Genomic DNA, 57,671 nt, shown 5'->3' on the forward strand with positions numbered 1-57,671 from the left:
ACTGCCCATTTGTTATCAAATTGTTAGAATTGCCTAGATAACCCCCAACGTTAGGTGAGAAATACGTGCGAAAAATCATCTCCCCGATAGCCATGCTGCTGGGCCTGGCGCTGATCGTCTTGGGCATCGGCCAGCAGACGTGGTGGGCCCCGCCGACGGTTGTGTCTGCGTCCTCGGCTAAAGTTCACGACGCTGCCGCCTTGACCGTGATCAAGCCGAACATCGAAGGCATCAGCGAAGACGGCGTGGAACTAACCATCAAGGCTGAAGGCGACTTCAAGGTGGCCATGGGCCGCACCGTGGACGTTGAAGCCTGGGTGGGAGATGCCGCACACCAAAACGTCGTGGGCCTCACCGAGTCCGAGGATAAAACCCCGTTGATCGAGGTGGAGAAGGTCGACGGTGAAGACACCGTCCCGGATCCGACCAACTCAGATCTGTGGGTTGATGTGCAGGAAGGCTCCGGCTCGATGCTGTACCGATTCTCCAACGCCGACCAAGATGACAAGGACTGGTCCCTGTTGCTCTTTACCAACGGTAAATCTGCCGCACCAACCGAGTTCGTCACTGACTATCACGTCGAGCCGGACCGCTCCGGACCGGTCGCCGTGATCTTGGTGGGTATCGTCTTCTTGCTCTTGGGCCTGGCCATGTTGTTTGGTCCGAAGCGTCAGGGTCGCCGTCGTCGGGTTGAAGGCGCTGCCGCAATCGCCGTGACCGGCGTGCTGGCCGCCAGCCTGACCCAGGGTGCACTGCCTGCCTCGGCATCCCCATCGCCGAACACCGAGTCGCCGTCTCCGACCCAGACTCAGTCGCCGGCGGAAACCGAATCTGCTGCACCGGAGGGTGAAGAGACCGGTACCGGTGAGGAGGGGGCCGAGAATGAGGGCCCACGTGTTCAGCTGGTGAACTCCCAGGTGGAGCGGATCCTGAACGACACCGCCAAGAAGCTCGAAAGCGCTGACAAGGCGCAGAAGGTGAGCTCCGCAGTCAAGCGCCGCCTGGCCGGTCCTGCGCTGGCCCTGCGCGAAGATAACTACACCGCCCGGGCTAAGGCGAGCGATTTGGCGAAGCTGGCTCCGGTCGGCACCAACGTCCGCACCTACGCCGGCACCACCGATCCGGAATTCCCACGTCAGCTGCTGATCGTGGCAGATCAGGACAAGTCCGACATTCCGCAGCTGTTGTTCTTCGAACAGCGTTCGGCTCGCTCCAACTACCGCTTGGTCTCCGCGACGCCAATGGTGCCGGGAGCCAGCTTGGATCCGATCGACCCAACCCAGATCGGTAAGGCCACGGCCAAGCAGTCCGGTTTGGTCGCTACTCCAGAGAAGTTGTTCACCGATCTGGCGAAGAACCTCTCCGATGACAAGCAGGCCAAGAACCTGACCTCGGATCTAAAGGAAAACACCTACATTCAGCTGATCCGTCAAGACCAGAAGAAGCAGGTAGAGGACAACCCGGATGCAAAGGTGAGCTTTGCCCGCAGCTTCGAGCCTGATTCGCTGACCGGGATCACCCTCAAGGACGGTTCCGTGTTGGCCACCGGTACGCTGAAGTCCACCATGAAGTCCACCCCGGAAGATGATGGTGCCTCGCTGAAGCTGAATGACCTGACGAAGGAACTCTCCGGTGCTGAGTCCGACTCCACCGAACAGACCCTGACGGTGCAGAAGTACGAGCAGTACACCGTGCTGATTCCGGCCAAGGACGCGGAAAACAAGAAGATCCAGGTCTTGGGCGTCAGCGAAGTTACACGCGCGGCACGTCTGGGCTAGAGTCGAAAACAGGCTTAACATCACGTCTTTTCAGGAAGGCCACGCATTGACCAACGAAAACACGGAAACAAGCACGCCAGCGGGCACTCAGGGAGCGGTTGATTTATCTGCCGCTGCCAGCAGCCAAGCAACTGGCGCACCAGCGCCCGAGGCAGGCAACGCCGGCGCCAGCTGGGTGCAGGAGCTGACCGCGGAGAACTTCCAGCAAGTCGCTCAACTCTCCGGTCGCGTGCTGGTCATCATGTCCCTGACGGACTCGACCACACCGGAAGCCGCCCAGATCAACGATGTACTGGCCGAGGCTGTCAACGAGCAGCAGGGTCGAGCCCTGCTCGCGGTCGGTGACCTGGCCAAGGAACCGCAGCTGTTGCAGGTCTTCGGTGTCCCGCAGGGCCCCTTGGTGGTCGCGCTGATGAATGGTCAGCCGGTACCAATCATGGACCGACCCATGCCGCGGGAACACGTGGACCAGGTCATGGGCGAGGTGCTCAAAGCCTGCATCCAGCAGGGGATTACCGGCACCGTCCCACCGGTCAGCGGTGGCGAGCCGGCAGAAGAACTTTCTCCGGAGCATCAGCGGGCCCAAGAGGCCATTGATGCTGGCGACTATGACGCCGCGCTGGAGGCATACAAGGCCGCCTTGAACAACAAACCTGATGACGAGGTTGCCGAACAGGGCATCGCCCAAGTCTCGCTGCTAAAGCGCGTGGCCGACATGGACGCTCAGCAGGTGCGTGAACGCGCGGCTGCCGAGCAGGACGATGTGCAGGCACAGATTGCGGTAGCGGACCTAGATGTGGTCGGTGGCCACGTGGACGATGCCTTCAAACGGCTGGTGAACTACATCGCCACCCACTTCGGTGACGACCGGGAAACTGCCCGCAAGCATTTGGTGGAACTCTACGCCGTGGTCGGGGTACATGATCCACGGGTGAACGTGTCTCGGCAGAAGCTTTCCCGAGTCTTGTTCTAGAGGCTCGAACTCTAGGGGCTCGAAGCTCCCATTTTTATCACTGCCAACGGCGGGGTTGCGGATACGCGGCCCCGCCGTTGCGGTATGCCGCTCATTCTGCGGGCTGGCAGAACTTCACGCCAACTCGGCCCAGAGAATGAGGTTGGCACGAGACCACTTTGTTAGCTTGGGAGCATGACGCACCCATCTTTCCCCCACGAAGGCTCCGGACAGGAGCACCATCCACAGCCACCGGCCCAGCCGCCAGCTGGTAACCCCGCCAACGCGCCGCAATATGGTGCGCCGCAATACGGCGAGCAACAGTTCGCTCACCAGCAGGGCCAGAGACAGCGCGGTATGCAGCAGAGCGGCGGGGCTCCCGCCGAGAGCTACGTGCAGCCCGGGCTGAATCTGGGGCAGCTGAACCCGGATGCGGCGATCTCGGTGCGCGGTCTGACCCAAGACTTTGGTCAACACCGCGCCGTGGACAACCTGAACTGGGATGTGCCACGCGGTTCGTTCTACGGCCTCGTCGGACCCAACGGCGCCGGTAAGACGACAGCGTTGTCGATGCTCACCGGCCTGCTGCGTCCCACCTACGGTGGTGCGATGGTGGCCGGGGTCGACGTCTGGGCTGATCCGTTGAAGGCGAAAGCGACCATGGGCGTGCTGGCCGATGGCGTGTTCTTGTTTGATCGGCTGACGGGGGCGCAGCTGATCACCTACGCCGGATTGTTGCGGGGTCTGGACCGCCATGTGGTTGACCAGCGTTGTGAAGATTTGTTGCGGGTCATGGACCTGACCGAGGCCAAAGACAAGGTGGTTGCGGACTACTCGGCCGGTATGACCAAGAAGGTTGCCTTGGCTGCCTCCATGATTCACTCACCGCGGGTGCTGATACTGGATGAACCGTTCGAGGCGGTGGACCCGGTCTCAGCCGCGAACATTCGGGACATTCTGGCCAAGTATGTGGCCGGCGGCGGCACCGTCGTGGTCTCCTCACACGTCATGGACTTAGTCCAGCGGATGTGTGACCACGTGGCCGTCATCTCCCAGGGCAAGCTCCTGGCTGCCGGGACCGTCGATGAGGTACGCGGCGGACAGAGTCTGGAAGACCGCTTCGTCGACTTGGTCGGCGGCCGCTCCAGCGGGGAGGGCTTGGCATGGTTGGATCACTAATCCGAATGCGTTGGGCGATCCAGCTCAACGACTTACGGCGCTCGACCATGATGATGGTCAGCACCATCATCACCTGGACCGGTGCGTTATTCGCCATCGTTGGTTTCCTGATTGGCGGGTATTTCCTCGGCACGGTGCCGGACACCACCATCGAGGGGCTAGGTATCGGCCAAACTCTGGTGACAGTGCTGTTGCTCGTGCTGTGGGCGCTGCTTCCGATCTTCCTCACCGGTGTGGACATGACGCTGGACCCGGCGCGGTTCGCGATGTACCCGATCAAGCCGAGCAACTTGGCGCTCGCGATCGCCGGTTCCGCCATTGTGTCCCCGGGCGTGGTTATCACCCTGGCCCTCTTCCTGGGCATGGCCCTGATGTGGGTCACCCATAGTGTGCCGGCCGCGATCATTGGTCTGCTGATGGCCCCGGTGATCACCGTCTCCGCGTTCAGCTTGGGCAACATGCTCGCTGCGTGGGCCTCCAACTTGCTGGGTAAACGACGCAGCCGCGACATCCTCGCCCTAGTCGGCCTAGTCATCTTGATGTGTAGCGGTTTGATCATCAACACCCTGACCGGCGGTCTCATCACGATCTTTGACCAGCTCGGTGCCGTGGCCGAAGTGCTGGGCTGGACCCCCTTCGGGTTCGGGATCAGCGCTGTCATGCACGCCGCCGCCGGCCAGTGGGCGCTGACCGCCATCAAGGTCGTACTGGCCTTGGCTTGGCTGGGCCTGATCTTCGTGCTGTGGACGGCGGGCATCAAGCACGCCACTGCGAACGTGACGTCCCGCGATGCCACCAAGGGTAAGACCCACGGTCTGGGCTTCTTCAACCGGGTGCCGCAAACCCCGACCGGGGCCGTGATGGCTCGCTCCCTGACCTATTGGATGCGGGACCCACGCTACTCCGGCACACTGCTGATCCTGCCGGTGCTGCCCATCGTCATGTACTTCTCGACCATGACGATCCCGGAAGAGGCAGGTTTCAGCGGGCCGTCCTTGGCCTTCACGCTGGGGCTGATCGGCGTGGTACTCGGTGTGACTTTGATGGCCGAGCTCTCCTACGACTACACCGCGCTGTCGCTCCACGTGCTGACCGGGGTCAGCGGTAAAGCTGACCGCACCGGCCGGGCCATGGCGCTGCTGGTGGCGACCCTGCCGCCGCTGATCTTGGTCGGTCTGATCATGGCGTGGGCACTGGATGCGTGGGAGCTGCTGCCAGGCTCGCTGGGCATCGCGCTGGCTGGTGTGCTGGGCGGAACCGGTGTCTCCTCGGTGATCAACACCCTGATCATCTACCCGACTCCGAAACCGGGGGAGTCCCCGTTCCAGTCGCAGAAGGCCGGATTCGCGAAGACGTTCCTGAGCTCGATCATCTCGATGGTCTCCGGCCTGCTGGCCACCACGGTGCCGATCGTGCTGTATTTCATCCAACAAGACACCGGTAATGAACTCTTCGGTTGGCTGGGGCTGGCCGCAGGAATCATCATCGGAACGGTGGTGTTGATTGTCGGCATCACGATTGGTGGACGGATCTACGACAGGCGTCTGCCGGAGCTCTATCAGCAGGTGGCCCTGCTCTAAAAAGTGGGCACCGAACAGGTAGACTAGATGCCATGAGTTTCGATCCCCGTCTGTCCCAAGACCCGTTCTCCTCGGATGAAAGCACCGGTGGCGGCACCGCCACGGTGGTTGACGAGCAGACCCAACAGCAGGTCTCCGAACCGGGCGATCACGAACGGTTCAGCCACTACGTGCGCAAAGAAAAGATCATGGAATCCGCCCTCGGCGGTAACGCCGTGGTCGCCCTGTGCGGGAAGGTCTGGGTGCCTAGCCGGGACCCGAAGAAGTTCCCGGTCTGCCCGGAATGCAAGGAGATTTACGAATCCATGCAGCCCGGTGGCGGCGACGGCGATAAAGGTAAAGGCAAGGGGTTCGGCGGCTTCTTCGGTCGGGGCAAATAAGCGTCCGTGTCACACCAGGAACAAACCCTTTTTGACCTTGGTGCCTCCATGCCCCCGGCCTACCCGGAACGGGCGGCCTGGGGTACGGCGCCGAAGCTGCGCCAGTGGCAGCAAGAAGCGCTGGAGTTGTACTTCAAGAACAACCCCAAGGACTTCCTCGCCGTGGCGACCCCCGGCGCAGGTAAAACAACCTTCGCGCTGCGTGTGGCCGCCATGCTGGTCGAACGCAAACTCATCCGCCGCATCTGCGTGGTGGCTCCCACCGACCACCTGAAACGCCAGTGGGCCGACGCGGCCGCCCGCATCGGGCTGGCCTTGGACCCCAACTTCAAGAACTCCGACGGCAAACACGGCCGGGACTTCATCGGGGTGGCCGTCACCTACGCGCAGGTGGCCAACAAACCACTGCTGCACCGCAACCGTGCCGAGGTCGAACCGACGCTGGTGATCTTGGACGAGATCCACCACGCCGGCGACGCGCTCAGCTGGGGAGATGCGATCCGCGAAGCGTTCGAACCGGCCGCCCGGCGACTGTCCTTGACCGGTACACCCTTCCGCTCCGATACGGCGATGATCCCGTTCGTGGAGTACGCCGAGGATGCCGACGGCATCCGCCGTTCCAAGGCCGACTACTCCTACGGATACGGCCCGGCACTGCGCGACCACGTGGTGCGCCCGGTCATTTTCATGGCCTACTCCGGCCAAATGAAATGGCGGACCTCCACCGGGGAGGAGTATGCAGCCCGGCTGGGTGAAGACACCACCAAAGACATTTCCAACCAGGCGTGGCGCACCGCGCTGAACCCGGAAGGCCAATGGATCCCTTCCGTGTTGCACGCGGCCAACCAGCGCCTGACAGAAGTGCGCAAACACGTGCCCGACGCCGGCGCCTTGGTGATCGCCACCGACCACGAGGATGCCCGAGCCTATGCGGCGCAGCTGAAGGCCATCACGGGGGAAAGCCCGACCGTGGTGCTCTCCGACGACAAGACCGCATCGGACAAGATCGACACCTTCTCCGCCGGTGACTCCCGGTGGATGGTGGCGGTCCGGATGGTCTCCGAAGGGGTGGACGTGCCCCGGCTGGCCGTGGGCGTCTACGCCACGTCGACCTCGACCCCGCTGTTCTTCGCCCAAGCTGTGGGGCGCTTTGTGCGCTCGCGAAAGCGCGGCGAAACCGCCTCCATCTTCTTGCCCTCGGTGCCGCAGCTGTTGGCGCTGGCCAATGAGATGGAGATGGAACGCGACCACGCCCTGGACCGTCCCACCGACGACGTGGACGTTGATGTGATGGATCTGGAAGAGGATCTACTCAATCAGGCCAACCGGGAAGAGAAAGCCTCGGCCGATCTGGAACGCCAAGCCTTCCAAGCGCTGGAGTCCGACGCCAGCTTTGACAAGGTGCTCTTTGACGGCGGCGAGTTCGGTTTGGGCGGCGACCTCGGCTCGGAAGAAGAACTCGGTTTCTTGGGGATCCCGGGTCTGCTGGATGCCGACCAGGTTTCCGCGTTGCTGCGGCAACAGCAGGCCGAACAGCTGAAACGTCGGCCGCAAAAGTCGGCGCCAACCGGGGTGCCGGATCACCGGCAGCTGAAGGAGCTGCGCAACGAACTGGCCAAGAACGTGGCCGCGTGGTCGGCCCGCTCCGGGACCCCGCACGGGGTCATCCACAACCGGTTGCGCTCCGAGTGCGGCGGCCCAGCCGTGGCCCAGGCCAACGCCGAACAGCTCAAGGCCCGGCTGAAAAAGCTGCAGGGCTGGTTCGTCGGCCGCCGCTAGCGAAGAGAGCGAGCGAAGACCCGTTAGAGGTCTTGGCTGTCCATCAGTTGCGCGCCGGCATCGGCCATCTCGTCCAGAGCTTCGGCGCTGGCCGTCTCATCAACACCGGCGATCAAATCGGTCAACACCGTGACCTCGTAGCCGGCTTCCAGCCCGTCTAGGACGGTGGCGCGAACGCAGTGGTCGGTCGCGATGCCGGCCACATAGAGCTCGTCGATACCTTCGGCGCGCAGCCATTCGTCGAGATCCGGGGCGTTCTCGGCAATGGCGGCGGAGCCGTCGTCGGCGCCCATGTTCTCGCGCTTGCCTGATGGGACGGCATCGGGGGAGCCGAGCCGGCCTTCAAAACCGGAGTAGCCGTCGGTGTACATGCCTTTGAGGAACTCGGCGTCGATGTCCTCGGTCTCGAGGTTCTCGTGGAGTTCTGCACCGGGGGTGCGGGCGACGCAGTGGGCGGGCCAGGTCTTCACGTAGTCGGGTTCTGCACCCTCGGCGGCGAAGTGGTTGCCCGGGTCGATGTGCCAGTCCCGAGTGGTTGCGACCGCGTCAAAGTCGGTTTCGGCCAGCAGCTCGGAGATGGCTTCGGCGGTGGCGGCCCCACCTGAGACGGCGAGGGAGCCGCCCTCGCAGAAGTCGTTTTGGACGTCAACAATGATGAGTGCGCGTGACATGTCTTCCTTTGTTAGCCGCGGTTGTGAGGATCGATAAACAGGGTGGGGATGACGGGTTGTCCGGGTTGGAGTTTCTTGGCGTGCGGCGGCAATTCGGCGATGGATTCGGTGTGCCGTTGCGCTGCGGCGGTCACGGCGTCATGCCCGGTCCAGCCGTCGGCGAGCTCGCCGTCGACCACAAAGTGGTGCAGCAGGTTCCGATCGTCTCCGTCGTTGTCCACCGGCTGGCCCACCCCGAGCAGTTCGGCTTCGGCCACGCCGCGGCTGTTGCGTTGGCGTAGGGCGAACTTGCGTCCACCCACGGACTTCTTACCGCTGGCGGCCTTGGCCACGGACTGGTATTCGCCGTTGTCGTCGGCCCGGGAGACGAGTTTGTACACCATGGCGGCGGTGGGCGCGCCGGAACCGGTCACCAGCCGGGTGCCGACACCGTAGGCATCGACCGGGGCTGAGCGCAGTGAGGAGATCGCGTACTCGTCCAAGTCGCTGGTGACCATGATGCGAGTGTGGGTGTTGCCAAGATCGTCCAGCAGCTGGCGGACCCAGTGGGCCTGTTCCACCAGGTCCCCGGAGTCCAGACGGATGGCGCCGAGCTTCGGGCCGGCAACCTCCACGGCGGCGCGGACCCCGGCCTCCACATCGTAGGTGTCTACCAGCAGGGAAGTATCTTCGCCCATGGATTCGATTTGGGCAGTGAAGGCGTCCTTTTCACTGTCGTGCACGAGCGTGAAGGAGTGGGCGGCGGTGCCGACCGTCTTGAGCCCGTAGCGGTAGCCGGCTTCAAGGTTGGAGGTGGCGCTGAAGCCGCCGATGACTGAGGCGCGGGCGGCGGCGATGGCCGAGGCTTCGTGGGTGCGGCGGGAACCCATTTCGACGCAGTCACGCTGTCCGGCCGCCAGCGACATGCGGGATGCGGCCGAGGCAATGGCGGTGTCGTGGTTCAGCACCGAGAGGATGTAGGTCTCCAAGATGCAGCATTCGGCGAAGGTGCCTTCGACGATCAGCACGGGGGAGTAGGGGAAGTACACCTCGCCCTCGGCATAACCGTAGATGTTGCCGGAGAACTTGAAGTTGGCCAGATAGTCGATGGTCTCGGTGTTCACCACGTTGGTGTCGGCCAAAAAGTCCAGCTGGTCGTCATTGAACCGGAACTTTTCCAATCCGGCTAACACCCGGCCGGTACCAGCCAGCACGCCGTAGCGGCGGCCATCGGGCAGGCGGCGCGCGAACGCCTCGAAGACACTCGGGCGGTGGGCCGCCCCGGAGTGCAGGGTGGCCTGCAGCATGGTCAGCTCATAGTGATCGGTGTAGAGCGATGTCGGTTGGTTGCTGGCTGGACGCACGTGTGAATCCCATCCGTTGAGAGCAAAAGCGGTGTCTTGTGCCTAACTCTACCGGCGTGGTTGTTCAGCCAGCGAATAGTTCAACCGGTTTGGCCTAGAATGGATGCATGAGTTTTTCTGCCGCCGCTACCGTGGTGCGCCCAGACTCGAGCCCGCAGCAGGATACGAGTCCAGCCCACCAGGAGCCTTTCGTTGTGTTGGTCTGGAACGACCCGGTGAACCTGATGAGCTACGTCAGTTACATCTTCCGCAGCTACTTCGGCTTCTCCAAGGAGAAAGCTCACACCCTGATGATGCAGGTCCACACCGAGGGCAAGGCCGTGGTTGCCGCCGGTAACCAAGACAAAGTGGAGGCCGATGTTGCGGCCATGCACAACTACGGGTTGTGGGCCACCTACGAACCTTCAGGACTGGGTGCCTGAACGTCGTGGCCACTGAATTCATCTCCAGCCCGCACGGCTACCACTCCCGGATCGACGCCAACGAATCCCGGCTCCTCCAAGAACTCTGTGACGATGTGGTCACCCTCTTGGAAGAAGACGCTGACTTGCGTGCCCCTGGTGGGGACAGCGCGCATCCGATGACCGACCAGCTTTTCACGCTGACCGGGATTGACCCGGCCGAGTTCGCCGAGCTGGCCCGCAGCTTTGGGGATAGCACCGCGCAGGTGCCTGAGTTTGAGATGCACCGGCCGGCCCCCACCGACGCCGCAGTGCAGAACCTGCTACCGTCGGCCCACGCCGAGAACGGTCCAGCCGCCCAGTTCCGTGCCAAGCACGAAGAGAACCTGCGCTACCAGAAGATCGCGGATCTACGCACCGCGCAGATCTACTTTGCCAGCCGTGAACTGTACTTGGATGAAGACCAAGCGGTGCTGGTGGCCCGGGTGTTGAACCACCTGCGGCTGACCTTGGCTGCGAGACTGAAGATTAAGGACGAAGAGGACGCCGCCAAGATCCACCAGATCATGGATTCGGCGCAGGCCGTGGACCCACGGTCCTATATGGCCCTGATCTACAATTTCCTCACGTGGTGGCAGGACACCCTGACCGAGGCCCTCTTAGTGGACCTGCCGGAAGAAGAACTATGAACCGAACCCCACTGCCGCCGCATCCGGATGCACCGATCGGCGTGTTTGACTCCGGTGTGGGCGGACTGACCGTCGCCCGGGAGATCATCGACCAGCTGCCTCAGGAATCGATCCTGTACGTCGGTGACACCAAACATGGACCCTACGGTCCGCTGCCGATCTCGCAGGTGCGCGCGCACGCCCTCGGGGTGATGGACGAACTGGTCGATTCCGGGGTGAAGCTGCTGGTGATCGCGTGCAACTCGGCCTCAGCCGCCGTGCTGCGGGATGCCCGGGAACGCTACACCGCCAAATACGGCATCGAAGTGGTGGAGGTCATTCAGCCCGCGGTACGCCGTGCGGTCGCCGCCAGCCGGAACCACAACATCGGGGTCATCGGCACCTCAGCCACCATCGGCTCACGCGCCTACGAGGACACCTTTGCTGCAGCCCCGCAGCTGGAGATCACCTCGGTGGCCTGCCCGCGCTTCGTGGAGTTTGTGGAAGCCGGGATCACCTCCGGCCCGGAAGTGCTGGAAGTCGCCGAAGAGTATCTGGCCCCCCTGAAGGCGGCAGAGGTGGACACCGTGGTGCTGGGCTGCACCCACTATCCGCTACTGACCGGTATTGTTTCCTATGTCATGGGTGAGCATGTGAATTTGGTCTCCAGCGCCGCGGAGACGGCCCAAGACGTGTATCGTTCGTTGATGCGCTCGGGATTGATGCGATCCGCGCAAACTCCACCGATTCACCGCTTCTTAGCGACCGGGGATGCGAAGAGCTTTGAAGTCTTAGCCCGGCGCTTCCTCGGGCCCGAAGTCACCGGTGTTGAGCATGTTGATAAGGTATCTGCAAGATATCCGACCGGCACGATCGCACAAATCACCCCTGAAATGATCGCGGCCGCGCAAGCTAAAGTGGCGCAAACAGCAAGCGCAGAAGGGCAGCCCAACGCGTGAAACTCACAGTCATCGGGTGCACCGGTTCCTTTCCGGGGCCGGCCTCACCTGCCTCGTGCTACTTGGTGAGTGCATTTGATGGTCAACGCATGTGGCGCATCCTGCTCGACCTCGGCTCTGGGGCCATGGGCGTGCTGCAGCGCTACATGGAGCTAGAGGACATCGACGCGATCCTGCTGTCCCACTTGCACCCGGATCACTGCATGGACCTGTGCGGACTGCACGTGGCGGTCCGCTGGAAACCAGGGGGCTGGCAGGGCAAGTACATCCCCGTCTACGGACCCGATGAAACCCCCACCCGGATGGCCGAGGCCTACGGGATGGAAGAAGGCGACTCCATGCACTCGGAGTTCGATTTCCGCACCTGGAAAGAGAACCAGCAAGTGCGCATCGGCCCGTTCAATATTTCTGTTTATCCGGTGCGGCACCCGGTTCCGGAGGCCTACGCGATCCGCGTGGAAGCCGACGAGCCGGACCTGTCCGCCGAGCCCATTGACGGGCACTACCCGCGCAAACGTTCCGTGCTGGCCTATTCCGGTGACACCGATACCTGCCCGGGGTTGATTGAGGCCGCCAAGGACGCGAATCTGTTCCTGTGTGAGGCCGCCTTCGAGGAGGGCCGGGACGATGGCATTGACGGCATCCACCTCACGGGTAAACGCGCCGGCGAAATGGCCGAAGCTGCCGGGGCCGAACGGTTGCTGCTGACCCACCTGCAGGTGTGGACCGACCCCTTGAAAACCGCCCAAGACGCATCCAACGCCTACTCCGGTTTGGTGGCCGTGGCCGCCTCCGGGGTCTCCTACCAAGTTTAGTTTTTCTTTTCGCATCGTAAGGACGATCAAGACTGATGACGAGCCAAACCCAACAGGTCCGCGCCGATGGTCGGGCCACCAACGAACTACGCTCCATCTCCATCACCCGCGGCTGGGCCGGACACGCCGAAGGCTCGGCGCTGATCGAGTTCGGCAACACCCGCGTACTGTGCACCGCCTCCTTCACCGAAGGGGTGCCACGCTGGCTCAAGGGCGAAGGCCGCGGCTGGGTCACCGCCGAATACGCCATGCTGCCGAGGGCCACCAACACCCGCAACGACCGGGAATCGGTCAAGGGGAAGATCGGCGGCCGCACCCACGAGATCTCACGGCTGATTGGCCGCTCGCTGCGCTCCATCATCGACACCACCGCGCTGGGGGAAAACACCATCGTGCTGGACTGCGACGTCCTGCAAGCCGATGGCGGCACCCGCACCGCGGCCATCACCGGCGCCTACGTGGCCCTAGCTGAGTCCATCAACTGGGCCAAAGCCCAAGGCATCATCAAGGAATCTGTTAACCCGTTGAAGGACTCGGTCGCCGCGATCTCCGTGGGCATCATCGACGGGGTGCCGATGCTGGATCTGCCGTATGTGGAAGACGTTCGCGCCGAGACCGACATGAACGTGGTGGTCACCGGTTCCGGCGACTTTGTTGAGGTCCAAGGCACCGCCGAAGGGGTGCCGTTCAACCGTGACGAGCTGGACGCCATGCTGGATCTGGCGTTGGCCGGCTGCGCAGAGCTGTCCCTGATCCAGCACGAGACGCTCAACCAGCAGGCCTAGGAATCGATGCCCATGAGCAGCGAACCACGGATCATTCTCGCCACCAAAAACCAAGGCAAATTGGCCGAACTACGCCAGTTGCTGGCCGATGTCGTGCCCGCCGAACAGATCGTAGACCTCTCCGGCTTCTCCGTGCCCGACATCGTCGAGGACGGCGTGAGCTTTGCCGAGAACTCCGCGCTGAAGGCCACCATCACAGCCAAGGCCACCGGGCTGCCGGTCATTGCCGACGACTCCGGGCTGTGCGTGGATGTCCTAGGTGGGGCACCGGGGATCTTCTCTGCCCGCTGGTCCGGCACCCACGGGGCCGACCGGGAGAACTACGAACTGCTGCTTGCTCAACTCTCCGACGTCAAGGCCGAACACCGCGGCGCCGAATTCCGCTGCGTGGCGACCTTGGCCACCCCGGAGGGTGCCACCACTGCCGGCGTCGGCGTCGTCCGCGGGGCGATCACCACGGCACCTCAGGGCGACGGCGGTTTCGGCTATGACCCGGTGTTCATCCCGGATGAAGGCCAGCACCTGGCGGGAACTCCACGCAGCTTCGCCGAATACACGGCCGCGGAAAAGAATGCCATCAGCCACCGTGCCCGGGCACTGGCCGAGTTGAAAGATGCGGTGGTGGCAACCCTTTCATCATGAGTGTTCGCTTCGTCGCCATTGATTTTGAAACAGCTAACTCCTTCCGCGGCTCCGCCTGCTCCGTCGGCCTGAGCCGCGTCGAGAACGGGGTCGTCACCGAACGAGCCCACTGGCTGATGCGCCCACCGGCCGGCTATGACGTGTTCGACCCCCGCAACGTGTCCATTCACCGGATCACCGAAGCCGATGTGGCGCACGCGCCCCGATTCGCCGAGCTGTTCGGCAACATCATGAACTTCGTGGGTCACGACCCGCTGGTCGCCCACAACGCCAACTTCGATGTGGGCGTGATCCGCTCGGGCGCGGAAGTGTCCGAACTAGCGGTGCCGGCGTTCCACTACGCCTGCTCGCTGCAACTGGCCCGCCGCAACTACGAGCTGGCCTCCTACGCGCTACCGAACGCGGCGGCCGCAGCCGGCTGGGAGATTACCGATCACCACAACGCTCAAGCGGATGCGGACGCCTGCGCTGCCATCGTGGTGGATATTTGCAAGAGCGTCCAAGCCCCGGATCTGGGCACCGCCTTGGCCCGCAGTGAGATCGCGTTGAAGCTTTCACCGGAGTACGTGCCGGGAGAAACGGTGTTCTCCAAGGCGACCCGGGATGCCATGGCGACCGAGGGCATTTATGATGCGGCCCGCAACGTGGCGGCTCGCGCGCTGCCCGGCCCGCAGTGGGACCTGTGGCCGCAAGAAGGCACCAACCCCGAACCGAATCGCAACGCCGACCCGGAACACCCGCTGTTCGGCCAGCACATTGTCTTCACTGGAGGCCTGCACATCTCCCGGCAAGAGGCGAAGAACCTTGCTGCCGAATGCGGGGCTCAAACCGGCAACCGTGTCATCAACAAGACCACCATTTTGGTCATCGGTGACGGTTTTGACCCGCGGGATCTGTTGCGCGGTGAACCGACTCTGTCCACCGGGACCAAGAAGGCTCAAATGGTGCTGGAGCGTCGAGCGGCTGGCCAACAAATTGAGATTTTCTCGGAGGCTCAGTTCTTCCAGGCGCTCTCGGGCAATTGGCCGGAGGAAGGCGCGCTTAGCGCATCGTTTGCAACCACTGGCGCAGCATCTCGTTAACCACATCCGGTTGTTCCAGCTCGGCGAGCCAGCCGGCGGGAATCACCTCGATGCCCCCTGCCGTGCCCAAGATCTGCCCGGTTAGGGCACCTACCGTGTCGGTGTCTCCGGAATTGTTCACCGCGCGCAAGACCGCCTTGGTGAAATCCGCTTGCGTGGGCCGGGGTCCTGCCGTCACCGCCAAGTAGACGCTCATGGCCAGCGCATCAGCGGCGAATTGCCCGGTGCCGAATTCTTCGACCAGCGCGTCGCCCACCAGCACTTGACCGGAGTCGCGGTGCACGACGCCCAGTGAGTGTGCGTGGACCAGCTTCTGGTGGGCATGCTGCCCGGCGGGCAGCTGGCTGATGGCCGGTGCCAAGTAGCGTTCGGTGAATGCCTCGGCAACGGGAATCTCATACTCGTGGATGGCGCGGATACCGGCGGTGAGCAGCATAGGGGCCGCGACCGAATCCGGATGACCGTGCGTTAGGGCCGCACCCTTGGCCGCCATGGAAATCATGGTCTCCACCGGGACATAGGGGACCAGCCCGAAGGGGAGCGAACGCATGACCGTGCCGGAACCGGTGGCCTCCGGGTTGGCGGGTTTCTTGGGATGGCCCTGTTCGCCACTGGCCAGTCCAGCCAGGGTGGCCTTGCCCGGTCCCCGGTTGACGGCCATGCCCGGTTGCTGGTCGAGGAACTTACCCGGGATGACCGGGATGCCTTCGGGCAGCTGTCCGGTCTGGCCCTGATACCAGCGCAGGTAGGCCAGCCAGAGGCAGGCGGCGTCATCGGCGGCGACACCTTCGTTGGCCCACCCGATCAACTCGATCAAAGCGTCCATGGTGTAGAGCGTCAGCTGGGTGTCCTCGGTGAAAGGCAAGCGTCCGTCAACGCCGGTGAAGGCACTCGGGCGGACGGACCGGACGTGAGCGAATCCTTGGAGCCCGGAGGCATCGAACTCTTTTTGAATGGTGGCCAGTGTGTCTTTTTCGACAACGGCACCGAGGGCATCGGCGAGGGCACCGGCGCTGATGGCGCCGCGAACGCGATCTGCATACTCCATGGCATTCATTGTAGGTGCTCGGCGGTACGGTAGAAGGTATGCGTATGCTTCACACCGCCGACTGGCATCTGGGTCGGAGTTTTCACAAGGTCGGGATTGATGACGTGCAGCGGGCCGGGCTGCAAGAAATCCTAGATCTGATCGAACGAAAGAACGTGGATGTGCTGGTGGTCTCCGGGGACATCTTTGACCGGGCGATCCCCTCAGCGGCAGCGGTGGCGAACTACAACTGGATGATCGGGGAGCTGGTGGCCCGGGGTGTTCCGGCGATCATGTCTTCCGGTAACCACGATTCGGCCGAGCGCCTGGGGGTGGCCCGAGCCGCGACAGCATTGGGCGGCATCCACCTGTACACGGCACCGGATCAGGTTACGGAGCCGGTCCGGTTCGACATGGCGGGAACTGATGCCCCGCTCTACATCTACGCCGTGCCGTATTTGGACCCGCGGGCCTACGCGACCCTGCTGGGTACGGAGATGTCGCACCAAGCGCTGTTGGAAAAGGTCTCGGCCGATATCGCCGAAGACCTGGCGCAGCGGCGACAGCATGAACCCGGTGCCCAAGCGGTCTGCTTGGCGCATGTCTTTGCGCAAGGGGCCGTGACGACCGAAAGTGAGCGCAGCATCGCGGTCGGCGGCATCGAATCGGTCAGCGCCGACGTGTTCGCCCCCTTCATTTACACGGCGTTGGGGCACCTGCACCGCCCGCAGATCGTCGCGGGGGAACAACACATCCGGTACAGCGGCTCGCTCACCAAGTTCTCCTTCTCCGAGGTCCACAACAACAACCAAGTGGTGCTGGTCGATTTCCACGCAACCGAAAACGGCAGTGTGGCAGTGGAGAAGATCTGGACCGAGCCGCTGAGCGCACAGCTTCCCCTTGCGGTCCTGTCGGGCAGCTTCTCCGAACTCACGGAGCAGACACTCGTGGACCAGTACGCTGAGCACTTCGTTCAATTGACCTTGGTCGACGATGATCCGCCAACCGACGCCTACCGGCAATTGACGGGACTGTACCGGAACGTGCTGGACTTCCGTCGCCAGCGGCTCACTCCACGGGAAGCAGTTAACCGGACCTATCAGGACCAGCTGGCCGAGGTGACCACGGATGAAGAGATCTGTCAGATCTTCTACACGCACGTGACCGGTCGCGACTACGACGAACAGACCCGGGCCAGCTTCAACGACGCGCTCGAGACGGTGCGCGCACAGCTGCAAAACCACTAAGGAAGGACCGAGACACCCTATGCGGATTCACCGCCTGAAATTCTGTTCCATCGGTCCCTACCTCACACCCCAAGACCTAGACTTCGACGAGCTCAGCGCCGCCGGCGTGTTCCTCTTCTCCGGTCCGACCGGCTCCGGGAAATCCACCATCCTAGACGCCATTTGCCTAGCTCTGTACAACCAACCTGTGAAAAAGCGAGGCGACTCGGCAGAAGCCGTCGTCTCCAACAACACTGACCTCAACGCGTTGCCGCCGGAAGTAGAACTGGTCTTCAGCGTGGGGGAGAAGACGTACCACATTCATCGCAGGCTCACCCACAGCGCATACAGCACCCGGGGTAAGCGGCGGCTCGTCAAACGCAACGGCACCGTGAACCTCAGCCGTGTTGACGGTGACACCCTGATCCCATTGGCGAACCGTCAGGATGAGGTCGGGGCCCAGATCCTAGACATCGTGCACCTGAGCCGAGAGCAGTTCACCAAGGTCATGATGCTGCCCCAGGGCGAGTTCGCCGAATTTTTGACCGCCCGCAGCGAGCAACGCCGACCCATCTTGGAGCGGCTCTTCGCCACCGGCCGCTTCCAGCAAGTCACCGATCTGCTGAAGGAACGCGCCGCTGAGGCACGCAAACAGGTCCAAGCGCAGCTTGAAGCGCAAGAGCGTCGCCAAGAACAAGTCTTGGCACACGCCGGCGAAGTCTTGGACTGGAATCAGCCGGAAGTGCCGCTGTCCTTCGATGAAGCCGTGGGCCAGATCCAGGACCTGTGCACGCGGGAACAAGAGACCGTCAACGCAACGATCGCCACGCTCTCCGAAACCGCCCAGGAACTTTCTGAGCGGCAGAACGCGATCAAACGTGACCAAGAAGCGTGGCGTCTGTACCAGAACTATCGGCAGCGCACCGAAGTTCACCAGGCGGGCCAGCAGGAGTATGCAAGCGCGCGCTCGCGACTGCAGGAGCATCGATCCGCCATGGACATCTGGTCAGAGGTGCAACAACGCGAGAACGCAGGCAAAGACCTAGCCGTTGCGCAGCAAAACTCTGACCAGGCCAGAAGTGTCGCAACCGAGCTTTTTGATGAGCCTGCATGGTTGGATGACGACGAGCAAACCCAAGTGCAACGCGAGCGGTTAGAACGCGACAAAGAATCTGTGGCTCAAGCGGTCTCGGCGCGCACCCAAGCCGACGCGATAACGGAACAGCAAGCCACGCTCCAGAAGAACCTTGCTGCCACGAACGAACGACTCGCCAGCAGTGAAGCGCGCGCCACGGAGCTGACGACCGAGCTGGAGAACCTAGAAAAGAGCCTCGAACAGCTCACGGACCAGACTCAGCTGCTGCAACAACTCGCTGACACCGAACACACGCTGCGGCAACTCACGCCCCTACGGACGTCGTTGGTGGCACTGCTCGCCGAACAAGATGAACGCCACCAAGCGATGATCGGTGAGCAGAAAGAGTTCTTGGAGGCTCGGGACAAGCACAGCGGGCTGCTGAGACTTCGTTTCGCACAAGCACGGTTGCTGCTCGCCCAGGAGCTTGTGCCCGATGAGCCCTGCGCGGTCTGTGGCAGCACGGAGCATCCAAACCCGGCTGCCGTGAGCGCCGAGGACGCCGATACTGCGTTAGTCACCATCGAGCAACTCGAATCTGCGCAACATGCCGAGCAGCGCGCCGAAGCAGAGCTAGCACGGGCCACCACGGCGTTGCACGAGGCCGAACGACAGAGCTTGCAAGCCGCTCATGACTTCCGCCACCGACTGCAACAAACCACCGCCGATACCTCTGGTACAGCAACAATCGATCTCACCCAGCTGCAGAAAACCGAAGACCTTGTTGGTGACGACGTCCAAGAGTACATCGAGCAGCGGATCGACGATGTGGCGGAGCAACATCAGGCAGCGCAGCAACGCCAGAATGAGCGCATCGCAGCGCTCGCACGCTGCGAACAGCTTACGGTTGAACGGCAGCAGCTCACGGAACAACAGGCCGCGCTGCGCCAGGAACGGGAAGCACAACTTGCCACCAGCGCTGCCTTAGCTGAACAACTAGAATCATGCGTACACATCACAGCCCCGTGGGAAAACGCGTACGGCTCCGTCCAAGAGGCCAGAGGAACAATCCACCGGCAAGCCGAAGTGATCGCCGACGTGCAGACCGCGGCGACGGCCTTGCAAGCAGCAAAGACCTCCGCGGAGCAGGCTGAAGACGCGCTCGCGGACCGGCTAGCAGAGTCAGACTTTGCGGATGTGGAAGCCGTACGGGCCGCTCGACTCAGCGGGGAAGACCTGACCGCGATTGAGCAGCGAGTAAGAAGCCACGAACAAGAAGCGGCACAACTTGAAGAGCTCGCCAAACAGGAGCTCTGCCAGCACGGGGCGAGCCTGGCAGCTGACGAGGCAGCAGGCGAAGAAGCTGAGTCCGGCACGGGTCAGGACCGCCAAGCACAATGGGCTGAAGAACATACACGCCTGCAGCAGGAACTGGCCCAGACACAAGAACAGATGCGCACCCAGCAAGAGCGAGTCGGAGAACTCAACGGGTTCGCCCGCCAGCTGGCCCAGAGCGTCCAAGACCTGCACCTGCTCAGCTCCGAGCACGAAGAAGCCTTGGCAGCCGTGGTGCATGCCGAACACGTGGCTGCGGTCGCCGATGGTACCGACAACGAGCGCAGGATCTCGCTGCCGATCTACGTACTGGCGGCCAAGCTCGAAAAAGTCGCGATCGAGGCCAGCCGACACTTGTTGACCATGACCGACGGCCGCTACGAGATCCGGTACGACGATGAACGCCGCGGAACCGCCAAGGCCGGGCTCGGGCTGCAAATACTTGACACCTGGAGCGGCCAGGAGAGAGAAACCCAAACCCTCTCCGGTGGCGAGTCATTCATGGCTTCGCTGGCGCTGGCCCTGGGCCTGGCGGATGTGGTGCAACAAGAATCCGGTGGCGTCTCGATGGAAACCCTGTTCATCGACGAGGGCTTCGGGTCACTGGATTCGGCGACACTGGAAGAAGTGATGAAAACGATCCGCAGTCTTTTCGACTATGGTCGAGTAGTTGGGTTGGTCTCTCATGTGGAGGACATGAAGAATGACATTCCAACCCAGATTCGTATTGACGCATCGACTCACGGGTCGAGTGCGACCATCGTGACAGGATAGAAGTGTCGTCAGAGACTGAACTGAATATTTTTCAGCGGTTTGCGCGCCTCCACACGCTCACCAGCGGCTGGTACCTCTGGCTCAGTGGACTGGCCCGCTTACCGATCTCCATGATCAACATCGGGACCCTGACCCTGGTCAGTAGCGTCACCGGTTCCTTCATCTTCGGCGGCATCGCCACCGCGGCAGCCGGTCTCGGAAACGCTATCGGCGGTCCGATCGTCGGTTCGATCGCCGACCGAACTGGTCAGCGGCGGGTCATGAATGTCACGGTGATCCTCAACTTGGTCGCCTTGCTGGGGATGCTGCTGGCCGCCTTCAACTACCCGGAATATTCCGCCTGGTGGATGATCGCGGCTGCCGGACTGGCGGGTCTGAGTACACCCCAGGTGGCGCCGCTCGGCCGTGCCCGCTGGATGGCGGTGGCGGAACTGCAGAACCCCGGTAAGCCTGTCCATCAACGTCGGGACTTGGACACCGCGCTGTCCTTTGAGTCCACGCTGGATGAGCTGGGCTTCGCGCTCGGGCCGGCATTCGTGGGACTGGTCGCCGGTATCTTTAACCCGGCGCTGGCCATTGTCTTCGCGGCCCTCTTCGTGCTGTTCTTCGCCAGTGCCTTCGCCAACCATCCGATTGCTGGCGTAGTGCACAAGTATCAACAGAGTGCACTGGCCGAGCAGCGCAAGAAGCTCCAAGAAAAGCGGGCAGACGAGGCTGTCACCCCGGATCGGTGGTGGACCCAGATCATCTTCCCCGTCGCCGGCATGGTCGGGCAGGGCACGTTCTTTGGTGCAACCGGCGTTGCCGTGCTCGCCTACACCAAGACTCAAGGGCTGGGGGACAGCGGTGGCCTGCTTTACGGTGCCATGGGTCTGGTCAGCGGCTTCACGGCGTTATCGGTGGCGAGCTGGCCGGTGAACTTTACCAACCGTGCGCGTTGGCTCGTCTCAGCCGTGGCCCTGTCAATCCTGACGTGGATCCTCTCCTTCCAAGCCATCTCCCCGCTGTGGGTTGTGGTGCTGTTGCTTCTGCTGCTGGGGCTGCCGGTCGGACCAACCATGGTCACGACCTTTTCGACGGTGAGCGAATACACCCCGCCAACCCGGTTGGCCACGGCCATGACTGTCACCCAGGCCGGGATCGTACTGGGCATCAGCGTGGGCAACGCGGTCGGAGGCCTGCTGGTCCAAGCTGATGGGGCCCGCGGCGGCTTCCTCTTAGCAGCGATCGCCGGCACCCTCATCGTGGTGGCGGCCACCGCGAACTTCTTACAGAAGCGCATCTACCATCACGGCCAGATCAGACGCTGACCCCCAGCTCACGCTCGATTCGCTTGGCCGCTTCTTGGACCCGCGGTCCGAGCAGCTTCTGGACATCATCGTCGGTGAACATCGAGTCCAAGAACACCAGCCCAACGCTGGCCGGATACATATACCCATCTAAGGCGTGCAGGTGAATCGGAGCCGCGACCGAACACACGCCCTCGATGACCTCGTTGCGGCTGACTGCAAACCCCTGATCGGCCGCCTCCCATGCCTCCGGGCGATACGGGTCTTCTTGGTTCATAGCATTCCACTGCTGCTCGGTGATCGCCGACTGAATCGCCAACCCCGGCGCACCCGTGGCAAAACCATGTCTGGTCCCGGAATGTTGAACCAAAGCTGCCGGGGTATCCCGCGGTTCCACCGTGGCCAACGTGATGCAGGAAGCGTGATCCCAGACCACCAGCAGGGCCATGGTGCCGAACTGGTTGGCCAACGCTGACATTTCCGGAACGGCCACCGTCTGTAGATCGTGTTGCACACCGCGGGCCAGTGCCACTAAGCCGATACCCAATTCGTAGAGTCCGTCGTGACCGCGGGAGACCAGCTGGTGGTCTTCGAGTGTCCGCAGCAAGCGGTAGGTGATTGAGCGGTGAAAGCCGGAGGCGGTCGCGAGCTCGTTGATGCTCAACCGCGCGGAGGCATTCGAGAGAATCTCAAGTAATTGCAGGCCGCGCGAGAGCGTCTGTGAATGCTCCGAGGTGTAGAGCGGGCCGAGGTCTTCGAAATGAGTTGAGGGTGTCATCGGCAGCGGCTCCTAGAAGAAAAATGTGCATAGAAAACTCTTGTGAACCCCGCCACGATCAAATAGAGTTGGATCAACGTTCGATAAGAGAATCTACTGTTCTAATATAGAACAAACTGTGACGCTCGTGAACCCTTGGTTGGGAAATCGAGCTAGATATTTTATCGACACCATAAGGAAATACTTCTCTCGCGGCTTGTGAAAGCTCTCGGGTTGGATCCAAGCTATGGCGTCGTTATTCAAACGGTGACGGGTGGATCTATTCCGCGCGGGATAAGGGCACAATGGCTGTTCGCTTCAAGTTGCGCTGAAGTGATGGCTCGCTGGAAGAGCTCGATCTAGTCGATCAAGGCTGGGTCGAGTTTTTCTTGCTCTAAAGTGCATTGTTGAAGAACTTCATGATTCCTCGACTGACGCTTAGTGTCGCTGAGACGCGAACCGCAGAATCGCCGGGGTTAGTGACGTTTTTTCTCTGGCGCTTGGAAAATGATGATGAATTTTGTGGTCACAGTCAAAAAAGTGTTGTAAGCTGAATCACGAACACTAACTGAACGGACGGTCAGTAAGGGGATTGGCCTTCAGTTGGTTCAACTTTTTTTAAAAGACTTCTCACGAGCACCGGCTCTGAGGGGATAGGGTCTTAGACCCTAAAAAATTGGGAGACAAAATGACAACGACTGTGCATGCGATGCCAGACGCACAGCGGCGAAAGGAAGAGCGCCGCGTTCTCGCCGGTACCATGATCGGTACAACGATCGAATGGTACGACTTCTTCATCTACGCCCAGGCCGCTGGTCTGGTCTTGGGCCCACTGTTCTTCGCACCAGTGGCCGAAGCAAACCCGGGCATGGAACTGGTGATTTCCTTCGCCACCATCGGTGTGAGCTTCTTGTTCCGCCCGTTGGGCGCCATCATCGTAGGCCGCCTTGGTGACAAGGTCGGACGTAAACGAATGCTGGTGTGGACCCTGATCTTGATGGGTGTGGCAACCGCACTCATCGGTCTGCTGCCAACCTACGAGCAGGCTGGCGTGATCGCCGTAATCCTGTTGGTTCTGCTGCGTATTGCGCAGGGCTTCTCCGCTGGTGGTGAATGGGGTGGCGCCGTGCTGATGAGCGTCGAGCACGCTCCAGATCACAAGCGCGGTCACTTCGGTGCTTTCCCGCAGATCGGTGTTCCTGCCGGTATGATCTTGGCTTCGGCCGTCCTGTGGTTCGTCCGTACCAGCATGAGCCAGGAAGACTTCATGGACTACGGCTGGCGTATTCCGTTCCTGCTGTCCATCGTGTTGATCGTCGTTGGTATCTTCATCCGCCGTGCGACTGAAGAGTCCCCGGTCTTCGTTGAGATGCAGGAGCGCGCCAAGGAAGCTTCCGCTCCACTGGGCCAGCTGTTCCGCAACCACTGGCGCGACATCATCAAGGCTGCTCTGACCTTCTCCGGCAACAACGCCGCCGGCTACCTGGTGATTGCCTTCTTCTCCTCCTACGCCGTCAACAGCTTGAGCATGGACCCAGCCGGTGTCGTGCTCTCGCTGACGATCGCCGCGTTCGGTTGGTTGCTCTTCACCATGATCGGTGGCTCCTTCTCCGACAAGATCGGCCGCGTGCGGATGCACCAGATTGGTTACATCCTGTTGGCCGCCGCCATCATCCCGGTCTTCCTGCTGATTGACCACGCAGGTGCTATCGGTTCCATCCTGCTGTTCGGTGCAGCACTGTGGATCATGATGCCAGGTCAGGGTCTGTGCTACGGCCCAACCTCCGCTATGTACGCCGAGATGTTCCCAGCGAATATCCGCTACTCCGGTGTTGCGATCTCCTACGCTATCGGCTCCATCGTCGGCGGTGCTTTCGCCCCGATGATCGCCCAGGCGCTGTTGAACGCTACCAAGACGACCATGTCGATCGGTATCTACATCATCGTCATCTCACTCGTTTCCTTCATCGCGGTCTCCCTGATCAAGGAAACTAAGAACAACGACCTAGGTGTCTAACACTTAGTTACGTGTTCTGAAACGGACAAGCCCCAGCATTTCGATGCTGGGGCTTGTTTGTGCCCAAAAACTTGACGCTATTACGGGCAACGAAAAGCCCCACATCTGCCACCGACATTTTTCAGTTCCACCATGTGCCGATAGCAGATGTGGGGCTGTGCCCATGGGGAGATCAAGGGGCTTTTATTCGGCGTCCCATATCACCGGCAAGGAAAGCATGCCGCGGAACACCCAGCCGCCAGCAGTGGCGGGCCGTTCAGGATCCAACCGCAGGTTCTTAAAGCGGCGGAAAACTTCAGGGAAAGCAAGATCGGCCAGCTGGGAGCGAGCTACCCAGACGCCGGCGCAGGCGTGCACGCCCGTGCCGAAAGCTAGGTGTTGGCGTTTGGGGCCGATCTGGAATTCTTCCGGGTTCTCAAAGTGGGCCGGGTCCCGGTTTGCGGCACCCACGCACAACCCGAGCTTGGCCTTGGCAGGCAGGGTTACCCCGCCGATCTCGACTTCGCGGGTGGTCTGGCGGGAGTACATCCCGATCGGGGCGACCCAGCGGACCGATTCGTCGAAGGCGTCGCGCCAGTCGTATTCGCCGGAGGCGACCTTGGCGTATTCGTGCGGTCGTTCCAGTAGCGCCCACACGGTGGTGCCGAAGGCATCGCGTGGCTCGTTGTAGCCGCCACCGATGCTCATTTTCAGGTTCGCCCGGATGGACTCGATCGGCATCCCGTACTGCAGCAGCCCGGAGAGCAGCGAGTGGTTCGGCTCCTCGGTGAGCTTGGGGATGAGTTCCTCGATAGCGGCGTCGACCTCGTCGTAGGCCTTCTTGCCGCGGGCCCAAACTTCCGGGTCGTCGGCGTAGTTGCCGGTGGCATCGATCATGTCTTGGCTCCACCGGGCCAGGTCTTGCCAGCTGGCGTTTTCAAAGCCAAGCACGTCGACAAGGTTCTGGGCGGCATACGGTGAGCCGAAGTCTTTGTGGATGTCGCCGCGGAAAGAGTCCCCTTCGCGGACTGCCTTGGCCTCGAACTCGGAGAGGAAGTGCTCGAGGTTCTTCTCGAAAATGGCGGCCCAATGCTTCTTGACGCCGCGTGGACCGAGGGCAGGGGTGAACGGTTTGCGTTCGTACGCGTGCTCCGGGTCATCCTTGCGCAGCATGGAGTGGCCCATGGCCTTTTTCTGCAGTGATTGCTCTTCGTTCGCGGTAAAGGTGTCCGCGTCGTGGTCAATCCGGTCGATCTCGTCGAAGCCAATGACTAGGTACCGGTTGACGGCCGGAACCCAGTGGATGGGGCCTTGCTCGCGCATCCGCTGGAAAATCGGGTACGGGTTTCGGTAGAGATCTTCAATGGTTACCCAGTCGGCGACGGGAGGGGCCGGAGCTGGGGCAGTGGTCGATGAGGTCATGGTGGTTGTTGGTCCGGTCGGGGGTAAGGGGTACGTGCTCGGAGGGGATTGGGAGAACCCCTCCTGTGATGATTGTCTCAAGAACATCTAGTCAAATAAAAGCGTATATATTTGAATAACATTTACGGTTTTAGTTCACTTTGGGGGGCGGGGATGTTCACCTTCACGTTGCGCCAGATCGAGATCTTCGTAACGGTCGCTCAGGCGGGCACTTTTGCGGCTGCCGCGCAGCGACTGCACATGTCCGTCTCAGCCCTCACGGCGGCCACCACCGAGCTGGAAAAAGCGGTGGGGGAAGAGCTGCTGATCCGGCGCAAAGCCCGGGGCGTGGAGCTGACTGCGGCCGGACGGAGGTTTCTGCCGCACGCCCAAGATTTGCTCAGCCAGGCGGAGATCCTCTCCGGGGCCGGAGACGAGGAGCCGATCTCCGGGCAATTGGTCTTAGGCTGTTACACCCCGATTGCTTCGGCGCTGATCCCGGAGGTCATCACCCGGTTGACACAGCAGTACCCGCAGCTGTCGGTAAACTTCACGGCGACCGACCAGCACCGGTTGGTGGACATGTTGGTCTCCGGTGAGGCGGACATCGCCTTGATGTATCAGCAGTTCTGGCCGATCGAGTTGACGAGCCGTCCGGTCTCAGCTCGCCGCCCCTATGTGTTGGTGCCTGCAGACCATCCGTGGGCGGCGCGTGGGACTGTCACAGTGCAGGAGCTGTCGGGGGAGAACCTGATCATGATGGACGTGCACCCCTCACGTGTGCACACCTTGGCCCTGTTCGAAGGGATGAACCTGCCTCCGAAGATCCGTTGGGTCAGCCAAGACTTCGAGTTGACTCGCGCACTGGTGGGCCGGGGCATGGGCGTTGCGGTGTTGCTGCAGCGGCACGCCTCGGACACGACCATGGATGGGCACAATGTGGCGCGGGTGGAAGTCACTCCGGCTCCGGCGCCGGTGGCGGTCCATGCGGTGTGGCGTAAACGTAACCGGTTGCCGCATCAATTGCAGGCCCTGATCGATGTCATGAAAGATGCCCAAGGGCTCGGGACTTAAGATTTTGGTGTTAAAGCCAGTTGGGCCGCACCCCCAAAAAAGAGGGGATGCGGCCCAACTGTGTTCAGCACGCCAACACGGGCGTGCACGAAGTTAACTCATCTGTGTTAACTTTGTGCAGCTGGCAACCTCGCTAGCGCTACGAGGTTGGTGCTGGTTGCGGTCTTACAGGGAGTTACCCAGTTTGAAGCCCTTGGAGGCTTCGCCCTTGTAGCTGCCTTCGTCGTCGCCTTCGCGAGTGTAGGAGAAGCCGTCGGCGCCGATGGTGACGTCCATTTCCGACTTGTCTTCGCGCTTGACCAGTTCCTTGACGTTGCCGTCCAGGTCCAGCACGCGGGAGGCGTTGGTGTACCAGGATGGGACAACCGGGTTGCCCCACCAGTCGCGGCGCTGGTTGTCGTGCACGTCCCAGGTGACGGTCGGGTTATCCGGGTCACCGGTGTAGTAGTCCTGGGTGTAGATCTCGATGCGGTGTCCGTCCGGATCCAGGATGTACAGGTAGAACGCGTTGGAGACGCCGTGGCGGCCTGGGCCGCGTTCGATGCGGTCGGAGATGCGCAGGGCACCCATCTTGTCGCAGATGTACAGGATGTTGTGCTTCTCGTGCGTGGCGAACGCGATGTGGTGCATGCGTGGGCCGTCGCCACCGGTCAGCGCGGTGTCGTGCACGGTCGGTTTGCGGGCAACCCAGGCGGCGTAGGTGACGTCGTCGGAGTCTTTGATGTCTTCGGTGACGCGGAAGCCGAGGTCTTCGAAGTACTTGCGGCCGCGTGGCACATCCGGGGTGACCTGGTTGAAGTGATCTAGGCGGACTAGGGCGCCGGCGCCGTAGAGCTCGTAGTTCCAGGCCAGGCGGTCGACGTGTTCGACTTCGTAGAAGAACTCGTATGGGAAGCCCAGTGGGTCTTCCACGCGCAGGGAGTCACCGATGCCGCGGACGAAGCCGTCTTTGTTGCGTTCGGTGCGGCAACCCAGTTCCTTGTAGTAGGCCTCGGCCCGGTCCACGTCCTCGGGGGAGCGGACGCGGTAGGAGAAGGCGGCCACGGCGGCCTCTGGGCCCTTGCGCAGCACCAGGTTGTGGTGGATGAACTCTTCCAGGGTGCGCAGGTAGATGGCGTTTTCGTCTTCGTAGGTGACGACCAAGCCCAGCACGTCCACGTAGAATTCGCGGGACTTCGCCAGGTCGGTGACCACGATTTCCATGTACGCGCAGCGCAGGATGTCCGGGGCTGGTACCGATGGTTTCGGGATGGGGTTCACGGTCTGTGGGTTAGTCATGATTGATCCTCGTTGTGTGTTGCGAAGGGCTTAGCAGCCGGCGGTTGGGTCGCCGAAGGTTGGGGTGTGGATGTCACCGATGGTGATGTGGACGGCCTGCTGATCGGTGTAGAAGTCGATCGAGCGGTAGCCACCCTCGTGACCCAGGCCGGAGGCCTTGACGCCACCGAATGGGGAGCGCAGGTCACGGACGTTGTGGGAGTTCAGCCAGACCATGCCGGCTTCGATGTTCTGCGCGAAGTTGTGGGCGCGCTTCAGATCGTTGGTCCACACGTAGGCGGCCAGACCGTAGCGGGTGTTGTTGGCCAGTTCTAGGGCTTCTTCGTCGGTGTCGAATGGGGTGATCGCTACGACTGGGCCGAAGATTTCTTCCTGGAAGATGCGGGCATCTGGAGCCACGTCGGCGAAGACGGTTGGGGCCACGTAGGAGCCGTTTTCCTGACCTTCTGGCAGGTTCTCTGGGCGGCCACCGCCGGCCAGCAGCTTGCCTTCGGACTTGCCGATTTCCACGTAGGACATGACCTTCTCGTAGTGCTCTGGGTGCACCAGGGCGCCGACCTGGGTTTCTGGGTCGTGCGGGTCGCCGACCTTGATGGTCTTGGCGCGGGCCGCGTAGACCTCGCAGAAGCGGTCGTAGATGCCGCGCTGGACCAGGATGCGGGAGCCGGCGGTGCAGCGTTCACCGTTGAGGGAGAACACACCGAACAGGGTGGAGTCGATGGCAGCGTCGAAGTCGGCGTCGTCGAAGACGATGGCCGGGGACTTGCCACCCAGCTCCATGGACATGCCCTTGAGGTTCTCGGCGCAGTTACCGAAGATGATCTGGCCGGTCTTGGATTCACCGGTGAAGGAGATCAGGGGCACATCTGGGTGCTTGACCAGGGAGTCACCGGCGGACTCGCCGTAGCCGTTGACCATGTTGAACACGCCGGTAGGCAGTCCGGCTTCTTCGAAGATGCCAGCCCACAGGGAGGCCGAGAGCGGGGTGAACTCGGCTGGCTTGAGCACCACGGTACAACCGGAGGCGATGGCTGGGGCCAGCTTCCAAGATTCGAGCATGAACGGGGTGTTCCACGGGGTGATCAGACCGGCAACGCCGATGGGCTTGCGGTTGACGTAGTTCATCTGCACGCCCGGGACCTTGAAGGCGTTGTCGTGCTGGGCGACGATCAGGTCGGCGAAGAAGCGGAAGTTCTCCGCGGCACGCTGGGCCTGGCCGCGGGCCTGGGTGATCGGCAGACCGGTGTCGAAGGTCTCCATTTCGGCCAAGCGGTCTTCACGTTCGACGACCAGTTCGGCGATCTTGTAGAGCACTTGGGCGCGCTCGCGTGGCTTCATCTTGGGCCATGGGCCGTTGTCGAAGGCTTCCTTGGCGGCGGCGACGGCGGCGTCAATGTCGGCCTTCTGGCCGGAGGCTGCGGTGCAGTAGGTTTCGTTGGTCACCGGGTCGAGAACATCGAAGGTCTCGCCGCCGATGGAGTCAACGAATTCCCCACCGATGTAGTGCTGCAGGTGGGATGGCAGATCGTTCGGGACGAAATGTTTGGTTGACATGTTTGTCCTTTCCAAAGGGGTTGAAATCTTGTGTTGTGGTCGTACAGAAGGATGGTGGTTACTTGTGACCGGACCGGTGGGCCAGGTAGGCCTCGAGGGTGCGGTAGCGGTGGGCGCGTGCGGCTTCCTCCACGGTGGCGAAGTCGGCCCCGGATTCAATCAAGGCCAGAATCGCTTCATGTTCATCCACTGATTCGGCGGCCCGGCCCGGCACGTAGGCGAAGGTCGAGGAGCGTAAGGCCCCTAGCCGGGCCCACCCGCGCTGGACCAGGTCCAGGATGTGCGGGTTGGGGCAGTAGGTGAACAGCACCGAGTGGAAATCTCTATTGAGTTGGGTGAACTGGACCGGGTCGAAGTGGGTGAGGCATTCGCGCATCTGCTCGTTGATCGCCCGAGCTTTGGCGATGTCCTCTGCCGGCACCAGCGGCGCGCAGAGCGCGGTCGCGTAGCCTTCGACCAAGGCCAAGGTTTCCATGGTGTATTGGTACACGGTGGGGTCGATGCCGACGACCGTTGCACCCACGTTCCGTTCGTAGGCGACCAGCTCTTCTGATTGCAGGCGGCGGATCGCTTCTCGAACGGGGACCACGGACATGTCCAGTTCAGCGGCGATGCTGGAGAGGACCAGCCGGTAGCCGGGGCCGTAGTCGCCGGAGGAGATGCGCTCCAAGATGGCGTCGTAGGCCCGATCTGATTTGCTGGACATGCGTGGTTGTACCATGGCTGTGTTCACTTACGGCTGGGGGTCGACCCGTGGGTTTTCTTGGGCCCACTGGCGGTACTTCTCGCGCCAGGCGGCGTTCATCGGGTAGAGCCCGTCGACGGACTCGCCGGTGCCGACCATGGCGAAGATGAACTCTTCTTCGTGCTCCTGCTGCAGGCATTCCTCGGCCAGTTCCTCGGCGATTGCCGGTGGGATGACTAGGGCGCCGTCCTCGTCGGCGACGATGATGTCACCTGGCTGGACGGTGGTGCCACCGCAGGCGACGGTCACGTCGGTGTCCCATGGGACGTGGCGGCGGCCCAGCACCGCTGGGTGCGGGTTCTGGAAGAAGGTTGGGATCTCCAGGTCTGCCACGGCGGTGAAGTCGCGGACGCCACCGTCGGTGATGATGGCGGCTGCGCCACGGACCTGGGCGCGGTAGGCCAGGATGTCACCGACGGTACCGGTGCCCTTTTCGCCGCGGGCTTCCATGACGAGGATTTCGCCTTCGTTCACGGAGTCAATGGCGCGCTTCTGGGCGTTGAAACCGCCGCCGTAGGCCTTGAACAGGTCTTCGCGGTTCGGTACGTAGCGCAGGGTGCGTGCGGTACCGACGATCTTGACGCCTTCCTTGGTGCAACGCAGTCCATCAATGGAGACGTTGTTCAGGCCACGCTTACGCATATTGGCCGAAAGGGTAGCGGTGGCCAGACCGGCCAGTTTGGCCTTCAACTCAGGGGTCAGGACCGGCTTTGGCAGGTCTTCGGCCGGGCGGCGGGAGCCCCAGGCCTCGGCGCGCTGCAGTTCGTCGGCGGCAGGCTGCGCGGAGTAGGAGGGCAGCTCGACGGTGCCTTCGGTGATGGTGGTGCTCAGCTTACCGGTGGACTGGGTCTCATCGGCGGTGGTGACCTCGACCGAGACGGTGTCGCCCGGGAAGCAGACCGAAGCACCAGCCGGGGTGCCGGTGAGGATCATGTCGCCCGGTTCCAGGGTCAGCAGCTGGGAGAGGTCGGAGACCAGCACATCGAACGGGAAGAGCAGGTCGGCGGTGGTGTCGTCTTGGACCAGCTCGTCGTTCAGCCAGGTGCGGATGCGCAGGGCGTTCGGGTCGATCTCGCTGGCTTTCAGCAGGCCGGGGCCGACTGGGGTGAAGCCGTCGCCGCCCTTGGAGCGGACGTTGGCGCCCTTGTCGGCGGTGCGCAGGTCGTAGACACCCAAGTCGTTGGAGGCGGTCACATAGGCGACGTGATCCCACGCTTCTTCGCGGGAGACGCGACGGGCGGTCTTGCCGATGATGATCGCGATCTCGCCCTCGTAGGCCATCAGTTCGGTACCGGCAGGACGTTCGGCGGTGCCGCCGGAGAAGGCCAGTGAGGTGCGTGGCTTGATGAAGTATCCGGGGGCTTTAGGGGAGCGGCCGCGTTCTGCGGTGCGAGATGGGTAGTTCAAGTGCAGGGCAAGGATCTTGCCGGTCTTGGCCGCCATCTCTGGGGTGAACTGGTTGTCGTCGAACACGTACGAGCCACATCCTTAGATCTTGATCTTGTATGAAATCGTATATGATCCAGTTTGTTACAGAATTCACGTCAGGTCAAGGACTCGGCGCAGATTTTTTGCCAGTTATTTTTGGCGGCCATCGTGCCGGCGGAAGAACTCGATGATTTTGTCCTTGAAGAGGCGCGAGCTGGTGACATTGATATGGTCTCGTCCCGGCACCCAGTGGAACTCATTCGGGTGGCCATTGGCGGCGGCGATCTCAATCATGACCGGTGAGTCCTGGGCGATCTGATCTTTTTCTCCCGTGACGGCCACGATCGGTACGTCGGGGACGTCCGTCTCCGGATCGTACGGCCACCGCTGCGCCGCCCGGATCAACTTCAAGCGAGCTGCGAGCTTGCTCGGATCCGTCTCAGCGATCGTCATCAACGACTTGGTGAGCGGATCGGTGATCGGCGACTGATCTTCCAAGTAAGCATCAACCTGGTCTAGTCGCATCATGGCCAGTCGGTCTTTCGGGCTCGTGCCACCCAAGCCTAGGGAGACGACTCTCTCGGGGTGCTCCACGCAGTACTGCCAGCCCAGACGGGAGCCGAAAGAGTAGCCCAGAATGTGCACCTTGTTGGCACCGACCGTGGTGATCAGTTGGTTGATGTAGCCAATGAGCGCGTGCCGGTTATACGGCTCAAGGTCCTCCGGGGTGCCGGAGTCGCCGTGGCCGGGCAAGTCAAAGGCTAGGACCGAATGGCCGGCTTCCAGCAGCGGGTTGATCCAGCCAGTCATGACCCAGTTCATGGCTGATGAGGTTGCAAAGCCGTGCAGCAGCAGGACTGGATGCTTGGTTGGTTCCGGCGCAACCCAATGAAACGCCGCGACCCGGTGGGAGAGTCGAAATTTTTTGGCCGCAACGATCGGGGTTGGAGCAAGGTTCGGTTTTGGAGAGGTAGAAGGCTGCACGATTCTTAGCCTAACCGGATTTGGTCTCCAGTGGCAGGGGAGGGTGTCGGCAGAATCGGCGTGCCACGAAGCGACACGATTTTTTAGCCCTTATGGGAATAGTGGTAGTGTTTCACTAGTTCTAGTCACTAAGACAATAACTAGTTGGTGAACACCAGCTGAACCAGAGTTGCGGATCCAAGCAGAGAGGCAGGTGCACACGTGAGCTTTGAAACTCAAGCCCGTTCATTGCCGCGGCAGGCCAGTCGCCCGGTGAGCTACGTGCCCGCCGCTAATGTGTCCGAGCGCGCCCGACTCTCCCCGCAGATCCAAGTCTCGACCGTCATTTTCGGTCTGTATAACAACAAGGATCTGTGGATCCCGCTGGTCAAACGGATTCGCGCCCCCTACTTGGGGCAGTGGGCTCTGCCCGGCGGACCACTAACGGCTGCGGAAACCATGACCGATGTTGCCTATCGATCCCTGAAGGCCACCACCGATCTGGCCCCGGCTTATCTGGAGCAGCTCTACGCGTTTGGTGGGCTGGGTCAGCAACAAGCACCGCGGACCGTATCAATCGCCTATTGGGCGATCCTGCCGGCGGATGAAATCAATCAGGATGCGCATGAGAACGTGCGCTGGTTCCGCGCCGACGAGATCGCCGAACTGGATTTGGCCTTCGACCACAACACGGTGATCGAGTACGCCCTGTGGCGGCTGCGCAACAAGGTTGAATACTCCTCGATCGGCTACGACGTACTGGGTGAAAAGTTCACGATTGCCCAGTTGCGTGAAGTGTACGAGGCCATCTTGGGCAAGCCCATTGACCCGGGGAACTTCTCCCGTCAGGTCCGCGCCAACCCGGATCTAGAAGCAACTGAAGAATTTCTCACCGGCGGCAAGCACCGCCCGCCCCGGTTGTACCGGTACACGGGCGCGGCTGACCGCCGAAACAACGGACCCTTGTCTGGGTTCGACCAATAGACCTGCAGCCGAAGGCACATGTGCCGTATGGAAAATAAAGGAAGCGCTGATGACTGCTGAAACTAAAACCAGTGTGAAGAACCTGATCAACCTGTTGGCCCCCACCCAGCGGGACACCCAAACCTGTAACTCGCAGTTGCAGAAGGACCCGTGGGCGTTCGACGCAACCTTAGGCTACGGTCCGGGTGCCTCTGACACCGACACCATCCCGCTCTCCGCGCCGCGCCAGGGACCGCTGCCACAGCTGTACCGGGAACTCAGCGATGAGCAGCTGCACGAGAGGATCCAGCAGGCCAAGGCTACCCTCGGGGAAGACCTGGTCATCTTGGGGCACTTCTACCAGCGGGATGAGATCGTTAAGCACGCTGACTTCATTGGCGATTCCTTCCAGCTCGCCAATGCGGCTCTGACCCGTGAGTCCGCCAAACACATTGTGTTCTGCGGTGTGCACTTCATGGCTGAAACCGCCGACATTCTTTCCACGGATGACCAATCGGTGATTCTGCCGAACCTTGCCGCCGGGTGTTCCATGGCAGACATGGCAGACCTGCCTTCAGTAGAGGCCTGCTGGGAGCAGCTCATGGAGGTCTACGCTGATGAGCAAGACGGGGAGAAGGCCCCGGTTATTCCAGTGACCTACATGAACTCTTCGGCCGCGCTGAAGGCGTTCTGCGGCCGCAACGGAGGCATTGTTTGCACCTCCTCCAACGCGGCAACCGTACTGGAGTGGGCTTTCGAACGGGGCCAGCGGGTCCTGTTCTTCCCGGACCAACACCTGGGTCGAAACATCGCCAAGGCCATGGGGATCAGCGAAGAGCAGATGCCACTGTGGTGGTCGAAGAAACCACTGGGCGGCAACAGCGAAGCAGAACTCAAAGACGCCAAGGTGATTTTGTGGAACGGGTTCTGCTCGGTCCACAAACGCTTCACCACCGCCCAGATTGCCCAGGCCCGCGAAGACTACAAGGACCAGAATCTGCGCGTGATTGTGCACCCGGAATGCCCAGCACCGGTCGTGGAAGCAGCCGATGAGTCCGGCTCCACCGATTACATCCGCCGCGCGATTGAAGACGCCACGGAACCGACCGTCTTTGCGATCGGCACCGAAATCAATATGGTGAACAGGTTGGCCGCGGAAACCCCGCAGCACACCATCTTCTGCTTGGACCCGGTGATCTGCCCGTGCTCGACCATGTACAGGATCCACCCGGGCTACCTAGCCTGGGTGCTGGATGAACTGGTCGAAGGCCGGGTTGTGAACCAGATTCAGGTTCCCGCCGAAGACCAAGAACACGCCAAGATCGCACTCGAGCGCATGTTGGCCGCCAAACCACGGAACTAACCGTCCCAACCACCTAGGGGAACCCGATGCAGACAGCCGGGAAAAACACAGGTTGCAAGCGCGCACTGATCATCATCGGTTCGGGCATCGCCGGCAGCTACGCGGCGCTGCTTGCCGTTGAAGCGGGCCACCACGTCACCCTGATCACCAAGGGGGAACTGGGATACTCCAACTCCCAGTTCGCCCAAGGTGGTATCACCGCCGTCACCACAGACTCCATGCAACGCGGGGATGGTGTTGCTGCCCATATTGACGACACCATGATGGCCGGCGCCCAGCGCAATGACCCTGCAGCGGTCCGTAAGCTGGTTACGGAGGCGGCCGGGCACATCCACACGCTGGCACGGATGGGCGTGGAATTCGATCGAGACGCAGAAACCGGAGCACTGGATCTAGGCCTTGAGGGCGCTCACTCTTTCCCGCGCATTCTGCACGTCGGTCAAGACTCCACCGGCGCAGGAATCATGGCCGCGCTCACGGCCCGGGTGCGCGCAGCCATAAAAACCGGTGCGCTAGTCCTGCACGAAAAGACCACCGTGACCGACTTGTTGCGTGACAACGATGCCATCTGCGGAGTCCGCGTCCGACAAGACGGAACAATGCAGGAACTGCCCGCTGACGCAGTGTTGATCACCACCGGTGGACTCGGGGACCTGTACCTGCACACCACGAACCCGGCTGGAGCCAGCGGTGACGGGGTGTGGTTAGCGTGGCAGGCGGGTGCAGCCCTGAAGGATCTGGAGTTCATCCAGTTCCACCCGACCCTGGTTGAGGGCACCGGTTTCATGGTGTCTGAAGCCCTCCGGGGTGAAGGCGCGGTGTTGCGCAATCAGCGCGGCGAACGATTCATGACCGACGTCCACCCGCTGGCCGAGCTGGCACCACGAGATGTGGTCTCCCGAGCCATTCACGAGCAGAAACAGCGCAGTGGCGGCAACGTCTACTTGGATGCCACCGGGTTGGAGAAACGGCACGGACGCGGCTTTGTGGCCAAGCGTTTCCCCATGATCTCCAAGACCCTAAAGTCCCACGGCTACGATCTGGCCACTACACCGATCCCGGTGACTCCGGCCCAGCACTACTGGATGGGCGGGGTCTACACGGACACTGACGCCAAGACCACGGTGCCCGGGCTCTACGCGGCCGGAGAAAGCGCCTGTACGTCGGTGCATGGTGCCAACCGGCTGGCATCGAACTCGCTGCTGGAAGGCGTCGTATTCGCCGCCGCGGCCATCAGTGCCATCAGCGCTGACACATGGCAGCAACCGGCGATTCTTCCCGCCCACACCATCTCCGAGGGACTGCTGCTTCCAGAAACCGTGATCGGCGAGACCGCCCCGGCGCTCATCAGCGACCCCTCCGAGGCGTTGCGGCTAGAAACATTGTTGGCCCCGATCCAAGCCATCGCTGATGAACACGTCGGGGTCGTCCGGGACGCGGCGGGACTAGAAAAGGCCGAAAATGCTTTCGCGCTGCACGCTTCCGCAAATGGCCACCACCTGGCCGGGCTGGGTGCCTTGATCGCCTACGCGGCACGACTGCGCACCGAGAGCATTGGTGCCCACTACCGTGCCGACTACCCGCACACCGAAACTGATCACCGGATGACCACCGTGCTGCAAAACGCCCGCTGCCGTCAGCAACAGCTAGCCACAACGAGCGCCTAGCGGACCTCGCACAACGGATACACCAGAGAGACTTCACCATGACTGACACCTTCGCCGCCCAGCCCTTGCCGCTCGACATGCGGCTAGTGGAACCGCTGATCGCCGCCGCCCTGGCAGAAGATGCCCCGACCGGGGACATCACTGCCAACCTGCTGATTCCGGCTGACGCCGAACTCAGCGTCGCGCTCGCGGCTCGTGAAGACGGGGTGCTCAGCGGCGCCGACGTCTTTACCGGCGTCATGCACCACGTAGATCCGCGTACCACGGTCGAGTTTTCCGTCACCGACGGCCAACGCTTTGCCGCAGGTGACCACCTTGCCGTGATCCGCGGTAATGCGCGGGCCGTGCTGTTGGCCGAGCGGGTGAGTCTGAATCTGCTGCAACGCATGAGCGGAATCGCCACCACGACCGCAGCCTATGTGGCGGCGGCAGGGTCGGCCCGCAGCTTCCGCGGTGAGCCAGTCCGGATCGTCGATACCCGCAAAACCACGCCGGGACTGCGACTGCTGGAACGGTACGCGGTGCGTTGCGGCGGGGGATACAACCACCGCAACGATCTATCCGCGGCAGTCATGGCCAAGGACAATCACCTCAGCCTGCTCGGAACCGGCGAAGAGTTGACCCAGCAACTGCGTGCCGCGAAGGCCCGTCTGGGCCACACCATCCACTTCGAGGTAGAAATCGATTCGCTCGACCAGCTGGATGCAGTCTTGGCTGCCGGGGTCGACACCATCATGCTGGATAACTTCTCGGTGGCTGAGCTGCGGGCCGGAGTTGAACGTGTCGCAGGGGCTGCCTATGTTGAAGCTAGCGGCGGGATCACCCTCGATTCCATTGGCCAGATTGCCTCCACCGGGGTCGATGTCATCTCCTCCGGGGCCCTGACCCACAGCGTCCGCTCCTTGGATCTAGGACTCGACGCGCTGAACTAGCCCCGTCCCGGAGCCGCCCGCGATACGCGTCGGAACTCATTCTGAACAAGGAAGATCGAAACCCCATGTCTGAGACCCTGTACTGCGACCACGCCGCCACCGCGCCCATCCGGCCTGAGGTGACCGCGGCCATTGCCCCCTGGCTCTCACGACTGGTCGGCAACCCGGCCGCCATGCACCCGCTGGGCGAAGAATCATCGTCCGTGCTGGAACAGGCCCGGGGCATGATCGCCAACGTCCTTGGGACCGAGTCCGCATGCCATCCAGAAGACGTCTTGCTGACCTCCGGCGGCACGGAAGCCAACAACCTAGCGGTCAAAGGCTTAGCCCTGGCCAACCCACGGGGCAAACACATCGTCACCTCGGCGTTCGAACACCCGGCCATCCACGAGCCACTGCAGCAGCTGAAGACCTGGCACGGCTTTGAGATCGACTACGCCCCGATCACCCCGGACGGGGTCGTCGACCTCGAGGCGTTCAAGGGGTTGCTGCGCGAGGACACCACGCTCGCGACGGTCATGACGGTGAACAACGAGATCGGCACCATCCAGCCCATTGCGGAACTGGCTGCAGCGGCCCACGAGGTTGGGGCACTCTTTCACACCGATGCGGTCCAAGCCGCCGGATGCCTGCCCTTGGCTCCGATCTGGGCCGCGGTAGATGCCATGAGCCTGACGGGACACAAGATCGGCGCCCAAGTCGGTGTCGGGGCCTTGATCGTCAAGGCAGCTTTGCCGTTGGAAGCCCAGCAGGTCGGTGGCGGCCAGCAATGGGCGCGCCGAGCTGGCACGCAAAACTTGGTTGGTGCCGTCGGACTCGCGACCGCGTTGCTGTACGCCCAAGAAGAAGCGCAGGATGCCGAGCTGAAACAGGCCATGAAGGAGCGGATGAACCGGGTTGTGCGGGAACTCAAAGCCGTTTTCCCGGGCATGGAACACACCGGTGCGGACGCCCCGCACTTGCCGACGACCTTGGCGTTGCGGTTCCCGTGGGTCTACGGGGAAACCGTTTTGGTGGACTTGGCTCAGCGCGGGGTCTATGTGGCCACCGGCTCGGCCTGCCATGCCGGTCAGACGGACCCGTCCCACGTGCTGCTGGCTCTCGGCTTGGATGATGAAGAGGCGAAAACGGGCCTGCGCATTTCCGTTGGTCTGGACTTTTCGGACGCGGATGCGGACCGGCTCATTCAAGCATTGATTGACGTGGTCCCGCAGCCGTAAACGTGCGTTGCTGCAGGGCCCACGTCAATCTGGTCGGCCGTATGTGGCGTTAAGTGCGGCCGGGCCGGGTTAGGCCAAACCGCGCAGCATGAAATGCCAGTACAGGTTCGGCAGGACCCGACGCTTGAATTGGCCGAAGTCCCGAACCTCTTTCAAGGTGTTGACCACCGGCAGCGTCGGATGCGGCTGCATGGTGTAATCGAATTCCGCGATCAGGATCTTGTCCCGAGCCGTGGTCAGCGGGCACGAGGCGTAGCCGTCATAGGAGGCCGGCAACGGCTGCTGATCCAGGTAGGCGAGCACATTGTTCACCACGACCGGGGCCTGCGCCCGAACGGCCGCCCCAGTTTTCGAATTGGGTGTTGAGCCGCAGTCACCCAGTGCGAACACATTCTCGAACCTGACGTGCTGCATGGTGTGCTTGTCGACATCCACGTAGCCGGTGGGTGTGTCCGGGACAGCCAGCTCGGTTTTCTTCAACCAATCCGGTGCTGACTGGCGGGGGACCACGTGCAACATGTCGTAGGACAGCTGCTCGGTCTGGGACGCGTCGTCCATCGAAGAAATTGTGACCTGCTGATTAACCGAGTCGATCTGGGTCACCTCGGAGGCGAGCCGGACTTCGATCCCGTAGCGGGCAGCAACTTTGACCAGCTCATCCGAGAACACCTGAACACCGAACATGCCTGGGGTGGGCAGCACTAAGACCATGCGGATATTCTCGAGCACGCCTTGCCTGCGCCAATAGTCGGCCGCCAAGTAGGCAATCTTCTGCGGTGCTCCGGCGCACTTGATGGGGCCGGAAGGCATCGTGAACACTGCCGTTCCCGAACGCATGGACTGGATGAGTTCCCAGGTCCGCGGGGCTAGCTCGTAACCGTAGTTGGAGCTGGCCCGTGCCGAGGTGATGCACTCGCGCATGCCCGGCACCGCATCCCAATCCAATTGCAGCCCGGCCGCGACGATGAGCGCGTCATAGGTGACGGTGGAGCCGTCGACCAAGGTGACGGTATTGGCGTGCGGGTCGATGTCGGCTGCCGCATGCGGAATCCACGTCACCCCGCGCGGAATGACATCGCTCATGGGTCGTTTGCTGTCTTCTGCCGGTGCCAGGCCGCCACCGACGAGCGTCCATAACGGCTGGTAGTAGTGCGTGGTGGCTGGTTCGATAACGGCGATATCGGTGAGTTTCTTATTCCGTAGCCGCGCTGCAACGGAGATGCCGGCGGTACCGCCGCCGATAATCACAATCTGATGATGCGTCATGATACTGAGTTCCCCCAACGTCTGTTTTTAAAATCAAACGTTGAAGTCTCACACCAGTCAAGGAATCAGCCGAAGAAAGTGGCCAAGATCTGGCCGGAAGCTTAACTCTTCCGTAACCCCTCGACCAAACGGTACAGAACCGGTACAAGGATCAGCGTGAGCAGTGTTGAGGAAACCAACCCGCCGATCACGACCACGGCCAGCGGCTGGGAAATGAAGCCACCGCTGCCGGTGAGGCCCAGCGCCATGGGCGTCAGCGCCAAGATGGTAGCCAGCGCGGTCATCAAGATGGGCCGCAGTCGGTGCCGGGCACCTTCTTCGATGGCCTGGTTGAGGTCGTATTGGACCCCGTGGACGGCGTCTCCGCGACGGTACTTGTTGATCAGGTCCAGCAGCACAATGGCGTTGGTGACCACGATGCCGACCAGCATCAGCATCCCGATCAGGGACGGCAGCCCGAGCGGGGTACCGGTGATCAGTAGCAGGGCGATCGCGCCGGTGGCCGCGAACGGGATGGAGACCAGCAGGATGAGGGGTTGGATCAGGGAGCGGAAGGTCGCGACCATGATCACGTAGACAATGGCCACCGCGGCGGCCAGCGCCAAGAACAGGTCTTGGAAGGACTCGGCTTGCTGTTGGGCGGCACCACCGATCTCGGCGCTCGCCCCGGTGGGGAGGTCGACTTCCTCCAGCGCTGCGGTGACTTCTGCGATCGTCGCACCCAGATTGTCATCCTTGGGTTCGACCTCGACCGTGGCGGTACGTTGCGTGTCTTGGGACGTGATTGCGGAGAGGGTTTCAACTTGGTTGACCTCGGCGACATCACTGAGTTTGACGGTGGTGGGCCCGACCGGAAGTTCAACTTCACGTAGCTCTTTGACCCCGGTGACCTCGTCCGGGTCACCAATGTTCACCGGGTAGTCTACGAAGCCCAGTCGCATGGTCCCAGCCGGGGTGGGGTTCAGGCTGGCGGCGGTGAGCCCGGCGATTTGTTCTTCACTCAAGCCCAACTCGGCGGCTTTTTCGCGATCCACCTTGACCTCGACGGTCGGGTAGCTGGCAGCTAGGTTGGAGCTGACGGCACCGGCAGTGGACAGTCCGCGCATCCGCTCGGTGACTGCGTCGGTGGCCTCGGCCAACAGCTCCGGGCTCGGGGCCTGGATGGAGACGTCCACGGACGATGAGGAACCAAAGCCGGTTGACTGGGTTTGCACCGTGACCTCCCCGGCTGTGTCTAGGTCGGCGACGCGTTCACGGGCGGCATCAAGGATCACGGTTTGGTCTTCGTCCGCGTCGGTGAGGACGTTGAAGCTGGCTTTGTCGCTGGTTCCGCCACCGAAGGACATCATTTGCAGGGAACCGCCAGCGGTGTACTGAACGTGGGTGACACCGGGAATGTCTTGGAACGTGGCGGAGACCTTGTCGGCTTCCGCTTCGGTGACTTCCAGTGCGGTGCCTGGCTCCATTTGCAGGGTGGCGCGGAAGGAGTTCTGGCCGGTGTCGCCGAACAGGTTGGTTTGTAGCAGCGGAACCATGGCGAAGGTACCGACCAAGATCAACACGCTAGCCAACAAGGTGATGACCGGGTGGCGTTGGGTGCTGCGCAGAATCGGCAGGTACGCCCGCTGCAACCGGTCCGGTTTATCCGTGTACTCGGCGAAGGCTTGATCTGCTTCGGCGCTGGCGAGCTGGTGAATTTCCAGCTCATCCGTGTCCGCATCCGGCTCGGCCGCTTTGATCTTCTTCCGGGCCAGGAACCAGTAGGCCAACACCGGCACGATGGTCAGCGCCACGAGGAGGGAGCCCAGCAGGGCGACCGTGGAGGTGATGGCGAATGGGCGGAACAGCTCCCCGGCCATGCCGGTCACGAAGGCAACCGGCAAAAAGACGGCGACAGTGGTCAGGGTGGAGGAGGTGATCGCGGTTGCGACCTCACCGGTGGCATCCCGGATGAGGGTGCGCCGGTAGGCGGGGTCGGCCAGCTGCGCCGGATCCGTGGCGGTGATGTGCCGCTGGATGTTCTCAATGACCACGATCGAGTCGTCGACAACGCGGCCAATGGCGATCGTCAATGCGCCCAGGGTCAGCATGTTGAGGGAATAGCCAAACGCCTGCAGGCCGATGAAGCTGACCAGCAGTGACAGCGGGATGGAGATGGCCGTGACCAGTGTGGAGCGGATGGAGAACAGGAAGAGCAGGATCACCAGCACGGCGAACACGAGCCCGAGCATGCCTTCGGTGGCGAGGGTCTCGATCGACTGCTCAATGAACGGGGCCTGATCCAGCACCACCGTGATCGTGGCATCGTCGCCGAGCTGGTCTTGCAGCTGCGGCAACATGTCATTGATGGCGTGCGAGAGTTTGACGGTATCCGCGTCCGGGGTTTTGGTCACCGAAAGGGACAGGGTCGGTTCACCATCGGTGCGGGTGATGGAGGACTGGATCTGATCTTTCAGGCTGATGTCCGCCAGCCTGCCCAAGGAAATAGGTTGGGCGTCTTCGGCTTCACCGCGCAGCATGATCTTCTCAAGATCATCCAGCTGCTCAACTGGGGCGCCGGCCTGGACCGGTAGGGACAGCTCGCCTTCCGGTACAAGACCGATCGGGAACAGCCCGGCGTTGGTCTCTAACGCGTCGGTGATGTCCTGGTTGGTCAACCCGTTCTGCGCCATCCGCCGCTCGTTCGGCACGATGGAGATGTACTGACCGGAGCCACCGGCGACTTCCGCGGTGCGGACGCCGGGGATCTTTTCCAGTTCGGGCTGGACGAGGCGTTCGACCTCACCTTGTAACGCGTTCAGGTTGCCCGGTTTGGACACGGCCATGAACACGATCGGGAAGTCGTTAACCGAACCGGCGAAGGAGACCGTCTCGGCCTCATCCGGCAGCGAGGCCTCCGTGTTGGAGATGACCCGGTCCACTTGGGCGCGGGCCCGGTCCAGGTCCGTTCCGTAGCGGAACATCAGGGAGAAGACGGCAACACCGGAGCGTGAGGTCGCGGTGGTTGATTCGAGGTTCTCCACGGCTTGCAGGCCGCGCTCGAGGGGCTCGGCGATCTGCTTGTTGACCACTTCCGGGCTGGCCCCCGGCAGGGTGGTGGTAACCGCGATTTGCGGGAACTCAATGGAGGGGACCAGCTCCTGCTTGAGCTGACCAAGTGAGAGGTAACCGAAGATCGCGATGAAGACCGTGATCAGGGCGATGAGCGCCCGGTTAGCTAACGAATACTTGGTCAGCTGCTGCATGGGGGTTGAACCTTAGATGAGTTTGAGGGTGCGGTTGGTTTCGGTCAAGACCTCTTCGCGCAGCGCCTGGTTTTCGTTGAGTTTTTGTCCGTAGGACGGGATGATCTCGGTCAGCTTCGGTGCCCAGCCGGCGGCATGGTTAGGGAAGCAGCGCTTGAGCAGTTCGACCATGATCGGGGCCGCGGTGGAAGCACCGGGGGAGGCGCCCAGCAGGGCACCCACGGTGCCGTCAGCGCTGGTGATCACTTCGGTACCGAACTGCAGCACGCCGGCTGAGTCGGTGCCCTTCTTGATGACCTGGACACGCTGACCGGCAGTGATCATTTCCCACGACTCCGGGTTGGCTTCTGGGAAGAACTCGGTCAGGGACTCGAACTTCCGGCCCTTGGACTTGGTCAGCTCGGAGACCAGATAGGTCACCAGAGACATGTTGTCCTTAGCCACCCCGAGCATCGGCAGCAAGTTGTGTGGGCGCACCGACAGCGGCAGATCCAGCAGGGAGCCGGACTTCAGGAAGTTGGTGGAGAACCCGGCGTACGGGCCAAACATCAGGGAGCGACGACCGTTGACAAAGCGGGTGTCCAAGTGCGGTACAGACATGGGTGGGGCACCCACGGAGGCCTGGCCGTACACCTTGGCGTTGTGCTGATTGATGATGTTCTCATCGAAGCAGCGCATGAAGTGACCGGAGACCGGGAAACCACCGTAACCCTTGGACTCTGGGATACCGGTCTTCTGCAGCAGGTGCAGGGCGCCACCACCGGCACCGATGAACACGAACTTGGCGTGGACCTTGGTCTTCTCACCGCTGATGTTGTTGGTCACGGAGACGTCCCAGCCGGTGTTGGCGCGGGACAGGTCGGTGATCTTGTGCTCGTAGTGCACATCCACCCCGGACTTGGCCAAGTGGCCGGCCAGCTGCTGGGTGAGGGCGCCGAAGTCAACGTCGGTGCCGTCCTTGACGCGGGAGGCGGCGATGCGCTGGTTGCGGTCCCGGCCCTGAGTCAGCAGGGGAGCCCACGAGCCGATGGTGTCCGGGTCTTCGCTGTGCTCCATCTGTTCGAACAGTGGCTGGGCGCTGAGGGCTTCGTAGCGTACACGCAGGTATTCGGCGTGGTCATCGCCCCACACAAAGGACATGTGGGGCAGCGGGTTGATGAAAGTTGATGGGTCCTGCACGTAGTTGTTGCGGACCAGGTAGGACCAGAACTGGCGGGAGACTTGGAACTGTTCGTTGATGCCCAGCGCCTTTGCTGGGTTCACAACGCCGTTCTTCATGGGTGCGTAGTTCAGTTCGCACAGGGCTGCGTGGCCGGTTCCTGCGTTGTTCCACGGGTCTGAGGATTCCAGACCGGCTTGGCTGAGGTTTTCGTAGAGGGCGATGCTCCAGTCAGGTTCGAGTTCCTTGATCAGGGTGCCCAGAGTCGTGCTCATGGCGCCGCCGCCAATGAGGACGACGTCATAGCGCTGGCTAGTTGCTGCTGTGGTCAATTTTTTCTCCATCACCGAAGGTGTGCCGGATCTTCTACAACTTTAGCCCTCGGACGCCGGGGGCCAAAAATTACTGAACGAGTGGTCATGTTCCAAGACGTATGGACGTGAATAACTCGTCTAAGACTGGGGATGTGGGGTAGTGCTGCACCTGGCGGGCCAGCGCAATCGCCGAGATCGGGGTGCACAGGGGGACGCAGGCGACATCGGTGGCCAACCGGACGGAGATTTGTGCGGCATGGTCTTGGCGGGTGCTGCTACCCAGATCTTCGTGGCGTAGCTTTTCTGCCAGCTGCTCCAAGGCGTCGTTGGTGTAGCCGCGGGCCGGACCCGGCCCGGTCAGGATGGGGGATAAGAAGTTCAGTGGGTCGCGGTAGGCACCGGTGATCCCCCACAAATACAGACCCACTTTGTCATCGGTTAGGATGCGCTGCTGGTAACCGGCATCCCAGGCAACCGGGACCGGTCGAATGGTGAAACCGGCTTCGGTGAGTTGGTTGGCAATATCCAGCGCGGTGCGTTCCGGCTCGGGAAGCCACGTGCGGGAAGTGTCGGTGGGGAAGTAGAGGGTGATGGGCTCTAGGTCCTCAAGTTCTTCGACTTCCTGGGGTACCTGAGCCCGGTCGAAGAACGGCTGCGGGAAGTTATCCATGGACACCGCCAACGCCGGTGGGGTGAAGGCCCGGTTGGAGTGGGTGCCATCGAGGAAGTAGCTGCCTGCCAGCCGGTTGGTGTCCAGCGCGCTGGCGATCAGCCGGCGGACCTGACGGGATTCTAGGACCGGATGTTCGTGGTTGATGCCCAAATAGGCCATGGAGAACGGGTCCCGTTGCAGGAAGCGGAAGCCTTGTTGCAGGACCGGACGGATCTGGTTCGGGGTGACATCGGAAAAGGCGTTGGCCTTGCCTTCTTCCAGGACACGCAGCCGGCCGTATCCGGTGCGGTAGCTGCGCAGCTGAATCTCGGTCGGGGTGGACGGATCCAAGCTCGGTGAGGCACTGGATTCGTCGTCGGCAGCATCCGCTGCGTCAACATGGGTGAGTACCAGTCCGGCTTCGGTGTCGTCACTGGCGTACCGGTAGACGCCGCTGCCAATCGGGGCGGCCGCGAAGGCGGAGAATTTACCGCCCTTGGGGAATCGGGGGAGCTCTTGGGACAGGCTGTTGGCCTTTTTGTCTTTCAGCGCGGTGGGCGAACAGATACTGAAAGCGGTGTGTGCCAGTGCCGGTAGTAGTCCTGGCAAAGGTTTGTGCAGGGTGAAGACGACAGTGTCAGTACCTTGTGCGGCAACGGAGGCTAAGGAACCCCGACCTTTGACCGCCGCATCCTCTGGAGCGGGCGTAGCCTTCTTGGCCTGACCGTCGTTCGGGGTCTCGGTGCCGAAGACCTCGGCGAAGTAATCGGGCAGGGTACCGGCCGAAACAGCTTTGACTTTCTCGGGCAGCTCGATCCAGCGTTTGACGTTGGCCACCACGGCGGCAGCGTCACAGGCGGTCCCGTCATGAAAGGTCACATTCGGCTTCAGGGTAAAGGCGTAGCGCAACCCATCATCTGAGACATCCCACTCGCTAGCCAGCTCGGTCTGAGTTGGGGCGCCAGTATTGGGGTCGACCCCCACCAAGCGCTGGAAAATCTGCCGGCAGAGCAGCGTCTGTTCGGCCGTGGTCATCAACAGAGGATCGAGGCCACCTACGGCCGCGGGCAGGCTCATGGCGAAGATGCGATCGGCGATCTTCAGACTGGCCGGGGCCGAAGGTGAGGGGAGGGAGCTGGCGTCCTCGGTGCGTTCGCATCCGAGCAACAAGGTGGTGCCCAGTACCGCGCTGGTGCCGATGAAGGCACGGCGGCCAAAAGCTGTGCTCACTTCACTCCTTGTCCAACACCGGGATAACTCGCTAACCGTGAGTTACATTCTAACGAACAGAAGAAGGTCCCAAAGCGGTCACAGCGGAGCTGTTTCTGCTTTGGGACCTTCATCATGGTTCCGTCATTTGGAACCGAAAGTGCGGGCGGAGGGACTTGAACCCACACGTCGCGAGGACACTGGAACCTAAATCCAGCGCGTCTACCAATTCCGCCACGCCCGCAGGTGCCTACTCAGCATAACCTACCGGCGGCGAGTGGAAAAATTGGCGCGCCTTGTGTGCTTTTAGGCTTCGAGCTTCAGGTCGCGACGCAACTTGGCTACGTGCCCGGTGGCACGGACGTTGTACTGGGCGACGGCAACCTTGTGGTCCTCATCTAGGACGATGGTGGAGCGAATCAACCCTTCGTACACCTTGCCGTAATTCTTCTTCTCGCCCCAGGCGCCATAGGCTTCCGCAACGGCGTGGTCTTCGTCCGAGAGCAGCGGGAAACCAAGGTCTTCTTTTTCGGCAAACTTTTCTAACCGGGAAACTGGGTCAGGGGAAATGCCTAAGACCACGTAGCCTTCAGAGCTAAAACGGGCAATATTGTCCTGAAAATCACAAGCTTGCTTGGTGCACCCGGGAGTGGAGGCCTTCGGGTAGAAGTAGATGATGACTTTCTGGCCGGAAAATTGGTTCAGCGAATAGCTGTTGCCGTCTGCTGCAAGAAGAGTAAAGTCGGGGGCAGTGTCGCCAGCCGTGAGTCGAGTAGACATCGCAATCCTTTAAAACAAACTATGTGTTGAACTTCTCAGGTAGCTCACAGGTCGTGCGCTAAAATATGAAGTCTAGGAGAGCACGTTCATCTTTTGGGCTGCCCTCTGAACTTTTGCTCTCAGAGCAGAACTACTTTTAGAAATAAAAGCTGATACAAGATAGAGAAAAACAAATATGGAGAATGTGAAAGCATGGCCGTTGGGGCGGCTGCTTTCGACATCAGCAAGGCTGTTGGAAGCCCAAACTAACCGCCGTCTCATCGACCACAATTTAACCAGGGCCGGCATGGCCGCGTTAGAGGTTTTGGACCGTCACGGTGCCATGACTCAGGCGCGACTGGCCAAGACCGTACGCGTTCAAGCGCAGACGATCGGACGCACGCTGAATCGCCTGGAAAATCATGGGTACGTTGTCCGAGCTCGCTCACCGCGAGATCGGCGCGCCATCCTTGTGGGCCTGACCGACAAAGGTCGGGCCGCATTGACTGACATGGAAAGCGGAGATCAAGACATCACTTTCCAGTCGGTAGACGTGGACGATTTGCGCAAGAACTTGCTTGAGCTCATTGCCGAGCTAGAGGCAAGTACGGGTCCGACAGCCGAGCTGGCTGATGCAAGTCTGCATCGGTTGGAAGCTGAAGTAAATACGGAGGCAAGCTAACCGCTTCCGCATTTGCGACTATTGAATCTAAATACAGACAAGCTGCTCCTCGCAGAGTGAATTGGACGACCACCATTTCATTCTCCGGGGAGCAGCTTCTTTAATTGGTCGTCGCAGAGGATCGGCAGAATGTCTCTTGCGCCCGCAGACGTATTAGTCTGAAAGATCCGGCCCACTACGCACGCTTTAGCCCGAATAAGGACTTTCACACCTCATGACTTTGGAACCGCAGCGACCAGAACACCAGTACCGCTATGACCCGAACGTAACCGGCACCCATGAGCCCTCGCAGCAGTTGTATGCCGGCTACATGGGCAAGCCGCAGGGAACCGGGTTGGCGATCACCTCGTTGATCACCGGCATCTTGTCATTTCTGACTTCGCTGTTTCCGTTCCTATCTGCGCTGTTGGGGATCACAGCTGTCATCACCGGTGGGATCGGGCTGGCCAAGAAGCGGCACAAGGGACTCAGCATGGCCGGCGTGATCCTGGGTGCTCTGGGATTGGTCATCAACGTGGCGGTCTCGATCTTGGTGCTGATGCCCGGCGGTATCCTTGATTCGCTGAACGATTCGCTGAACACCTAATCAAAATTCCCGGCGGGCCCAACACGGTGAATCGGCTAAGGAAGTAAGAAAGAAACAAGGGAGTTAAACAAGAAAACCCTCCACGTAAAGGTGGAAGGTTTTGGTCCTTGTGCGCCCCCCGGGACTCGAACCCGGAACCTATTGATTAAGAGTCAAGTGCTCTACCATTGAGCTAGAGGCGCTCGGTTATTGAATTGTTTGCTCTGTTGAGCACGAAAGAAAACATTACCAGAGGTTTGAACCAAATGTGAAATCAGCTCTGGTGGCCCTGATCGAACTCATCAAAACGGTCGAACACCTGGTGCATAAAAGCGTGAAAATCCGCGGCATCCGTGCTCTGTTCCAACTCCACCAAGACCCGTTCTTCCGGCCCCGCACAGGCCCACGAGATGAGTGTGTGTTCACTCACTTCAAAGAGCAGCGTGCGCTCCGTGCTCAGCTGCAGCCTGTAACTGGAACCCAGATCCGCAATATCCACCAGATTGGTCAGGTCTGCACCGACGGTGGCTCCACGGGTGACGGGGGTGGCCATATCCATGTGCTCGGGGTCGAGCGATAGGGCGAACGGTAACGCCATTAACTCCAGTGGGGCGAAGCGGTACCCGATCAGATACCCGGCCAATTCAGAGCCGTGCGCGTGGTCGTGGGCGAAGACCACGTTGTAGGAGCCGTGGTTGAGCACCTCATCGTCAAAGAGGGTGCGTAACACCTCTTTGGCGTCCGTGGAGGAAAGTTGGGTGCATTTCATGCCCCCTAGTTTAGACATAATTGGCGAGCCACCTTTGGGAACCATCCACCTGCCGCCCTAGAATCGAACCATGAGTACTTCAGCAGCCTCCGGCGCCAACCAAGACGGCGCCGTCGATATGAAACCACGCTCCCGGGACGTCACCGACGGCATGGAGCGCGCCCCGGCCCGCGGCATGTTGCGCGCCGTTGGGATGGGAGACGAAGACTGGGTGAAACCCCAGATCGGTATTGCTTCCTCCTGGAACGAGATCACCCCGTGTAACCTCTCTCTGGACCGCCTAGCCCGGGCTTCCAAGGAAGGCGTGCACGGCGCCGGCGGTTACCCGCTGGAGTTTGGCACGATCTCCGTCTCCGACGGTATTTCCATGGGACACGAAGGCATGCACTTCTCCCTGGTCTCCCGTGAAGTCATCACCGACTCCGTTGAGACCGTCATGATGGCCGAGCGCCTCGACGGTGCCGTGCTGCTGGCTGGCTGTGACAAGTCCCTGCCGGGCATGCTGATGGCTGCCGCCCGCTTGGATCTGGCCTGCGTGTTCCTGTACGCCGGAACCATCATGCCGGGTGTGGCTCGCTTTGCCGACGGCACCGAAAAAGAGGTTACCCTCATTGACGCGTTTGAAGCCGTCGGTGCGTGCGCTCGCGGTCTGATGAGCGAAGAAGACTTGGACATCATTGAGCGTTCCATCTGCCCGGGTGAGGGCGCGTGCGGTGGTATGTACACCGCCAACACCATGGCCTCCATTGGTGAGGCACTCGGTATGTCCCTGCCGGGCTCGGCGGCGCCACCGTCTGCTGACCGCCGCCGCGACAATTTCGCGCACCGCTCCGGTGCTGCAGTCGTGGAGATGCTGCGTCAAGGCATCACCGCCCGGGACATCCTGACCAAGAAGGCGTTCGAAAACGCCATCACCGTCACCATGGCTTTGGGCGGCTCCACCAACGCCGTGCTGCACCTGCTGGCGATCGCACGGGAAGCCGGCGTGGACTTGAAGCTGGAAGACTTCAACCGCATTGGCGACAAGGTCCCACACCTGGCGGACCTGAAGCCGTTCGGTGAGTACGTGTTCTACGACGTGGACAAGATCGGTGGCATCCCGGTGGTCATGAAGGCCCTGCTGGATGCTGGCCTGTTGCACGGCGACGCCCTGACCGTCACCGGCAAGACCGTTGCCGAGAACCTGGCCGAGATCAACCCGCCAGCCCTGGACGGTAAGGTCATCCGCGAGTTGAACAACCCGATCCACCACAACGGTGGCATCGCCATCCTGCACGGTTCGCTGGCACCAGAGGGCGCCGTGGTGAAGTCTGCAGGCTTTGACGCGGACATCTTTGAAGGCACCGCCCGCGTGTTCGAACGCGAGCAGGGCGCCATGGACGCACTGGAAGCCGGCAAGATTCAGCCCGGTGACGTGGTGGTCATCCGCTACGAAGGCCCGAAGGGCGGACCGGGAATGCGCGAAATGCTCGCGATCACCGGTGCCATCAAGGGTGCCGGATTGGGCAAGGACGTGCTGCTGTTGACCGATGGCCGTTTCTCCGGCGGTACCACCGGTCTGTGCATCGGCCACATCGCACCGGAAGCCGTGGACGGCGGCCCGATCGCGTTCATCGAAGATGGCGACAAGATCCGCGTGGACATCGCCGGCCGTTCGATCGACCTGTTGGTGGATGCGGATGAGCTTGAGAAGCGCAAAGAGAACTGGGAGCCACTGGCACCGAAGTTCACCGGTGGTGTGCTGGGCAAGTACGCCAAGTTGGTCCACTCCGCTGCTGAAGGCGCGTACTGCGGCTAACCCATAAAACCGAATCTGAGGGTGAGATGCGCGGCAGCACAGGCTGGCTGTGGCGCATCTCACCTGAAGTTGTCTTAGCGGCCGGTCAAGAGTTCTTCCACAATGTGAGATAATCATGGGGTGTGATCACCACCCATATGGTCACCAACATGAAAACTTATGACCTATAAGAACCGACCGTAGACACCATGACCCGGTCGAATCTGCTGGGCCACTTTGATGCCGGCACGGAATGATCTTCTTCCGCCCCCGCCCAGCGTCGTAACTGAATCGGTACATAAAGTTTTGTTGGTACGAAGGAAGAAACACTGAATATGAGTCACTCCACACCGGCCACTCCATCCGTGATGGCTGGTCGGAACCCTAAGGACACACCCGCCGAGAGCGGTCAACTCATCCAGGGCCCAAACAACGTGGTGGAACCAACCACCATGACCGGCTCGGAAGCGATTATCCGCTCCCTGGAAGAACTTGGGGTCAAAGACGTCTTCGGTCTGCCCGGCGGTGCGATTCTGCCGACCTACGACCCGTTGATGGACTCCGAGAAGATCAACCACATTCTGGTCCGGCACGAGCAAGGCGCCGGACACGCCGCGCAAGGCTACGCCATGGTCACCGGCGAGGTGGGCGTCTGCATCGCCACCTCCGGCCCCGGCGCCACCAACTTGGTCACCCCGATCGCTGACGCCCACATGGACTCGGTCCCGATGGTCGCGATCACCGGTCAGGTCTCCGCATCTGTGATCGGCACCGACGCCTTCCAAGAGGCCGACATTGTCGGGATCACCATGCCCATCACCAAGCACTCCTTCTTGGTGACCGACGCCGACGACATTCCCCGGGTTCTGGCCCAGGCCTTCATGATCGCCAACACCGGCCGCCCCGGCCCGGTCTTGGTCGACATCACCAAGAACGCCCAGCAGGCCGAAACCGAATTCTCCTGGCCGCCAAAGATTGATCTGCCCGGCTACAAGACCGTGGTCCGCGGCCACGCCAAGCAGGTCCGCGAAGCGGCCAAACTGATCCAAGCCGCCGAACGCCCCGTACTGTACGTCGGTGGCGGCGTGCTGAAGGCCGACGCCTCGGCTGAGCTGATCGAATTCGCCGAGACCCTCGGCGCACCCGTGGTCACCACGCTGACCGCCCGCGGTGTCTTCCCGGACTCGCACCCGCAGCACGCCGGTATGCCAGGCATGCACGGCAAGGTCTCCGCAGTGACCGCGCTGCAGCAGTCCGATCTGATGATCGTGCTCGGTGCCCGCTTCGACGACCGTGTCACCGGTCAGCTGGACTCTTTCGCACCCTACGCCAAGGTCATCCACGCGGACATCGACCCGGCTGAGATCTCCAAGAACCGCACCGCCGATGTTCCGATCGTCGGCTCGGTGAAGGAAATCCTGCCCGATCTGAACGCTGCCGTGAAGGACAGCTTCGGCGAGCACGGCAAGGCCGACTACGGCCGCTGGATCGAGACGATCAACCGGTTCAAGGAAACCTACCCGCTGGGCTACACCGAACCGGAGGACGGTTTGATGGCCCCGCAGAAGGTGATCGAACGGATCTCCGCCCTCTCCGGTCCGGAGGCCGTCTACGTCGCCGGTGTCGGCCAGCACCAGATGTGGGCCGCCCAGTTCGTGGACTTCGAACGCCCACGCCAGTGGCTGAACTCCGCCGGTCTGGGCACCATGGGCTACGCCGTTCCGGCCGCCATGGGCGCCCAAGTCGGTAACCCGGACCGGGTGGTCTGGGCCATTGATGGTGACGGCTGCTTCCAGATGACCAACCAAGAGTTGGCCACCTGCGTTATCAACCGCATCCCGATCAAGGTCGCGGTCATCAACAACTCCTCCCTGGGCATGGTCCGCCAGTGGCAGACCCTGTTCTACAACGAGCGCTACTCCAACACGGACCTGAACACCGGCGCCGGCACCGTCCGGGTCCCGGACTTCGTCGCACTGGCGGAGGCCTACGGGTGCGTGGGGCTGCGCTGTGAAAAGGAAGAGGACCTAGACGCCACGATCGCCAAGGCTATGGAGATCAACGACCGCCCGGTCGTGATCGACTTCGTGGTCTCCCGCGACTCCATGGTGTGGCCGATGGTTCCTGCCGGAGTTTCCAACGATGACATTCAGATCGCCCGGGGCCTGACCCCTGACTGGGATGATGAGGACTAACGCTTTACGATGGCACAACACACTCTTTCCGTACTCGTCGATGACATCCCGGGCGTCCTAACCCGGGTCTCCTCACTCTTTGCCCGCCGCGCGTTCAACATTCACTCGCTCGCGGTTGGCCCCTCCGATGTTGATGGCTTCTCCCGCATCACCGTGGTGGTAGACGCCGAAGGGGACCTGTTAGAGCAGGTCACCAAACAGCTGAACAAGCTGGTCAACGTCATCAAGATCGTTGAGCTGACACCGGAGAACTCGGTACAGCGCGATCACCTGCTCATCAAGGTCAAGGCCGACAACCCCACCCGCATCCAGGTGGTCCAGGCCATTGAGCTGTTCCGTGCCCGCGTGGTAGACGTCGCCCCCGACGCGGTGACCATTGAAGCCACCGGCACCAAAGGCAAACTCGATGCCCTCTTAACCGTTTTGGCACCGTTCGGAATCCGTGAGATTGTACGTTCTGGAACGATTGCGGTCGGCCGTGGCTCCAAGTCCATGACCGATAAAGCACTGCGGTAAAAACTTCACCCCTTTTTCAACCACCTCCAAGGAGAACTTAAGTGACTAAGCTTTACTACGATGATGACGCCGATCTGGGCCTGCTGAACGGCAAGAAAGTTGCTGTCATCGGCTACGGCTCCCAGGGCCACGCCCACTCCCTGTCCCTGCGGGATTCCGGCGTTGACGTCGTCGTGGGTCTGGCTGAAGGCTCCAAGTCCAAGGCCAAAGCTGAAGCCGAAGGTCTGACCGTCAAGACCGTCGCCGAGGCCGCCAAGGAAGCCGACATCATCATGATCCTGACCCCGGACCAGGTCCAGGCTCAGGTCTACAAGGAGTCCATCGCGGACAACCTTGAAGCCGGCAACTACCTGTTCTTCGGTCACGGTTTCAACGTCCGCTACGGTTTCATCGAGCCACCAGCCGACGTGAATGTCGCCCTGGTTGCCCCGAAGGGCCCAGGCCACATCGTCCGCCGCGAATTCGAAGCCGGCCGTGGTGTCCCAGCCCTGATCGCCATCGAGCAGGACCCAACCGGTGACACCAAGGACATCGCCTTGGCCTACGCCAAGGGCATCGGCGGCGCCCGCGCCGGCGTCATCGAGACCACCTTCAAGGAAGAGACCGAAACCGACCTCTTCGGTGAGCAGGCCGTGCTCTGCGGTGGCATGTCCCACCTGGTCCAGGCAGGCTTCGAGGTCCTCACCGAGGCCGGCTACCAGCCAGAAATCGCCTACTTCGAGGTGCTGCACGAGCTGAAGCTGATCGTGGACCTGATGGTCGAAGGCGGCATCGCCAAGCAGCGCTGGTCCGTCTCTGACACCGCTGAATACGGTGACTACGTCTCCGGCCCACGCGTGGTCGACGCTGACGTGAAGGCCAAGATGCAGGCTGTGCTGGAAGACGTGCAGAACGGCAACTTCGCCAAGCGCTTCATGGATGACCAGGCTAACGGCGGTAAGGAGTTCAAGGAACTGCGCGCCAAGGGTGAAGCCCACCCAATCGAGGCCGTCGGTAAGGACCTGCGTAAGCTCTTCTCCTGGATCCAGGTCGAAGACGACTACGAAGGCACCGCAGCCCGCTAAATAATCTTGCCGGCCCACCACCATGGCTGCCGGTAAACACTGGACAAGCCGGGTGCTTCTCACCACCATGACGGATGCACCCGGCTTTGCCATTTTCCCGCGACCACAGCACATCTTTTTTCCACCCCGCACTGAATCCCACCGTTAGAGGAACCACACGTGTCCAACGCTAAACCTGTTGTACTCCTTGCCGAAGAACTCTCCCCAGCGACCATTGAAGCCCTCGGCGACGGTTTTGAGATCCGCCAAACTGACGGTGCAGACCGGGCCGCCCTGCTGCCAGCCCTTGCCGAAGCCGACGCCGTGATGGTCCGCTCGGCCACCCAGATGGACGCCGAGGCAATCGCCGCCGCCCCCAAACTGAAGGTCATTGCCCGCGCCGGGGTAGGCCTAGACAACGTGGACACCAAGGCGGCCACCCAGGCCGGTGTCATGGTCGTGAACGCACCGACCTCCAACGTCATCTCCGCCGCCGAACTGACCTGCGGCCACATCCTCGGCTTGGCCCGCAACATCGCCCCAGCCAACCGCGCCCTGAAGGACGGGGAGTGGAAGCGCTCCAAGTACTCCGGTGTGGAACTGTTCGAGAAGAAGCTCGGCGTCATCGGCTTGGGCCGCATCGGCGGTCTGGTCGCCGAACGCATGAAGGCCTTCGGCATGGACATTCTGGCCTACGACCCGTACGTGACGTCCGCGCGCGCCGCCCAGCTGGGCGCCCAGCTGGTGGATCTGGATGAACTGTTGGAGAAGTCTGACTTCATCACTATTCACATGCCGCGCACCCCGGACACCATGGGCATGCTGAACGCTGACGCGTTCGCCAAGATGAAGGACTCAGCGTTCGTGATCAATGTGGCCCGCGGTGGCCTCATCGATGAGGACGCCCTGCACCAGGCGCTGGTCAACAAGCAGATCGCCGGTGCCGCCGTGGACGTGTTCGTCAAAGAACCTTCCACCGACCTAGACTTCTTTGTCCACGACAACGTCGTGGTCACCCCGCACCTGGGTGCCTCCACCGCCGAAGCCCAAGAGAAGGCTGGCGTGTCCGTCGCCAAGTCCGTGCGGTTGGCCCTGGCCGGGGATCTGGTCCCGGATGCGGTCAACGTGGCCGGCGGCCACGTGAACGAGGACGTCCGCCCGGGCATCCCGCTGATCGAAAAGCTCGGCCGCATCGTCTCCTCGCTGGCCAAGGATTCACTGACCGCCGTGGAGATCACGGTGGCTGGCGAGATCGCCAACCAGGACGTGAAAGTGCTGGAGCTGGCCGCGCTGAAGGGCATCTTCTCCGGCCACACCTCCGAACAGGTCTCCTACGTCAACGCACCCGTGCTGGCCGAACAGCGCGGGGTAGCCGTGAACCTGAAGACCACCACCGAGTCGGACGCGTTCCGCAACAAGCTCACCGTGCTCGGCGCCACCTCCTCCGGGGACCAGGTCTCGGTGACCGGTACCCTGACCGGCCCACGTCAGGTGCAGAAACTGATCGGTGTGGATGATTACGAACTGGAAGTCCCGCTGACCGAGCACATGCTCTTCGCCCGCTACCAAGACCGCCCCGGTGTGATCGGTACCTTCGGCCAGATCTTGGGCGGCAACAACGTGAACATTGCAGGCATGCAGGTCTCCCGCAACGTCGCCGGCGACGCCCTGGTGGTGCTGAACCTAGATTCGGCGACCCCGGAAGGCGTCCAGGACGAGATGAAAGAGAAGATCGGCGCGACCGTCGTCTCCGAAATCGACTTGGAAGACTAACCTCAACACCCAACTACGTCTCGGCGGCGACGGCACGGCAGCAGGTCTGACACTTTCGGACCGGCCGCACCGTCGCCGCTTTGCGTGAACAACGAATCAGGTAACGTACTTATCGTGAGCACACAGCAGCAGACCTATTACCTTACGACCGCCATTGCCTACCCCAACGGGGAACCGCATATCGGCCACGCCTACGAATACATCGCCACCGACGCGATGGCCCGGTTCAAACGCCTCGACGGCTACGACACCTTCTTCTTGACCGGGACCGACGAGCACGGCCAGAAGATGCAGCAGACCGCCGAGAAATTGGGGATGGCGACCGCAGATCTGGCGGCCCAGAACGCTGCCGTGTTCAAGCGCATGGACGATGAGGTGCTCAACGTCTCCTACGACCGGTTCATCCGCACCACGGACGAGGATCACCACCGCTCCAGCCAAGAGATCTGGCGCCGGATGCAGGCCAACGGGGACATCTACTTGGATAAGTACGCCGGCTGGTACTCCATCCGGGACGAACGGTTCTTCACCGATGAAGAAACCGAGGTCCGTGAGGACGGCGAACGCGTCGCGATCGAGACCGGCACCGAGGTCACCTGGACCGAAGAAGAGTCCTACTTCTTCCGCCTGTCCGAATACCAAGACAAATTGCTGGCCCACTACAAG

The 57,671-nt window shown here is 61.7% G+C and carries 47 protein-coding genes and 2 tRNA genes (1 of these 49 cut by a window edge); 31 read left to right on the forward strand and 18 right to left on the reverse strand.

The window, feature by feature from the left end; translation table 11 throughout:
- The first annotated feature begins 65 nt into the window (after nucleotides 1-65).
- From ACFFFR_RS09435 to ACFFFR_RS09460, 6 genes are all read left to right on the forward strand, one after another.
- Nucleotides 66-1,778, forward strand: coding sequence for a hypothetical protein (locus ACFFFR_RS09435; protein ID WP_377459879.1), 1,713 nt, complete (start codon nucleotides 66-68; stop codon nucleotides 1,776-1,778).
- Nucleotides 1,779-1,824: 46 nt separating this feature from the next.
- Nucleotides 1,825-2,751 carry a co-chaperone YbbN gene (locus ACFFFR_RS09440; RefSeq protein ID WP_377459880.1) on the forward strand — a complete coding sequence of 309 codons (927 nt, stop codon included), beginning with the start codon at nucleotides 1,825-1,827 and terminating at the stop codon, nucleotides 2,749-2,751.
- 174 nt (nucleotides 2,752-2,925) lie between these two features.
- Nucleotides 2,926-3,909 carry an ABC transporter ATP-binding protein gene (locus tag ACFFFR_RS09445; RefSeq protein ID WP_377459882.1) on the forward strand — a complete coding sequence of 328 codons (984 nt, stop codon included), beginning with the start codon at nucleotides 2,926-2,928 and terminating at the stop codon, nucleotides 3,907-3,909.
- A gap of 5 nt (nucleotides 3,910-3,914) precedes the next feature.
- A complete protein-coding gene (locus tag ACFFFR_RS09450; protein WP_377459884.1) occupies nucleotides 3,915-5,489 on the forward strand; it encodes a hypothetical protein in 1,575 nt (524 codons plus the stop codon).
- 32 nt (nucleotides 5,490-5,521) lie between these two features.
- Nucleotides 5,522-5,869, forward strand: coding sequence for a DUF3039 domain-containing protein (locus tag ACFFFR_RS09455; protein WP_377459886.1), 348 nt, complete (start codon nucleotides 5,522-5,524; stop codon nucleotides 5,867-5,869).
- Nucleotides 5,870-5,917: 48 nt separating this feature from the next.
- On the forward strand, nucleotides 5,918-7,648 hold the full coding sequence (locus tag ACFFFR_RS09460; protein WP_377460172.1) for a DEAD/DEAH box helicase: 1,731 nt from the start codon (nucleotides 5,918-5,920) through the stop codon (nucleotides 7,646-7,648).
- A gap of 23 nt (nucleotides 7,649-7,671) precedes the next feature.
- Here ACFFFR_RS09460 and ACFFFR_RS09465 read toward each other — a convergent pair whose 3' ends face one another.
- Both ACFFFR_RS09465 and ACFFFR_RS09470 read right to left on the reverse strand, forming a co-directional pair.
- Complete coding sequence (locus tag ACFFFR_RS09465) at nucleotides 7,672-8,319, reverse strand: nicotinamidase (RefSeq protein ID WP_377459888.1); 648 nt, start codon at nucleotides 8,317-8,319, stop codon at nucleotides 7,672-7,674.
- 11 nt (nucleotides 8,320-8,330) lie between these two features.
- Complete coding sequence (locus ACFFFR_RS09470; RefSeq protein ID WP_377459890.1) at nucleotides 8,331-9,662, reverse strand: nicotinate phosphoribosyltransferase; 1,332 nt, start codon at nucleotides 9,660-9,662, stop codon at nucleotides 8,331-8,333.
- Nucleotides 9,663-9,769: 107 nt separating this feature from the next.
- Here ACFFFR_RS09470 and clpS point away from each other — a divergent pair, with 107 nt between their 5' ends.
- Genes clpS through ACFFFR_RS09505 form a run of 7 tightly spaced genes read left to right on the forward strand, consistent with a single transcriptional unit; the run spans nucleotide 9,770 to nucleotide 15,014 of the window.
- The gene (gene clpS, locus ACFFFR_RS09475; protein WP_377459892.1) at nucleotides 9,770-10,084 is read left to right on the forward strand and encodes an ATP-dependent Clp protease adapter ClpS; all 315 of its coding nucleotides are present in this window, start codon (nucleotides 9,770-9,772) and stop codon (nucleotides 10,082-10,084) included.
- A gap of 5 nt (nucleotides 10,085-10,089) precedes the next feature.
- Nucleotides 10,090-10,752, forward strand: coding sequence for a DUF2017 family protein (locus tag ACFFFR_RS09480; protein ID WP_377459894.1), 663 nt, complete (start codon nucleotides 10,090-10,092; stop codon nucleotides 10,750-10,752).
- Entirely contained in the window at nucleotides 10,749-11,690 is a 942-nt protein-coding gene (gene murI / locus ACFFFR_RS09485) for a glutamate racemase (RefSeq protein WP_377459896.1), read from the forward strand. The genes ACFFFR_RS09480 and murI overlap by 4 nt, the downstream gene beginning before the upstream one ends.
- The gene (locus tag ACFFFR_RS09490) at nucleotides 11,687-12,505 is read left to right on the forward strand and encodes an MBL fold metallo-hydrolase (RefSeq protein WP_377459898.1); all 819 of its coding nucleotides are present in this window, start codon (nucleotides 11,687-11,689) and stop codon (nucleotides 12,503-12,505) included. The genes murI and ACFFFR_RS09490 overlap by 4 nt, the downstream gene beginning before the upstream one ends.
- Before the next feature lie 35 nt (nucleotides 12,506-12,540).
- The gene (gene rph / locus ACFFFR_RS09495) at nucleotides 12,541-13,290 is read left to right on the forward strand and encodes a ribonuclease PH (protein ID WP_377459899.1); all 750 of its coding nucleotides are present in this window, start codon (nucleotides 12,541-12,543) and stop codon (nucleotides 13,288-13,290) included.
- Nucleotides 13,291-13,296: 6 nt separating this feature from the next.
- A complete protein-coding gene (gene rdgB, locus ACFFFR_RS09500) occupies nucleotides 13,297-13,932 on the forward strand; it encodes an RdgB/HAM1 family non-canonical purine NTP pyrophosphatase (protein ID WP_377459901.1) in 636 nt (211 codons plus the stop codon).
- Nucleotides 13,929-15,014, forward strand: a complete 1,086-nt coding sequence (locus ACFFFR_RS09505) for an exonuclease domain-containing protein (RefSeq protein ID WP_377459903.1) — start codon at nucleotides 13,929-13,931, stop codon at nucleotides 15,012-15,014. Before rdgB ends, ACFFFR_RS09505 begins: the two co-directional genes overlap by 4 nt.
- On the opposite strand, the gene ACFFFR_RS09510 is transcribed toward ACFFFR_RS09505, so the two are convergent.
- On the reverse strand, nucleotides 14,974-16,062 hold the full coding sequence (locus tag ACFFFR_RS09510) for an ADP-ribosylglycohydrolase family protein (RefSeq protein ID WP_377459905.1): 1,089 nt from the start codon (nucleotides 16,060-16,062) through the stop codon (nucleotides 14,974-14,976). The two genes, ACFFFR_RS09505 and ACFFFR_RS09510, sit on opposite strands and share 41 nt — an antisense overlap.
- A 38-nt stretch (nucleotides 16,063-16,100) precedes the next feature.
- On the opposite strand from ACFFFR_RS09510, the gene ACFFFR_RS09515 reads away from it, so the two are divergent.
- From ACFFFR_RS09515 to ACFFFR_RS09525, 3 genes are read left to right on the forward strand one after another with little or no spacing between them, the layout of a single operon-like run.
- Nucleotides 16,101-17,288 carry an exonuclease SbcCD subunit D gene (locus tag ACFFFR_RS09515; protein ID WP_377459907.1) on the forward strand — a complete coding sequence of 396 codons (1,188 nt, stop codon included), beginning with the start codon at nucleotides 16,101-16,103 and terminating at the stop codon, nucleotides 17,286-17,288.
- A gap of 19 nt (nucleotides 17,289-17,307) precedes the next feature.
- On the forward strand, nucleotides 17,308-20,451 hold the full coding sequence (locus ACFFFR_RS09520; protein ID WP_377459909.1) for an AAA family ATPase: 3,144 nt from the start codon (nucleotides 17,308-17,310) through the stop codon (nucleotides 20,449-20,451).
- Nucleotides 20,452-20,453: 2 nt separating this feature from the next.
- Entirely contained in the window at nucleotides 20,454-21,761 is a 1,308-nt protein-coding gene (locus ACFFFR_RS09525; RefSeq protein WP_377459910.1) for an MFS transporter, read from the forward strand.
- Here the strand turns inward: ACFFFR_RS09525 and ACFFFR_RS09530 are convergent.
- The gene (locus tag ACFFFR_RS09530) at nucleotides 21,751-22,518 is read right to left on the reverse strand and encodes an IclR family transcriptional regulator (protein WP_377459912.1); all 768 of its coding nucleotides are present in this window, start codon (nucleotides 22,516-22,518) and stop codon (nucleotides 21,751-21,753) included. The two genes, ACFFFR_RS09525 and ACFFFR_RS09530, sit on opposite strands and share 11 nt — an antisense overlap.
- Before the next feature lie 667 nt (nucleotides 22,519-23,185).
- Here ACFFFR_RS09530 and ACFFFR_RS09535 point away from each other — a divergent pair.
- On the forward strand, nucleotides 23,186-24,514 hold the full coding sequence (locus ACFFFR_RS09535) for an MFS transporter (protein WP_377459914.1): 1,329 nt from the start codon (nucleotides 23,186-23,188) through the stop codon (nucleotides 24,512-24,514).
- A 183-nt stretch (nucleotides 24,515-24,697) separates the two neighbouring features.
- On the opposite strand, the gene ACFFFR_RS09540 is transcribed toward ACFFFR_RS09535, so the two are convergent.
- Nucleotides 24,698-25,915 (reverse strand): cytochrome P450, encoded by a 1,218-nt coding sequence (locus tag ACFFFR_RS09540; RefSeq protein ID WP_377459916.1) that lies wholly within the window; start codon nucleotides 25,913-25,915, stop codon nucleotides 24,698-24,700.
- A gap of 153 nt (nucleotides 25,916-26,068) precedes the next feature.
- Between ACFFFR_RS09540 and ACFFFR_RS09545 the strand changes: the two genes are divergently transcribed.
- Nucleotides 26,069-26,968 carry a LysR substrate-binding domain-containing protein gene (locus ACFFFR_RS09545; protein WP_377459917.1) on the forward strand — a complete coding sequence of 300 codons (900 nt, stop codon included), beginning with the start codon at nucleotides 26,069-26,071 and terminating at the stop codon, nucleotides 26,966-26,968.
- Between the two features lie 165 nt (nucleotides 26,969-27,133).
- Here the strand turns inward: ACFFFR_RS09545 and hpaD are convergent, their stop codons facing one another.
- The 5 genes from hpaD to ACFFFR_RS09570 all read right to left on the reverse strand — a co-directional run bounded on the left by hpaD (nucleotide 27,134) and on the right by ACFFFR_RS09570 (nucleotide 32,957).
- A complete protein-coding gene (hpaD, locus tag ACFFFR_RS09550) occupies nucleotides 27,134-28,246 on the reverse strand; it encodes a 3,4-dihydroxyphenylacetate 2,3-dioxygenase (RefSeq protein ID WP_377459919.1) in 1,113 nt (370 codons plus the stop codon).
- Nucleotides 28,247-28,276: 30 nt separating this feature from the next.
- Nucleotides 28,277-29,800, reverse strand: coding sequence for a 5-carboxymethyl-2-hydroxymuconate semialdehyde dehydrogenase (gene hpaE, locus ACFFFR_RS09555; RefSeq protein WP_377459921.1), 1,524 nt, complete (start codon nucleotides 29,798-29,800; stop codon nucleotides 28,277-28,279).
- Between the two features lie 58 nt (nucleotides 29,801-29,858).
- Nucleotides 29,859-30,506 (reverse strand): GntR family transcriptional regulator, encoded by a 648-nt coding sequence (locus ACFFFR_RS09560; RefSeq protein WP_377459923.1) that lies wholly within the window; start codon nucleotides 30,504-30,506, stop codon nucleotides 29,859-29,861.
- Between the two features lie 27 nt (nucleotides 30,507-30,533).
- Entirely contained in the window at nucleotides 30,534-31,988 is a 1,455-nt protein-coding gene (locus ACFFFR_RS09565; RefSeq protein ID WP_377460174.1) for a fumarylacetoacetate hydrolase family protein, read from the reverse strand.
- A gap of 135 nt (nucleotides 31,989-32,123) precedes the next feature.
- Entirely contained in the window at nucleotides 32,124-32,957 is an 834-nt protein-coding gene (locus ACFFFR_RS09570) for an alpha/beta fold hydrolase (RefSeq protein ID WP_377459924.1), read from the reverse strand.
- A 201-nt stretch (nucleotides 32,958-33,158) separates the two neighbouring features.
- Between ACFFFR_RS09570 and ACFFFR_RS09575 the strand changes: the two genes are divergently transcribed.
- The 5 genes from ACFFFR_RS09575 (at nucleotide 33,159) to ACFFFR_RS09595 (ending at nucleotide 39,081) form a co-directional block, all read left to right on the forward strand.
- A complete protein-coding gene (locus ACFFFR_RS09575) occupies nucleotides 33,159-33,920 on the forward strand; it encodes an NUDIX hydrolase (protein ID WP_377459925.1) in 762 nt (253 codons plus the stop codon).
- 49 nt (nucleotides 33,921-33,969) lie between these two features.
- Nucleotides 33,970-35,262, forward strand: coding sequence for a quinolinate synthase NadA (gene nadA, locus ACFFFR_RS09580; RefSeq protein ID WP_377459927.1), 1,293 nt, complete (start codon nucleotides 33,970-33,972; stop codon nucleotides 35,260-35,262).
- A gap of 26 nt (nucleotides 35,263-35,288) precedes the next feature.
- Complete coding sequence (locus ACFFFR_RS09585; protein ID WP_377459929.1) at nucleotides 35,289-36,929, forward strand: L-aspartate oxidase; 1,641 nt, start codon at nucleotides 35,289-35,291, stop codon at nucleotides 36,927-36,929.
- A 38-nt stretch (nucleotides 36,930-36,967) separates the two neighbouring features.
- Nucleotides 36,968-37,861 carry a carboxylating nicotinate-nucleotide diphosphorylase gene (nadC, locus tag ACFFFR_RS09590; RefSeq protein ID WP_377459931.1) on the forward strand — a complete coding sequence of 298 codons (894 nt, stop codon included), beginning with the start codon at nucleotides 36,968-36,970 and terminating at the stop codon, nucleotides 37,859-37,861.
- 65 nt (nucleotides 37,862-37,926) lie between these two features.
- Nucleotides 37,927-39,081, forward strand: a complete 1,155-nt coding sequence (locus ACFFFR_RS09595; protein WP_377459933.1) for a cysteine desulfurase family protein — start codon at nucleotides 37,927-37,929, stop codon at nucleotides 39,079-39,081.
- A gap of 69 nt (nucleotides 39,082-39,150) precedes the next feature.
- On the opposite strand, the gene ACFFFR_RS09600 is transcribed toward ACFFFR_RS09595, so the two are convergent.
- The 6 genes from ACFFFR_RS09600 to bcp all read right to left on the reverse strand — a co-directional run bounded on the left by ACFFFR_RS09600 (nucleotide 39,151) and on the right by bcp (nucleotide 47,706).
- Nucleotides 39,151-40,347, reverse strand: coding sequence for an NAD(P)/FAD-dependent oxidoreductase (locus ACFFFR_RS09600; protein ID WP_377459934.1), 1,197 nt, complete (start codon nucleotides 40,345-40,347; stop codon nucleotides 39,151-39,153).
- Between the two features lie 101 nt (nucleotides 40,348-40,448).
- Entirely contained in the window at nucleotides 40,449-43,592 is a 3,144-nt protein-coding gene (locus ACFFFR_RS09605; protein ID WP_377459936.1) for an efflux RND transporter permease subunit, read from the reverse strand.
- A 12-nt stretch (nucleotides 43,593-43,604) separates the two neighbouring features.
- Nucleotides 43,605-45,095: a malate:quinone oxidoreductase gene (locus tag ACFFFR_RS09610; protein WP_377460176.1), complete on the reverse strand. Its 1,491-nt coding sequence runs from the start codon at nucleotides 45,093-45,095 to the stop codon at nucleotides 43,605-43,607.
- Nucleotides 45,096-45,168: 73 nt separating this feature from the next.
- On the reverse strand, nucleotides 45,169-46,947 hold the full coding sequence (locus tag ACFFFR_RS09615; RefSeq protein WP_377459938.1) for an ABC transporter substrate-binding protein: 1,779 nt from the start codon (nucleotides 46,945-46,947) through the stop codon (nucleotides 45,169-45,171).
- A gap of 140 nt (nucleotides 46,948-47,087) precedes the next feature.
- Nucleotides 47,088-47,170 (reverse strand) — tRNA-Leu (locus tag ACFFFR_RS09620).
- 62 nt (nucleotides 47,171-47,232) lie between these two features.
- Nucleotides 47,233-47,706: a thioredoxin-dependent thiol peroxidase gene (bcp, locus tag ACFFFR_RS09625; protein ID WP_377459940.1), complete on the reverse strand. Its 474-nt coding sequence runs from the start codon at nucleotides 47,704-47,706 to the stop codon at nucleotides 47,233-47,235.
- A 175-nt stretch (nucleotides 47,707-47,881) separates the two neighbouring features.
- Between bcp and ACFFFR_RS09630 the strand changes: the two genes are divergently transcribed.
- Together ACFFFR_RS09630 and ACFFFR_RS09635 are read left to right on the forward strand one after the other, a co-directional pair.
- Complete coding sequence (locus ACFFFR_RS09630; protein ID WP_377459942.1) at nucleotides 47,882-48,367, forward strand: MarR family winged helix-turn-helix transcriptional regulator; 486 nt, start codon at nucleotides 47,882-47,884, stop codon at nucleotides 48,365-48,367.
- A 214-nt stretch (nucleotides 48,368-48,581) separates the two neighbouring features.
- Nucleotides 48,582-48,953, forward strand: coding sequence for a DUF4190 domain-containing protein (locus ACFFFR_RS09635; RefSeq protein WP_377459943.1), 372 nt, complete (start codon nucleotides 48,582-48,584; stop codon nucleotides 48,951-48,953).
- A gap of 110 nt (nucleotides 48,954-49,063) precedes the next feature.
- Here ACFFFR_RS09635 and ACFFFR_RS09640 read toward each other — a convergent pair.
- Nucleotides 49,064-49,135 (reverse strand) — tRNA-Lys (locus ACFFFR_RS09640).
- A gap of 71 nt (nucleotides 49,136-49,206) precedes the next feature.
- Nucleotides 49,207-49,719 (reverse strand): hypothetical protein, encoded by a 513-nt coding sequence (locus tag ACFFFR_RS09645; RefSeq protein ID WP_377459945.1) that lies wholly within the window; start codon nucleotides 49,717-49,719, stop codon nucleotides 49,207-49,209.
- 52 nt (nucleotides 49,720-49,771) lie between these two features.
- On the opposite strand from ACFFFR_RS09645, the gene ilvD reads away from it, so the two are divergent.
- The 6 genes from ilvD to metG all read left to right on the forward strand — a co-directional run.
- Entirely contained in the window at nucleotides 49,772-51,499 is a 1,728-nt protein-coding gene (gene ilvD, locus ACFFFR_RS09650) for a dihydroxy-acid dehydratase (RefSeq protein ID WP_377459947.1), read from the forward strand.
- 314 nt (nucleotides 51,500-51,813) lie between these two features.
- Entirely contained in the window at nucleotides 51,814-53,673 is a 1,860-nt protein-coding gene (locus tag ACFFFR_RS09655; protein WP_377459949.1) for an acetolactate synthase large subunit, read from the forward strand.
- Between the two features lie 9 nt (nucleotides 53,674-53,682).
- Nucleotides 53,683-54,189: an acetolactate synthase small subunit gene (gene ilvN / locus ACFFFR_RS09660; RefSeq protein WP_377459951.1), complete on the forward strand. Its 507-nt coding sequence runs from the start codon at nucleotides 53,683-53,685 to the stop codon at nucleotides 54,187-54,189.
- Between the two features lie 41 nt (nucleotides 54,190-54,230).
- Nucleotides 54,231-55,253: a ketol-acid reductoisomerase gene (gene ilvC, locus ACFFFR_RS09665; RefSeq protein ID WP_377459953.1), complete on the forward strand. Its 1,023-nt coding sequence runs from the start codon at nucleotides 54,231-54,233 to the stop codon at nucleotides 55,251-55,253.
- A 159-nt stretch (nucleotides 55,254-55,412) separates the two neighbouring features.
- Entirely contained in the window at nucleotides 55,413-57,005 is a 1,593-nt protein-coding gene (gene serA, locus ACFFFR_RS09670) for a phosphoglycerate dehydrogenase (protein ID WP_377459955.1), read from the forward strand.
- Nucleotides 57,006-57,119: 114 nt separating this feature from the next.
- On the forward strand, nucleotides 57,120-57,671 hold the beginning of the coding sequence (metG, locus tag ACFFFR_RS09675) for a methionine--tRNA ligase (protein ID WP_377459957.1). The gene runs 1,053 nt beyond the window's last position; the window shows 552 of its 1,605 coding nt (coding positions 1-552); its start codon is at nucleotides 57,120-57,122; its stop codon lies beyond the right edge, outside the window.

The organism is Micrococcoides hystricis (genome assembly GCF_042434215.1).
GTDB lineage: Bacteria > Actinomycetota > Actinomycetes > Actinomycetales > Micrococcaceae > Micrococcoides > Micrococcoides hystricis.

Bases quoted from the DNA above. Each gene is read 5' to 3' on its own strand.
- ACFFFR_RS09445 (WP_377459882.1), top strand. From the start codon at position 2,926: ATGACGCACCCATCTTTCCCCCACGAAGGCTCCGGACAGGAGCACCAT.
- ACFFFR_RS09450 (WP_377459884.1), top strand. From the start codon at position 3,915: ATGCGTTGGGCGATCCAGCTCAACGACTTACGGCGCTCGACCATGATG.
- ACFFFR_RS09455 (WP_377459886.1), top strand. From the start codon at position 5,522: ATGAGTTTCGATCCCCGTCTGTCCCAAGACCCGTTCTCCTCGGATGAA.
- ACFFFR_RS09460 (WP_377460172.1), top strand. From the start codon at position 5,918: ATGCCCCCGGCCTACCCGGAACGGGCGGCCTGGGGTACGGCGCCGAAG.
- ACFFFR_RS09465 (WP_377459888.1), bottom strand. From the start codon at position 8,319: ATGTCACGCGCACTCATCATTGTTGACGTCCAAAACGACTTCTGCGAG.
- clpS (WP_377459892.1), top strand. From the start codon at position 9,770: ATGAGTTTTTCTGCCGCCGCTACCGTGGTGCGCCCAGACTCGAGCCCG.
- murI (WP_377459896.1), top strand. From the start codon at position 10,749: ATGAACCGAACCCCACTGCCGCCGCATCCGGATGCACCGATCGGCGTG.
- rph (WP_377459899.1), top strand. From the start codon at position 12,541: ATGACGAGCCAAACCCAACAGGTCCGCGCCGATGGTCGGGCCACCAAC.
- rdgB (WP_377459901.1), top strand. From the start codon at position 13,297: ATGCCCATGAGCAGCGAACCACGGATCATTCTCGCCACCAAAAACCAA.
- ACFFFR_RS09505 (WP_377459903.1), top strand. From the start codon at position 13,929: ATGAGTGTTCGCTTCGTCGCCATTGATTTTGAAACAGCTAACTCCTTC.
- ACFFFR_RS09510 (WP_377459905.1), bottom strand. From the start codon at position 16,062: ATGGAGTATGCAGATCGCGTTCGCGGCGCCATCAGCGCCGGTGCCCTC.
- ACFFFR_RS09515 (WP_377459907.1), top strand. From the start codon at position 16,101: ATGCGTATGCTTCACACCGCCGACTGGCATCTGGGTCGGAGTTTTCAC.
- ACFFFR_RS09520 (WP_377459909.1), top strand. From the start codon at position 17,308: ATGCGGATTCACCGCCTGAAATTCTGTTCCATCGGTCCCTACCTCACA.
- ACFFFR_RS09530 (WP_377459912.1), bottom strand. From the start codon at position 22,518: ATGACACCCTCAACTCATTTCGAAGACCTCGGCCCGCTCTACACCTCG.
- ACFFFR_RS09535 (WP_377459914.1), top strand. From the start codon at position 23,186: ATGACAACGACTGTGCATGCGATGCCAGACGCACAGCGGCGAAAGGAA.
- ACFFFR_RS09540 (WP_377459916.1), bottom strand. From the start codon at position 25,915: ATGACCTCATCGACCACTGCCCCAGCTCCGGCCCCTCCCGTCGCCGAC.
- ACFFFR_RS09545 (WP_377459917.1), top strand. From the start codon at position 26,069: ATGTTCACCTTCACGTTGCGCCAGATCGAGATCTTCGTAACGGTCGCT.
- hpaD (WP_377459919.1), bottom strand. From the start codon at position 28,246: ATGACTAACCCACAGACCGTGAACCCCATCCCGAAACCATCGGTACCA.
- hpaE (WP_377459921.1), bottom strand. From the start codon at position 29,800: ATGTCAACCAAACATTTCGTCCCGAACGATCTGCCATCCCACCTGCAG.
- ACFFFR_RS09560 (WP_377459923.1), bottom strand. From the start codon at position 30,506: ATGTCCAGCAAATCAGATCGGGCCTACGACGCCATCTTGGAGCGCATC.
- ACFFFR_RS09565 (WP_377460174.1), bottom strand. From the start codon at position 31,988: ATGGCGGCCAAGACCGGCAAGATCCTTGCCCTGCACTTGAACTACCCA.
- nadA (WP_377459927.1), top strand. From the start codon at position 33,970: ATGACTGCTGAAACTAAAACCAGTGTGAAGAACCTGATCAACCTGTTG.
- ACFFFR_RS09585 (WP_377459929.1), top strand. From the start codon at position 35,289: ATGCAGACAGCCGGGAAAAACACAGGTTGCAAGCGCGCACTGATCATC.
- nadC (WP_377459931.1), top strand. From the start codon at position 36,968: ATGACTGACACCTTCGCCGCCCAGCCCTTGCCGCTCGACATGCGGCTA.
- ACFFFR_RS09595 (WP_377459933.1), top strand. From the start codon at position 37,927: ATGTCTGAGACCCTGTACTGCGACCACGCCGCCACCGCGCCCATCCGG.
- ACFFFR_RS09600 (WP_377459934.1), bottom strand. From the start codon at position 40,347: ATGACGCATCATCAGATTGTGATTATCGGCGGCGGTACCGCCGGCATC.
- ACFFFR_RS09605 (WP_377459936.1), bottom strand. From the start codon at position 43,592: ATGCAGCAGCTGACCAAGTATTCGTTAGCTAACCGGGCGCTCATCGCC.
- ACFFFR_RS09610 (WP_377460176.1), bottom strand. From the start codon at position 45,095: ATGGAGAAAAAATTGACCACAGCAGCAACTAGCCAGCGCTATGACGTC.
- bcp (WP_377459940.1), bottom strand. From the start codon at position 47,706: ATGTCTACTCGACTCACGGCTGGCGACACTGCCCCCGACTTTACTCTT.
- ACFFFR_RS09630 (WP_377459942.1), top strand. From the start codon at position 47,882: ATGGAGAATGTGAAAGCATGGCCGTTGGGGCGGCTGCTTTCGACATCA.
- ACFFFR_RS09635 (WP_377459943.1), top strand. From the start codon at position 48,582: ATGACTTTGGAACCGCAGCGACCAGAACACCAGTACCGCTATGACCCG.
- ACFFFR_RS09645 (WP_377459945.1), bottom strand. From the start codon at position 49,719: ATGTCTAAACTAGGGGGCATGAAATGCACCCAACTTTCCTCCACGGAC.
- ilvD (WP_377459947.1), top strand. From the start codon at position 49,772: ATGAGTACTTCAGCAGCCTCCGGCGCCAACCAAGACGGCGCCGTCGAT.
- ACFFFR_RS09655 (WP_377459949.1), top strand. From the start codon at position 51,814: ATGAGTCACTCCACACCGGCCACTCCATCCGTGATGGCTGGTCGGAAC.
- ilvN (WP_377459951.1), top strand. From the start codon at position 53,683: ATGGCACAACACACTCTTTCCGTACTCGTCGATGACATCCCGGGCGTC.